This window comes from Paracoccus versutus (assembly GCF_000763885.1).
Classification (GTDB): Bacteria; Pseudomonadota; Alphaproteobacteria; order Rhodobacterales; family Rhodobacteraceae; genus Paracoccus; species Paracoccus versutus.
Map to the genome: position 1 here is coordinate 1 of NZ_JRKO01000008.1, position 55011 is coordinate 55011.

Below are 55011 nucleotides of genomic sequence, written 5' to 3' on the forward strand. Positions count from 1 at the left end.
ATCTGCCCGATCGGCACCACGAAGGTGATCAGGATGAACAGCAGGAGCGGCAGCACCAGCAGGAACGCCCGCCGACGCGCACGACGCGAACTCCGCGCAAGCGCAGACTTCAACGGACGACCGTCCGCGGTTCTCAGCGTGCCGCCTTGGTCAAGGCCGCCGGCCTCGGTCACGATGGCGGCATGGGGGTCGAGGGCTTTGGCCATCTTGGTCCTTTGTCGGGCAATCCGGGGTCGAAGCCGCGGCCCGGACGGTCCGGGCCGCGGCATTGCGCAGGTCAGTTGGCGGCCAGCCAGCCGTTGAAACGCTCGGCCAGTTCGGCGGAATGGTCGGCCCAGAACTCCGGGTCGTCCATGACGGCGGTCTTCATATGCTCTTCGCTGGTGGGCATGTGCGGCGCCATCTCGGTCTTGCCGTCCTGGAACAGCCCGACCAGCGCCGCCGAGCTTTTCCGCGACGGGCCATAGGCGATGTATTTCGCCTGGTTGGCCAGCTGCTCGGTCGCGGTGGCGAATTTCAGGTATTCCAGCGCCGCCTCGGGGTTGGGCGAGCCCTTGGGAATGGCGAACATGTCCATGTCCATGTATTGCCCGTCCCAGATGATCTCGAAGGGCTTGCCCTCGCCGACCATGGCGTCGAAGAAGCGGCCGTTATAGCCGGTGGCCATCACCACCTCGCCATCGGCCAGCAGCTGCACCGGCTGGGCGCCGGCCTCCCACCAGACCACGTCGCCCTTGATGGTGTCGAGCTTGGCAAAGGCCTGGTCCACGCCCTCGGGCGTGCCCAGCACCTCATAGATCTGGTCGGGCGCCACGCCATCGGCGATCAGCGCCAGATACAGGGTGCGCTTGGGGTTCTTGGGCAGGCCGCGCTTGCCGGGGAACTTGGCGGTGTCGAAGAAATCCGCCGCGGTCGAGGGTTTCTCGCCGTCGAATTTCGTGCTGTCGAAGGCGATGACCGTGCCCCAGAAGATGTTCGCCACCGCGCATTCCTGAAGCGCGCCGGGGATGAAATCCTCGGTCGCGGGGGTGCCGTCGGGGGCGGGCGGCAGGATGGCGGGGTCGATCTCGACCAGCGCGCCCTCGTCGCAAAGCCGGATCGCGTCCGAGACCTCGATGTCGAACACGTCGCCGGTAATGTTGCCCGCCTCGACCTGCGCCTTCAGCGGCGTGGCCGGGTTGTCGGCGGCCAGCATGTTCACCTTGATGCCGGTCTGCTCGGCGAAGGGGATGTTATAGGCCTCGACCTGCGAACGCTCATAGGCGCCGCCCCAGGAGACGACGTTGACCTCCTTGTTCTGGGCCTGCGCCGCAAGGCCAAGGCTGCACAGCGCCGAGGTCAGGATCAATGTGGTTTTCATGTTCTACTCCCGTTGGTTTTGCGGCTCTTTGGCCGCTCTTTGCCCGTTCGGGCTTGCCGGGTGGCCGCGGCGGGTCTGTCCCGCCGCGGGCCTCCTTGCATGTCAGTTCGCCAGCCAGGCGTTGAAGCGTTCCTGCAACTCGGCGTCGTGGTCGACCCAGAAGTCCAGGTTCGAGGCCAGCGCGTTTTCCAGGTTCTCGGCATAGGTGGGCAGGTTCGGGCCCATCGGCACGTCGGTGCCCTCGATATTGCCGACCAGGGCGGCGGCCGAGACGCGCGGCGGGCCGTAGCTGATGAACTCGGCGGCGCGGGCCTGCTGCTCGGGCGCGGTCGAGAAGGCGATGAACTCCCTGGCGGCCTCGGGGTTCGGGGCGCCCTTCGGCATCACCCAGCCCTCCATCTCGTAGATCTGGCCGTCCCAGACGATCTTGAAGGGCTTGCCCTCCTGCTGGGCGGCGTTGAAGATCCGGCCGTTGAAGGCAAAGGCCATCGACACCTCGCCATCGGCCAGAAGCTGCGGCGGCTGCGCGCCGGCTTCCCACCAGATCACGTCGTTCTTGATCGTGTCGAGCTTGGCGAAGGCCTGGTCCACGCCCTCGGGGGTGCCCAGCACCTCATAGACCTGGTCGGGCGCGACGCCATCGGCCATCAGCGCGAATTCCAGGTTGAACTTGGCGCCCTTGCGCATGGTGCGCTTGCCGGGGAACTTGGCCGTGTCGAAGAAATCGGCCGCGCCGGCGGGCTTGGCATCGGGGAACTTGCCGTCGTCATAGGCCAGGATCATCGAATAGACGTCCGTGCCCACGAAGCATTCGGTGATCGCGCCCTCGATGAAATCGTCGGCGGCCGGGGTGCCGTCGGCGGCGGGGGTCAGGATCGCCGGGTCGATCACTTCCAGCAGCCCCTCGTCGCAAAGCCGCACGGCATCGGCATATTCGACCGAGGCCACGTCGATCGAGACATTGCCCGCCTCGACCTGGGCCTTGACCGGCGTCGCGGGGTTGTCGGCATCCGAAACCACGACCTTCTTGCCGGTCTGGGCCTCGAAGGGCTTGGCATAGGCCTCGACATGGCTCATGCCATAGGCCCCGCCCCAGGACAGCAGGTTGACCTGCTGGTCCTGTGCCTGGGCCGCAGCCGCGACGACGACCAGCGCAGAGGTCAGTATCAGCGTGCGTTTCATCATAACTCCCTGGTTCCTTGCGTAATGCACGTTCACACCGGATCGAGGGCGCGGGCATCCTCGGGATGCCAGCCGATCCGTATCGTCTGGCCGGGCGACAGCTTCACCTGCCCCAGCGTGTTGCGGTATTTCATCACGAAATCGTCCTGCCCGGCGACATGCAGCCGCGCCCGCAGGATGTCGCCCATGTAGATCACGTCGCGCACCTGCGCCTCGATGGTATGGGCACCGGCCGGCATCAGCTCGGGCTTGAACTCGACCCGCTCGGGCCGGATCGAGACCGTCGTGACCTGGCCGCTTTCGCGGATGTTGACGGCGGTGGCGTCGATCAGCTCGCCATTGTCCAGCCGCACCAACGCCTTGTCGCCCTGCAGCTGCTCGATGGTGCCGCGCAGGGCGTTGTTCTCGCCGATGAAGCCGGCGACGAAGCTGTTCTCGGGCTGCTCGTAAAGCACCGGGGGCGGCGCGAGCTGCTGGATGCGGCCGTCGTTGAACACGGCGATGCGGTCCGACATGGTCAGCGCCTCGCCCTGGTCGTGGGTCACATAGACCACGGTGATGCCGAGCCGGTCGTGCAATGCCTTGATCTCGAACTGCATATGCTCGCGCAGCTGCTTGTCGAGCGCGCCCAGCGGCTCGTCCATCAGCACCAGCTTGGGATCGAACACCAAGGCGCGGGCCAGCGCGATGCGCTGCTGCTGGCCGCCGGAAAGCTGCGCCGGGCGGCGGTTCTTGAACTGGCCCATCTGCACCATGTCGAGGGCGCGGGTGATGCGGCTTTCGCGCTCGTCCTTGCCCATGCCGCGCACTTCCAGCGGAAAGGACAGGTTCTCGCCCACGCTCATATGCGGGAAAAGCGCGTAGTTCTGGAACACCATGCCGATGCCGCGCCGATGGGGCGGCACGTCGTTGATGTTGCGGCCGTCCAGCCGGATCTCGCCATGGGTCGCCGTCTCGAATCCGGCCAGCATCATCAGGCAGGTGGTCTTGCCCGAGCCGGAGGGGCCGAGCATGGTCAGGAACTCGCCCTTGCCGATGGTCAGGTTCAGATCTTTGACGACAAGCGATTGCCCGTCATAGCTTTTCTGGACGTGATCGAAGACAACGAAAGCGTCGTTGCCGGGGTCTGCTGTCACGATGCGGGCTCCCTGTTTCTATTGGTTCTTCGTTCCGCCAGCCAACAGTAATCGGCGCTTGTCGGGGAATGCAACTCACTTGTGCAGCCGGCCGGAAGGACGCAGGCGACGAAGTTGGTGTCACATTGCGTCATTGCCCTTTCGCCGGGCAGATTCGGGTTGACAGCGACATGGCCGGGCTCAGCGAAAGCGATAGAGATCGGCGTCGGGATCGGCGCGGCCGTCGATCCGGCGCGCGGTCAGTTCGGCGGCGATGACGGAATAGGTGATGCCGTTGCCGCCAAAACCCATCACCGTATGACAGCGCCGGCAGCCCGGCACCGCATCGACGATCGGCAGCCCATCGTCGCTGTCGCCGAAGGCCGCGGCCCAGCGATAGGCCGGGCGGCCGATGCGGATGCCGCAGGTCTCGCGCAGCTTGCGGGCGATCTCGCCGGCGTTGCGGCGCAGCTTGCCGGCATCCTCGTAGGCATCGGGGCTTGCCTCGTCCTCGCCGCCGGCGATGATCCGGCCGCCGGGCGTGGTGCGGAAATACAGGTAGGGATCGGCCGCCTCCCAGACCAGACAGTCGTCGAGCCAGGCCGGATGGCGCACCCCTTCGGCCGAGGCGACGGCCCAGGTCGAGATGATGCGGTGATGCGCCGAGGCAAGCTGCGGCAGGAATTCGTAGCCGGTGCAGAACACCGCATGGCCCGCCACCACCACCCGCCCGGCCGAGGATGCCAGCGCCACCCCGTCCGCCAGTTCCGCGAAATCCGCGACCTCGAAGGGCGAGACGATCTCGGCCCCGCGTTCCTGCGCCAGCCGCAGCAGCCCGGCCGTCAGCTGCGCCGGATTGGCCGAGGCCGAGGCGGTAGAGCGGATGGCCCCCGTGCGGTCGATGCCGTATGCCTCGAGCAGGCGCCGGCGCGAAAGGAACTCGGCCGCGATGCCGGTTTCGCGGCGCAGCGCCGCCTCGGCCTCCAGCGCGCGAAAGCCCATCTCGTCGCCGGCCAGGTAAAGCGCCCGCTTGCGCTGCATCTGGCAGTCGAGCCGCAGCCGGCGCGACAGCCGCAGCAGTTCCTCGACCGCCTTGACCGAGCGCAGCCAGGCCCGCGCCGCCTTGTCGGGGCCGATCTGGCGCGCCAGCCGGCTCAGCGGCACGTCGATCTCGTGCTGGATCATCGCCGTCGAGGCAAGCGACGAACCCCGCACCGGCTGGCGCCGGTCCACCAGCAGCACCCGCCGCTTGCGCCGCGTCAGCCGCTCGGCCAGCAGGGCCGCGGAAATGCCGGTGCCGACGATCACCACGTCCCAGCGCGGCTGCGAGGGCTCTGCCCGATGCGCGACCGAGATATGCGGCGTCTCGGCCCAGAAGGGATGCGCCGTGCGCAGCCGCCGCTGGATGGTGCGCCGGGGCCCGGTCATTCCTTGCCCGCCCAGGCCATTTCCCGCTGCGGGATCGCGGGCGGCTGGTAAAGCCCCGCCGTGCCGTCCCGGTCCCGCCTGAGCACCGAAAGCGCACCGTCGGCCTCGAGAATGGCGAACTTGACGTCGGCCAGGTCGGCCACGCCCTTTTCGCGCAGCTTGGCGTGCAACTCGCCGATGCCGATGCCCTGCCGGCGCAGGCGGTCTTGGTGGACGCGGCCCTCGGTGACGACGATGCGCGGCCTGCCCTCGAAGATCCGCGACAGCAGGTCCGAGGACAGGATCGCCTCGTCCACCAGCTTGTTGAAGGCGGCGACCAGGAAGATGGCGAACATCGCCGGCAGCATCGGCACGTCGGGATAGAACAACGAATCGCCCACCGCCGAGCCGATGGCGATGACCAGCAGGAACTCGACGATGGAAAGCTGCGCCACCGTGCGCCCGCCCAGCCAGCGCATCAACGCCAGCGTGTAGAAATAGATGATGACGGTGCGAAGAAAGACTTCCCAGGCGAAGGACAGATCCTGATCGCCCAGGAAGATGCGGTGAAGTTCGTCAAGCATGGCCGCCGTCCCCTGCCCGCGCCGGTTTGCGCCAAGGGACAAGCCGCGATCCGGGGCGCCGGTTCCACGCCCCGAACACCGGCGCCGGAAAACCTAGACGGCCAGGAAGCCGCCATCCACCGGCAGCACCGCGCCCGAGACCATGCGGCTGTCGTCCGAAAGCAGCAGCGCGATGCTTTGCGCGACCTCCTCGGCCTCGGCAAAGCGGTTCAGCGGGTGGCGCACCATCATCGGCTGGCTTTTCGCCGGGTCCGACCAGGCCTCGGCCGCCAGTTCGGTCAGGGTGATGGTGGGCGCGACCGCGTTCACGCGGATGCCGTGCGGGCCCAGTTCCTTGGCCAGCACGCGGGTCGCGCCCTCGAGCCCGGCCTTCGAGGCGGCATAGCACAGGTGGTCCTGGAAGCCGCGATGACCGGCGATCGAGGTGATGTTGACGATGGCGCCGCCGCCGCCCGCCGCCACGCGGGCGCGGGCGAATTCCTGGCAGCAGATCAGCGCCGCGCGCAGGTTGATGCCCAGGACCGCCTCATAGCCGGCCTCGGTCATGTCGAGCACGCTTTCCAGCACGTTGATGCCGGCGCTGTTGATCAGGTAGTCGGCGGTCCCCGCCTGCGCCATGGCGGCGCGGGTGGCGGCCGGGTCGGCCAGGTCGACGCGGATGCCGCGCGCGCCGATCTCGGCCGCGAGGCTGTCGAGGTCGGATTGGGTGCGGCTCAGCGCCACGACCTCGGCCCCGCGCCCGGCCATGAGACGCGCGCAGGCGCGGCCGATCCCTTTGCCCGCGCCGGTGATGATGACGGTCTTGCCCGAGAATTGCATGGTTCCTCGCATGTCCAGTTCGGCGGCAGGGCCGCCCGTGTTCAGTTTTGCGGCAAGGCCGCCATGGCGGCGCGGATCTGCCGCGCCGTGGATTGCAGCGCCAGGAAGGCGGCATGGCGCGCGTCCTGCCGCGCGCGGCTGGCGGGATCGGGGGCGCAGCGCGTGGCGATGCGCGACATGGCGGGCATGGCGGTGTGCAGGTCGGGGAACACCCCCGCCGCCACCGCGCCCAGCATGGCCGAGCCCAGCAGCACCGGCTCGGGGCATTCCGTCACCTCGACCGGCAGCCCCGTCGCATCCGCCAGCAGCTGCCGGGTCAGCGGATGCGCGCCGGCGCCGCCGCTGACGCTGATCGTCTGAACCGGGGCGCCATGCTGGCCTTGGGTCTCGATGATCTGGCGCAGGCCATAGCCCAGGCCGCAGATCCCGGCGACATAAAGCGCGACCAGCGAATCCGGCCCCGTCTCCATCCCCTGCCCCATGATGACGGCGCGAGCATGGGGATCGGCAAAGGGCGCGCGGTTGCCCAGGAACTCGGGCACCACATGCAACTCGTCGGCCAGCCGCAGGGCGGCGCTGGCATCGCCCGCCAGTTCCAGCGCCCGGTCGGCCAGCCATTGCGGCAGCGACTTGCCCGCCGCCTCGGCCAGCGCCGTCGCCTCGGCCGTGGCGGGATGCAGCTGCACCAGCTGGTCGATGGCGGCGCCGGCGGCGGACTGGCCGCCCTCGTTCAGCCACATGCCGGGCACCATGGCCGAGTAATAGGGCCCCCAGACGCCCGGCACGAAGGCCGGCTCGCGCGTCGTGGTCATGGTGCAGGAGGAGGTGCCGAAGACATAGCCCAGGCAAGCCGTCGCATCGCCCCCCGCCGCCACCGTGCCGACGCCGCCGGCATGGGCGTCGATCAGCCCGGCCGCGACCGCGGTGCCGGGACGCAGGCCCATCGCCTCGGCCGCGGCCGGGGTCAGCCCCTGCCCCAGCGCCGTGCCGGGATCGACGACGCGGGCGCCGATGCGGGCGAAACCGTCGTCGGCCAGATCGCCCAGGCCGATCTGGCGGAAATAGCCCGCGTCCCAGCGCCCCTCATGCGCCAGATAGGTCCATTTGCAGGTCACGGTGCAGGCGGAGCGCTCCAGCGCGCCGGTCGCCTTCCAGGTCAGGAAGTCGGTCAGGTCGAAGAAATGCGCCGCCGCCGCATAGACCTCGGGCCGGTTCTCGCGCAGCCACAGAAGCTTCGGCGTCTCCATCTCGGGCGAGATGCGGGTGCCGACATAGGCCAGCACGTCGTGGCCCAGCGCATTGATGCGCTCGGCCTGCTCGACGGCGCGGTGATCCATCCAGACGATGATGTCACGCTCGGGGTGGGCGGGATCGCCCACCGGCAGCGTCGCATCCCCCGCCCCGCGGACGACAAGGGAGCAGGTGGCATCGAAGCCGATGCCCGTGACGCGCGCCGGGTCGATCCCGGCGCGGGTCACGCATTCCCGGACGGAGTCGCAGACCGCGCGCCAGACCTGCTCGCTGGACTGCTCGGCGATCACCCCGCGCTCGCGGTGCATCGCGATGGGGCGCTTGGCCGTGGCAAGCAGGCGGCCTGCGCGGTCGAAGACCCCGGCACGGGCCGAGCCGGTGCCCACGTCGATGCCGATCAGATACTGGTCCATGGCGCTACTCCGTTCCGGGTGCCGGGCGTCAGACGCGGTCGAAATTGGTCGGCAGCACCAGCATGTCGCGGATGGTGACGGTGCGCTTGCGGGTCAGCATGTATTCGACCGCATCCGCGACCTCTTCCGCGTCGATCAGGCTGCCGCTTTCCTTGGCCTTGCGCAGGTTCTCCTCGGGCCAGTCGGCCAGCAACGCCGAGACCACCGGGCCGGGCGAGACCTGCATGACGCGCACGCCATGCGGGATCATCTGCCGGCGCATGCCCTGGACAAAGCTGGTGATCGCCCATTTCGAGCCGGAATAGACCGGCTCCCAATAGGTCGGGAAATGGCCGGCGATCGAACAGGTGACGACGATGTCGCCGGTCTTGCGCTCGCTCATGTGCGGCACCACGGCATGGACGTTCTTCATCACCGCGTTGACGTTGAGGTTCAGCATCCGGTCGATGGCCTCGGGCGTCGTCTCGGTCAGGTCGCCGCCGATATAGGTGCCGGCGTTGCAATAGAGGATGTCGATATGGCCGGTCTTGGCCAGGATCTCGGGGATCATGGCGTTGCAGCTGTCCGCGTCAAGCAGGTTCGTCACCTGCGGGATCGCCTTGTCGCCCAGCTTGGCGGCCAGTTCGGCCAGCGCCGCCTGGTTCCAGTCCACCATGACCACGGTGGCGCCGCGGGCAAGCAGCCGCTCGGCGGTGGCGAGCCCGATCCCCGAGGCCGCGCCGGTGATGACGGCGATCTTGCCGTCCAGCGATTCAGACATTCCGTTCTCCTGTCTTCAGAATGATGCGGGCGGGGCTCAGCGCCATTCGCGCCCGATATAGATGGCCAGCAGGATGATCGCGCCCTTGATGACGTCCTGCAGGTAGGGGTTGATGCCCATCAGGTTCAGGCCGTTGTTCAGGATGCCCAGCAGCACCGCGCCGATCAGCGTGCCCAGGATCAGGCCCCGCCCGCCCGAGATCGCGGTGCCGCCCAGCACCACGGCGGCGATGGCGTCAAGCTCGAAGCCCTGGCCGGCATTGGGCTGGCCGCTCATCAGCCGCCCGGTCAGGATCACCGCGGCCAAGGCCGAGGTCAGGCCCGAGATGCCGTAGACCGCCAGCTTCACCCGCTGGGTCTTGACACCCGAAAGCCGCGCGGCGGTCTCGTTGCCGCCCAGCGCATAGACATGGCGGCCGAAGGCGGTGCGCTGCAAGAGCACCCAGGCCACGGCATAGATCAGCACCATGACGATGACCGGGACCGGCACCACGCCGACGCGCCCGACCCCGAACCAGGAAATCCAGCTGGGAATGCCGCTGATCGGATAGCCGCCGGAATAGATCAGCCCCAGGCCGCGCGCCATGCCCATGGTGGCCAGCGTCACGATGATCGCCGGCATCCGGCCCCAGGCGACCAGCACGCCGTTGGCCAGCCCGATGCCCAGGCCGATCAGCAGCCCGACCAGCAGCGCCACCGGCGCGGGCAGGCCCATGTTGACCATCATCCCCGCGCTCAGCGTGCCGACCAGCGCCATGACCGCCCCGACTGACAAATCGATCCCGCCGGTCAGGATGACGAAACTCATGCCGACGGCGAGGATGCCGACGACCGACACCTGGCGCAGCACGTTCATGATGTTGTTCAGGCTGAAGAAATTGTCGCTCGCCAGCCCCATCAGCACCGAGACGGTGATCAGCCCGATCAGCGGCAGCGCCAGCGGCGAATGCAGCAGGCGGCCAAGCGAGAAGCCTCCGGTTTTCCCGGCCGAGCCGGTGTTTGCGTCATGCGACATGTTCAACTCTCCCGGTCGTGGCATGGGTCATGATGGTTTCGGAATCGATCTGGTCGCCCTCGACCGTGGCCACGATCCCGCCCGAGCGGAACACGCAGACCCGGTCGGACATGCCGATCACCTCGGGCAGTTCGGACGAGATCATGATGATGGCGCCGCCCTTGGCGGTGAATTCGCGCATCAGCGCATAGATTTCCGCCTTGGCGCCCACGTCGATGCCGCGCGTCGGCTCGTCGAAGATCAGCACCTGCATGTCGTGGTTCAGCCAGCGGGCGATGACGACCTTCTGCTGGTTGCCGCCCGACAGCGTATCGACGCGGGCATGCGGCCCCTGCGCCTTGACGCGGACCTGCGCCATGGCGGTCTCGGTCGCGGCCAGTTCCTTTTTCAGGTCGATGAACCAGTGGTTCTTGCGATACTTGCCGTAATTGTTTAGCGAGACGTTCTGCAGGATCGAGAAGCTGGTGATCAGCCCCTGTTCCTTGCGGCTTTCGGGCAGCAGGCCGATGCCATGCGCCAGCCCCTCGTCGGGGCCGCGAAAGCGTTTCTCGACCCCGTCCACCTTCACCTTGCAGCGCGCCGCCGGATATGCGCCCAGCATGGCCAGCACGGTCTCCGTGCGGCCCGAGCCGACCAGCCCGGCAAAGCCCAGGATCTCGCCCTTGCGCAGCGAAAAGCGTGAGACGGGGCCGCCCTTCTTCAGCTGCACCTCCTCGACCTCGACGACAACGGAGGCGGTCGAGGGGGCCGGCTTGGGCGGGAAGTTGTTCTCGATCCGGCGGCCGACCATCATCTCGACCAGCCGGTCGTTGTCCACGTCCGGGACCGCGCAGGAGGCGATGAACTCGCCGTCGCGCAGCACGGTGATGCGGTCGCAGATCTCGAAGATCTCTTCCAGGTGATGCGAGATGAAGATGATCGCCACGCCCTGCCGGCGCAGCTCGCGCATGACCTTGAACAGGTGCTCGACCTCGGAGGGGGTCAGGGTCGCGGTCGGCTCGTCCAGCACCAGGATGCGGGCGTTCAGGGACAGCGCCTTGGCGATCTCGACGAATTGCTGCTCGGCGACGGACAAGCGATGCACCGGCACGTCCAGGGCCACGTCGACGGCCAGCTGGCGCATGATCTCGGCGGCGCGGGCGCGCATCGCCTTGCGGTCCAGCGTGCCGAAGCGTCCGCGGATCTCGCGCGCCAGGAACATGTTCTCGACCGCGTCGAGATAGGGGATCAGGCTGAACTCCTGGAACACGATGCCCACGCCCGCGGCGATGGCCTGGTCGTAATCGGCAAAGTGGCGCTCGGTCCCCTCGATGCGGATCGTGCCCTCGCTGGGCTGGATGATGCCGCACAGGATCTTCATCAGCGTGGACTTGCCGGCGCCGTTCTCGCCCAGAAGCGCATGCACCTCGCCGGCGCGGACCTCCATGTCGACGCCGTGCAGGACTTCGATCTTGCCGAAGCTTTTTCGGATTCCCTTCAGTTCCAGCATGATGCCCTCCTGAATGGCTGGGAAATGTCCCGCCCCCGCGGCATGCGGGGACGGGAGCGGGGAGGAACCCTTACCAGCTGAACTCGGCAGCGTTCTCGGCGTCAACGACCATGACGTCGATCGGCACTTCCTTCGGCACCACGCGGGCGCCCCATTTCTGCGCCAGCGCCATGGCCAGGCCCACCCGGACCTGGTCGCGCGGGAATTGCGCGGTGGTCTCGATGAAGGGGCCGCCTGCGGCGATGGCCTGGACCGCCTCGGGTGCGCCGTCGACCGACGTCAGCTTGATGTCCTTGCCCGAGCCCTGGATCGCCGCCAGCGCGCCCATGGCGCCGCCGTCGTTGACCGAGAAGATGCCGGCCAGGTTCGGCTTGGACTGGATCATGTTCTCGACCACGCCCAGGGCGACCGAGCGGTCCTGCCGGCCGTTCTGGGTATCGACCAGGGTGATTTCCGGGAACTCCTCCAGCGCGGCCTTGCAGCCCTCGACGCGCTGCAGGATCGGCACCACCGGGATGCCGTCCAGGATCGCGACCTCGCCCTTGCCCTCCAGCGCCTCGCCCAGATACTTGCAGGACATGTAGCCCGCGTCCCGGTTCTTGGAGCCGACGAAGGTATCGACCGGACCGTTCGCGTTCGCATCGACCGCGACCACGGTCACGCCCGCGGCCTTGGCGGCGTGGACGGCGGCCTCGATCCCAGCGCTGTCGGTCGGATTCAGCAGCAGGATGTCGATGTTCTGCTGCAGCATGTCCTCGACATCCGAGATCTGCTTGGCCACGTCATGGCCGGCGTCGGTGACGACGACATCGGCGCCCAGGCTGGCGGCGGCCTCGTTCAGCGCCTCCTGCATGGACACGAAATAGGGGTTGTTCAGCTCCTGGAAGGTCATGCCGATCTTCAGCTTGTCCTGGGCCAGCGCCGGGGCCGCCATGAGCGCAAGCGCGGCCGAGGCGGTGAGCAGTTTCGTTTTCATCTGGGTTCCCTCCCATCTGGATGAAAGCAGGCATGGCCTGCGCGTCTCCGGGCGGCGCCGCGCCGCCCGAATTGGTGAAATTGGCGATTTCGGTCCTTGTCAGTCCGCCATGACCAGCGCCTTCTGGGCCGCGAAAGTCGCGCGGAACTGCGAGGGCGACATTCCCTTGAGCTTCAGGAAATGCCGGTTGAAGTTCGACAGGTTCGAAAACCCGACCTCGTAGCAGATTTCGGCCACCTTGACGTCGGGATCGGTCAGCAGCATCTGGCAGGCCAGGTCGATGCGCAGCTGGTTGCGATAGCGCACCAGCGTGGTGCCGGTATGGCGCTTGAAAGCGCGGGAAAAGGCGCTTTGGCTTTGCCCGACCATCTCGGCCAGCTCGCCCTCCTCGATCTGCTCGGTCAGGTGTTCGCGAAGATGCGACAGCGCGCGGTTGATGCCGCCGTCATGGGTGCGCGTCAGGTCCAGCTCGAAGCTGAGGCTGGCCAGCACCTCGTATTCCGGTGCATGGGCCAGCAGGTCCAGGATGTCCCAGAACAGCGCCAGACGGCGCAGGCCCTGCGCCTCGACCAGCCGCTCCATCAGCGGGCGGACGCGGGCGCTGGTCTCGTCGTCGAAGAGCAAGCCGCGGCGCGAGCGTTCCAGGAGCGGGCGCAGCGCCTCCATCTCGGGCATGGCGGCGCTGGCCTCTTCGATGAAGGCTTCGGGGAACTGGATCACCAGCGAGCGCAGCGGCACCGCCTCGCCGGGCGGGATGTCGCTGATCCAATTCTGCGGCAGGTTCGGCCCGGTCATGATCAGCTGGCCGGGCTGGAAGCTGCCGACATGGTCGCCGATGTAGAATGTGCCCGAGGTGGCGACGACCAGGTGGATTTCGTATTCGGGATGGTAATGCCAGCGCACCGTGCGGAACGGATAGCCATGCATCCACGCGGCGAAGGATTCGCCCTTGCGGATGTGGACCAGCTCCAGATCGGGTTGCATTCGCCTTCCTCCCTGCACGCCGCGGACCCTGCCGGGCCTGCCGCGGACGTTCAGGAACCATAGGCTTCATGCCCGCCGGCGATCCACATCAGGGCGAAAAAAATACCGATACTTTTTTGCACCGATCGGTGCAGGAATTGAAGAGCCGGGCACAAGGCGCCGCGACGGGCATATGCTGCATAGCAGAAAGCCCATGCCGCAGCGCAGCGGCATGGGCCTGCTTTTTCGGAAAAACCCTCTGTTAACGCTATCAAGCGCCCAGAGCGGTCAGATCCCGCAGCCGCGGGTAAGCCGCATGATGGGCCTCATACTTTTTCGCATAGGCTGCGGCCAGTTCAGGATCGGGCACAACCTCGGCGCGAATGGCGGGCCTGGCAAAGATGCGGTCCGAGGTATCGCCCGTCGCGCAGGCCGCCGCCAGCTTAGCCGCCCCGAAGGCTGCGCCGAAATCGCCGTCCTCGGGCTCCAGCAGCGTGAGCCCGGTGGCCGAGGCCATGATTCGCAGCCAGGCGCGCGAGCGCGCGCCGCCGCCCACCGCATAGGCGGCCTCGATGGGGGTGCCGGCCTTGCGCAGCGCATGGACGCAATCGGCGAATGCCATGGCCACGCCCTCCATCGCCGCCTGCGCCAGGTCGGCCAGCCCGGTGGCGCGGCGCAGCCCCAGGAAGGCGCCGGTCGCATCGGGATCGTTCAGCGGCGTGCGCTCGCCCGACAGGTAAGGCAGGAACAGCACCGGCGAGGGCGCCGTCACCGCGCCCACCAGCCCGGCAAGCTCGGGCACGGGTTTGCCGGTGATCTCGGACAGCCAGCTCATGCTGTCGGTCGCAGACAGGATCACCCCCATCTGGTGCCAGGTGTCCGGCACGGCATGGCAGAAGGTATGCACCGCATCGCCGGTGTTCGGCGCGTAAGCCTCGGTCGCGGCGAACAGCACGCCCGAGGTGCCCAGCGACAGGAAGCCCGTGCCGGGCGTCATCACCCCCATGCCGCAGGCCGTGGCGGCATTGTCGCCGCCGCCGCCCGCCACCGGCACGCACGGGATGCCCCAGCGCTCGGCCAGTTCGGCGCGCAGATGGCCGGACACCTCGCTGCCCTCGACCAGCCGCGGCATCTGGGCGCGCGTCAGCCCGGTCGCGGCCAGCAGCGCATCCGACCAGTCGCGCTTGCCCACGTCCAGCCACAGCGTCCCGGCGGCATCCGACATCTCGGCCACATGCTCGCCGGTCAGCCACAGCCGCAGGTAGTCCTTGGGCAGCAGCACCTTGGCGGTCCGGGCAAAGATCTCGGGTTCGTTCTGCGCCACCCACAGCAGCTTCGGCGCGGTAAAGCCCGCCATGACCAGGTTGCCGGCGATGCCGTGGAAATCCGCGCGCGCCGTCAGCTCGGCGCATTGCGGACCCGAGCGGCCGTCGTTCCACAGGATGCAGGGCCGCAGCACATGGTCCGCGCCGTCCAGCAGCGTGGCGCCATGCATGTGCCCCGACAGGCCGATGGCCTGCAGCCGCGCCATCGCGGCCGGATGCTCGCGCAGCAGGGTGGCGATGGCCGCCTCGGCGCCGGCGATCCAGTCGGCCGGCGCCTGCTCGGACCAGCCGGGATGCGGGCGGCTGACGGTCAGGGCCGCATGGGCGACGCCGACGGTCGCGAAGCTTTCGTCCACCAGCATCGCCTTGATGCCCGAGGTGCCCAGGTCCAGTCCCAGATACATGGCGCTTACTCCGGCATGACGATCTGCAATTTCACGTCGGTCTCGCGCGCCTCGACGGCGCGGTCGAAGCCGGCGATGCTGTCCGCGAAGGGGATCGAGGCCGAGATCAGCGGCTTGAGATCCACCTTGCCCGAGGCGATCAGCGCGATGGCGCGGTCATAGGCATTGGCATAGCGGAACACGGTCTCGACCCGCAGCTCCTTGGCCTGCAGCCCGACGATGTCCACCGGCACCGGATCGACCGGCATCCCGACCAGCACGATGGCGCCGCCGGGACGAGCAAGCTGGTGCATGCCCAGGATCGCCGGCGCCGCGCCCGAACATTCGAAGACGATGTCGGCGCCCCAGTTGTCGGTCGCCTCGGCCACCGCCTCGGCCAGCGGGCGGTTGCGGATGTTCACGGTCTCGATGCCGTCATAGGCGCCGATGATGTCCAGCTTGGGCTGGGCGAGGTCGGCCACGATCACCCGCGCGCAACCGCCGGCCAGCGCCGCCAGCGCCACCATCATGCCGATGGGGCCGGCGCCCGTGACCACCGCCACGTCGCCCGGCTGGATGCGGGCCCGCAGCGCGGCCTGCATGCCGATGGCAAAGGGCTCGACCATCGCGCCTTCCGCGAAGCTGACATTGCCGGGCAGCTTGTAGGTGAAGGCCGCGGGGTGGACGACCTCGGGCGTCAGGCAGCCATGCACCGGCGGCGTCGCCCAGAAGGTCACGGCAGGATCGACGTTGTAGATCCCCAGCTTGGCGGCGCGCGAGGTCGGGTCGGGAATCCCCGGCTCCATGCAGACCCGGTCGCCGGGCTTCAGATGCGTGACCTCGGCCCCCGCCTCGATCACCGTGCCGGAGGCCTCGTGCCCCAGCACCATCGGCTCGCGGACCACGAAATGCCCGATCTTGCCATGGGTATAATAATGCACGTCCGAGCCGCAGATCCCGACCGTATGCGTCCTGATCCGCACGTCCCTGGGCCCCAGCGTGGCGGGGATGTCGAAATCCCGCAGCGACAGCTTGCCCTTTTCTTCCAGCACCAATGCCTTCATCGCCCGTCCTCCTGATGGCCGCGCCGCCCTTCGGGCGCCCTCGACTCGCGTCTTTGGCGGCGAGTCGGGGCGCATGTAAACAAAAACCCGCGCAGGGCGCGAGCTTTTGCTCATCAGAAGAATAATTGTATCAGCGCTGCGCCGGAAAAGCTATGCGCCGGCTGCGGCGGCGCAGGCGATCCACCCCCGATCGCAAAGAATCAGGGCGGTCATTTCATCAGCCGGTCCTTGACCATGGGGCCGACGGCGCCGAAATCCATCTGCCCGGCATGGCGGGCGCGCAGCTCGGCCATGACCCGGCCCATGTCGCGGATCGACTCGGCGCCCAGTTCGGCGATGGCCTTGTCGATGGCGGCGCGGGTTTCCTCGGCGTCCAGCTGGCGCGGCAGGTAGGACTGGATCACCTTGATCTCGTCCAGCTCGCGCTCGGCCAGTTCCAGCCGGCCGCCCTCTTCATAGGCCTTGGCCGATTCCTGGCGCTGCTTGACCATCTTGGACAGGATCGCGGTCAGCTCGGCCTCGGCCAGCCCGGCCTCGTCGCCGCCTTCGCCGCGGGCGGCGATCTCGCGGTCCTTGATCGCGGCCGAGATCAGGCGCAGCGTGGACAGCCGCGCCGAGTCCTTGGCTTTCATCGCCTCTTTCGTATCGGCCAGAATGCGTTCGCGCAGTCCCATGTGATCCTCGCTGAATGTATTCCGCCGGGTGGTGCCCGGCTTCGCCCCCGCAGTCAAGCCGTGCCCTCAACCCCGTCCCGGCCGCAAAGTTCCGCGCGCCGCCCGTTCCCGCCTTGACGCGCCTGCGCCCTTTACCTAGGTTCCCGCCGATTTACCCGGAGAGTGACGATGCCCCAGAAACCGACCGCATGTCTTGCGCTTGCCGACGGCACCGTGTTCCACGGCCAGGGCTTCGGCGCGGTCGGGGAAGTGGTGGCCGAGCTGGTCTTCAACACCGCGATGACCGGCTATCAGGAGATCATGACCGATCCCTCCTATGCCAGCCAGGTCGTGACCTTCACCTTCCCCCATATCGGCAATACCGGCGTGACCGAACAGGACGACGAGGCGCCCGAACCCGTCGCCTCGGGCATCGTGGTGAAATGGGATCCGACCGAGCCCTCGAACTGGCGCGCCAGCGCCGACCTGGTCGAATGGATGGCGCGCCGCGGCCGCATCGGCATCGGCGGCGTCGATACCCGCCGCCTGACCCGCGCGATCCGCCAGCAGGGCTCGCCCCATGTCGTCCTGGCCCATGACCCCGAGGGGAATTTCGACATCGCCGCCATGGTCGCCAAGGCGCGCGGCTGGAAGGGCATCGTCGGCCTGGACCTCGCCAAGGAGGTCAGCTGCCGGCAAAGCTATCGCTGGACCGAGGGGCTGTGGTCCTGGCCCGGCACCTTCGGCCAGTCCGAGGAAAAGAAACCCTTCCGCGTCGTCGCCGTCGATTACGGCGCGAAACGCAACATCCTGCGCTCGCTGGCGCAAAGCGGCGCCGAGGTGACGGTGCTGCCCGCCACCGCCACCGCCGAGGAAGTGCTGGCCCACGAGCCCGAGGGCGTGTTCCTGTCGAACGGACCGGGCGACCCGGCCGCGACCGGCGAATACGCCGTGCCGATGATCCGGGAGCTGCTGGACCGTGACCTGCCGATCTTTGGCATCTGCCTGGGCCACCAGATGCTGGCGCTGGCGCTTGGCGCCCATACCGTGAAGATGAACCACGGCCATCACGGCGCGAACCACCCGGTCAAGGACGTCGAAACCGGCAAGGTCGAGATCACCTCGATGAACCACGGCTTCGCCGTCGATGCCCAGACCCTGCCCCAAGGCGTGATCGAGACTCATGTCAGCCTGTTCGACGGCTCGAACTGCGGGCTGCGCGTGGCCGACAAGCCGGTCTTCTCGGTGCAATACCACCCCGAGGCCAGCCCCGGCCCGCAGGACAGCGCCTATCTGTTCGAGCGCTTCACCGAGGCGATGCGCAGCCGGCGCGGCTGATCCGGGCGCGGGCCGGGCGGCGGTTAACCGGTTCTTAACCCTCTGCATGGCAGAGAGGGGACCGGAACGACCCAGACCGGGAATCGCCTATGGCCCGCCCCGCCCTCATCTGGCCCCTTGCCGGTGCCCCGGCCGAGGCCGCCGTACCCGCCTTGACGGGCACGGTGATCGCGACCCGCGACCTGCGCCCGCTGGGCCAGATCCTGATCGAGGATGGCGCGGTCGATCCGCGCGACCTGCTCAAGGCGCTGGTCATGCGCGAGCGCCAATCGGCGCGGCTGGGCGAGATCCTGCTGGCGCACGGCTGGGTGCGGGAAGAGGCGCTGCTGCGCGCCCTGTCCCGGCAATGGCGCGCCAGCGTGCTGGACCTGGCGGCGCTGCCGCCCGATCCGCGGCTGGTCGATGCGATGGGCGCGCAGCTTTGCCTGGCCGAAGGCGCGGTGCCCTGGCGCCGGGTCGGCGGCGTCACCTTCATCGCCACAGCGCGTCCCGAGGGGTTCGAGGCATTGCAGGACCGCCTGCCCGAAGGGTTCGGCGCGGTGCGCATGCTGCTGTGTTCGGAAAACGCCGCGCGCGAGGCGATCCTGGCCCTGCGCCGCACCGCGCTGATCCGCCAGGCCGAAACCCGCGTGCCCGCCCAGGAAAGCTGCCGCACCCGCAACGAGCGCCGCTTCGGCCGCATTGCCGTGGGGCTGATGGCGGCAGCGGCGCTGGGGCTGGTGCTGGCGCCCAACGCGGTGATCGCGCTTCTGACGGCCTGGGCGGTGCTGACGCTGGTCGCCTCGGCCACGCTGAAGCTGTTCTCCTTTGCCGCCATCCTGCGCCGGCACCGGCAGGACCGCCTGCAAAAGCCGTCCCATGCCGCCCGGCCGCAGCCCGAGATGACGGCGCCGCTGCCGGTGATCTCGGTCATGGTGCCGCTGTTCGCCGAGGCCGACATCGCCGAAAAGCTGATCGGCCGGCTGTCGCGGCTGGACTACCCGCGCGAGCTGATGGACATCCTGATCGTGGTCGAGGAGACCGACCGCGTCACCTGCGAGGCGCTGCAGGGCGTCCGGCTGCCGCGCTGGCTGCGCGTGATCCAGGTGCCCGACGGGCCGGTGCGCACCAAGCCGCGGGCGCTGAACTATGCGCTGAACTTCTGCCGCGGCTCGATCATCGGGGTCTGGGACGCCGAGGACCGCCCCGAGCCGGGCCAGCTGCACAAGGTCGCGCGCGGCTTTCACTTCGCCCCGCCCGAGGTGGCCTGCCTGCAAGGCGTGCTGGACTATTACAACCCCCGCACCAACTGGCTGGCCCGCGCCTTCACCATCGAATATGCCGCCTGGTTCCGCGGCACGCTGGCCGGGGCGGCGGCGCTGGACCTGGTGGTGCCGCTTGGCGGGACGACGCTGTTCTTCCGCCGCGACGCGCTGGAAGAGATCGGCGCCTGGGACGCCTGGAACGTGACCGAGGACGCCGACCTGGGCGTGCGCCTGACCCGGCGCGGCTATCGCACGCGGATGCTGGACACCGTCACGCATGAAGAGGCGAACTGCCGCCTGATCCCCTGGGTCAAGCAGCGCTCGCGCTGGCTCAAGGGCTTCGCGATGACCTGGGGCGTGCATATGCGCGACCCGGTGGCGCTGTGGCGCGACCTGGGGACGCGGCGCTTCCTTGCCTTGCAGGTGCAGCTTTTCGCCTCGGTCTCGCAATACCTGCTGGCGCCGGTGCTGTGGAGCTTCTGGCTGCTCAGCCTGGGCCTGCCGCATCCGATGCGGGACATGCTGTCGGGCATGCTGGGCGGCCATGCCATCGCCCTGCTGTTCGCGCTGTTCGTGGCCTCGGAATTGCTGAACATCGCCGTCGGCCTGTGGGCGGTGCGCGGGCGGGCGCATCGCCACCTGCTGCCCTGGGTGCCGACGCTGCACCTGTATTTCCCGCTCGGCTGCCTGGCGGCCTGGAAGGCGATCTACGAGGTGGTGGTCAAGCCCTTCTACTGGGACAAGACCCAGCACGGCATCTTCGAGGCCGGCCTGGACGAGCCGCCCGAGCCCGCGCCGCCGCCCGCCGGCCGGCTGATCCCCCTGCGCGAAACCGCCGCCGGAGAGCCCGCAAGCCCCATCGCCGCCGAAACCGACCCGGACCTCGACCCGCTGCTGGTCCCCTTGCTGGGCAAGATCGACTGAACCGATGCAGCCGCCTGGCACCCCCGGCAGGAGGAGCCGCGGACCCCGCAGCGAACCTACCGCAGCTTCCTGGTGCGAGGCAGGACTGGCCGAACCGGGCGCCCGGTGCCGGCTGCAGCACAGATAGAGGAGACTGCCGCCGCTTCGGGGCGCTAGGTTCTGTACTCACAGGCGGGCTGCCGTTTGGGAACGGTTCGTGCTTCGAGCGCCTTGCGGAGCTTGAATGGCACCTCTCGCGCTGAGGGACCGGGAACGGGCGCGGATTGCACCGCTTCTTCCTGACAAGCCTCGTGGCCTTGCGCAGACGAACGACCGGCGCGTCCTGAACGGGATCTTCTCCATCCTGCGGACAGGGCCGGCCCTGGCGCGACCTTCCCAAGCGCTACGGTCCATATACGACCGCTTACAACCAATGGGCCAAGGCGGGGCAACGCGCTACGACAAACTCGCCAAGGGATTCCTCGCAGCCGTCACAATCGCAGCCGCAAGACTGTGGTGCGGAATTATAAGTCCATTCCCTGGACAGGACCGGCTGGGGCCAGACACTTCTCCCGCTCTGTTTTCGCTTGCGGAGCTCTAACAGGCTGCTGAAAAAGTCCTTGCGACAGGACAGCGCGGGCGGGGAGCCAGGAAATCCGCCTCAAATTTGCCGAAAACACCCCATTTTCGGGCCGATATCAGCTGGCTCCAGAACGATTTCCGCTGCGTCGCCCTCTCAAAATCCTTTTTCAGCAGCCTGCCAAGCGAGACCCGTGGCGGGCCTTGGCGGGCAGGAACGGCGAAGCCGGTGTCGGCTGCGGCACTGGCAGCGAACCTTGCCACGGCTTCTTGGTGCATGGAAAGATTGGCAGGGCCGGGCACCTCTGCCGCTCGGTTCTCGCACGCGCCGCGCGAAGCGATGCCCGGCGCACGCCCCGGCGGGCAGGAACAGCGGGTCCGATGGCCATCAGAGGCCGTCGGAGCAGATGCATGTGGCGCGCCCGGGCAGGAACGATTGCATGAGTTTCCAGAAATCCCTTTGGCGTGATGCATGTCGCGCGCGCCCACGGGCAGGAACGAGCGGGCGACATGAACGCCCTGCCGACTGCGGCGATGCCTGTCGCCCGCCCTCGGGGGCAGGCACGGCCGAGCGGGGCGGGCGGCGCAGGTGGCGGACCTGCCGCGGGCTTCCTGCCGGGCTCGGCCCATCGGGCCGGCGGCGCGTTCCCGCCGGCGCCTATCCGGCCTGCGCCTCGACCCCGGCCAGGACGCCGTCGATGATCGCGCCGGCGGTCTCGACCGTCGCGGCCAGCCGCTCGGCCAGTTCCTCCAGCGAGGCCGTGCCGGTCTCGCGCAGCAGGAAGGCCTGCCCGCCCTTGCCCAGGTTGTCCATGTCCAAGGGCTTTTCGGTCAGCAGCCGGCCGGCGCATTGCAGGCTCCACAGGAAGCGCCGGGCCGAGGCCAGCCTTTCGCCATCCTCGCGCCCGACCAGCCCGATCCGAGGGCCGGTGCGCAACTGCGCCTGCACCGCGCGCGCGGCCGAACCGGCCCGCAGCGCGAAACATTGCGCCAGCAGCTCGATGTCCTGCAACCGGCCGCGGCCGATCTTGGCCTCCCAGGCGCCATCCGGGGCCTTGGCGGCGAAGATGCGGGCCCGCATCCCGGCCAGATCCGGCATCACCCGCGGGTCCGTGCCGCGGGTTTGCAGCACCTCGACCCGCAGCGCCTCGACCTCCTCGGCCAGCGCGGCGGCATCGGTGCCGCAGGTGCCGATCACGCGGGCGCGGGTCAGCGCCAGATGCTCCCAGGTCCAGGCCTCGGTCATCTGGTAGTCGCGAAAGCTCTGCACCGAGGTCGCCACCGGCCCCTGCCGCCCCGAGGGGCGCAGCCGCATGTCCACCTCGTAAAGCCGCCCGGCCGAGGTCGGCGCCGAGAGCGCGGTGATCACCGCCTGGGTCAGCCGCGCGTAATAGGCCCGCGTCGCCAGGGGTTTCGGCCCCTCGGACGCCTCTTGCCCGGCGGCGTCGTAGATCACGATCAGGTCCAGGTCCGACGAGGCGTTCAGCTGTCGGGCGCCCAGCGAGCCCATGCCCAGCACCACCGCCCCGCGACCCGGCGGCGGTCCGTGGCGGCGGGCGAATTCGGCCGCGACGACCGGGAACAGCGCGGCGACCGCGGCATCGGCGACATCGGCATATTGCCCACCCGCCTCCTCGGCGCCGATCAGGCTGCGCAGGTGATGCACGCCGATGCGGAACTGCCCCTCGTGCGCCCAGCGCCGCGCGGCGTCCAGCGCCTGTTCGTAGCCGCCGCCGGGCGCGGCCAGCGCCGCATCCAGCACCTGGTCCAGCTGGCGGCGCAGGGCGGCCGCGCCGGGCCAGGCCGCAAAGAAGCTGCCGGCCAGCACCCCGTCCAGCACCTCGGGGTGGCGGGCCAGATAGGCCGCCAGCCCCGGCGCCGTGCCGCAGATGTCGGCGATCAATTCGATCAGCTGCGGATTGGCCTCGAAGAGCGAGAAGAGCTGCACCCCGGCCGGCAGCCCGGCCAGGAAGGCGTCGAACCGCGCCAGCGCCTCTTCGGCATGGGCGGCGGCGGTCAGCCGGGTCAGCAGGTCCGGCTCGATCCGGGCAAAGACCTCGCGCCCGCGGGCCGAGCGCAGCGCGGGATAGCTGCGCCAGCGCTCCACCATCGCCTCGGCCTCGGGGGACAGCGCCGGGCGGGCCCGCTGCTCGCCGGGGGCGAAGAAATCGCCGGTCAGCGCCTCGACCCGCGCCAGGCGGGTGGCCAGGCGCGCCGACCAGGCGACGGTGTCGCCCTCGCCCATCATGCGGGCGATGGTGTCCAGCCCCTCGGCCGAGGTGGGCAGCGAATGGGTCTGTGCGTCGTTCACCATCTGGATGCGATGCTCGATCTCGCGATGCTCGCGGTAATGCGCGGTCAGCTCCTGGGCCACCTCGGGCGGCACCCAGCCCTTTTCGGCCAGCCGCGCCAGCCCCTCGACCGTGCCGCGCAGGCGCAGGTCGGGGTCGCGGCCGCCGGCGATCAGCTGGCGGGTCTGGGTGAAGAACTCGATCTCGCGGATGCCGCCCTGGCCCAGCTTCATGTTGTGGCCCGGCACCTCGATGCGGCCGTGCAGCCCCTTGTGGTCGCGGATGCGCAGCCGCATGTCGTGGGCGTCCTGGATGGCGGCGAAGTCCAGGTGCCGCCGCCAGACGAAGGGGCGCAGCTCGCGCAGGAAGCGCGCGCCCGCCGCCAGGTCGCCGCCGCAGGGCCGCGCCTTGATATAGGCGCTGCGTTCCCAGGTGCGGCCCTCGGCCTCGTAATAGGCCAGCGCCGCCGAGATCGAGATGCAGACCGGCGTCACCGCCGCATCGGGCCGCAGCCGCAGGTCGGTGCGGAAGACATAGCCCTGGTCGGTGTTGTCCGAGATCGTCGCCGCCGCCTTGCGGGTGGCGCGGATCAGGGCGGCGCGGGCCTCATACTGGTCGTCGGGATCATAGGCGCCGTCGTCGTAAAGCACGATCAGGTCGATGTCCGAGGAGTAGTTCAGCTCTGCCGCGCCCATCTTGCCCATGGCGAGCGCGACGATGCCGCCGGCTTCGGCCCCGGTCGGGGGCAGCTTGCCGCGCGCCTGCTCGGCCGCGACATGGGCGCGCAGGGCCAGGTCCGTGGCGCGGTCGGCCAGGTCGGTCAGCGCGCCCGTTACCCGTTCCAGCGGCCAGACGCCGCCCAGGTCGGCCAGCGCCGTCCACAGCGCCACCCGCCGCTTGGCGCGGCGCAGCGCCGGGCCGAGGGCATCGGCGGAAAGCGTCTCGAACCCCGCCGTCTCGCGGGCGACGACATCCCCGGGCGCCAGCGCGCCGGGCAGCCAGTCGGCCTCGCGCTCGATCAGCCCAGCCAGGTAGGGGCTGCAACCGGCGGTGCCGCGGATCAGATCGCCCAGCCGGGGATCGGCGATCCCGGTCGCTTGCAGCGCGGAAAGGCCGCGGGCGGGGTCGGCGGGGATGGGCAGGCGGGTGATGCGGGCGGCGAAATCCATGGCCGCAGCCTAGCCGCAGCCGGCGCCGCGTCAATGCCGCGCGAATGGACCGAGAGGTTCAATTCTTGCGGTTTTCCCTGCTTGGCGCGGGGTGCAACTGTTGCTAGGCTCGGCCCAAGAGCAATCCACAACGCAGCCCCGACCGCCGCCAATGCGCGCCGAGATGAGAGTGACCCGACCGCAGCATGCGCCGCCAGGCGCGGCGCGCCCCAGACGCCGGGGGCGCGGCTGATGCGGCACAGCCTGCCTCATGCGCCGCAATTCTATGTGACGGCGCCGCAGCCCTGCCCCTATCTGCACGGCCGGGCCGAACGCAAGCTGTTCACCGCGCTGACCGGCGATTCGGCCAACGAGCTGAACAACGCCCTGTCGCGCCAGGGCTTCCGCCGCTCGCAGAACGTGCTTTACCGGCCCAGCTGCGAAAGCTGCGTGGCCTGCATGTCGGCCCGCATCCGGGTGTCCGAGTTCCAGCCCTCGCGCACGCAGCGCCGGATCGCGCGCAGGAACGTGCATCTGCGCCGCCTTGCCACCAGCGCCTGGGCGACCGAGGAACAGTATGAACTGTTCCGCGCCTATCTGGACGAACGCCATGCCGACGGCGGCATGGCCGACATGGACATCTTCGAATTCGCCGCGATGATCGAGGAGACGCCGGTGCGCACCCGCGTCATCGAATATCGCACGCACCAGGGCGACAGCAGCGAGATCCCGCCGCCGCCCGGCAGCGACCGGCTGGTCGCGGTCTGCCTGACCGACGTGCTGGATGACGGGCTGAGCCTGGTCTACAGCTTCTATGACCCGGCGCTGGAAAGCGCGAGCCTGGGCACGCATATCATCCTGGACCATATCGATCTGGCGCGCAGCGCCGGCCTGCCCTTCGTCTACCTGGGCTATTGGGTGCCCGGCAGCCGCAAGATGGACTACAAGGCGAAATTCTCGGCGCTGGAGATCTACAAGGGCGGCGTCTGGCAGCCGATCGGCGACCCGGCGCAGCACACGTCGGACATCCACCCCCTGTCCATCGACCCCATCGTCGAGCAGGTGGCGCGGATCAACCTGCCCTCGAACCGGAAATGATTACCGAAAAGCCGGCGTCTTGGTAAGAATATTTCAAGAATTTGCGGCACCGGGTCATTTTCTTGGACAATCGCCATTGACCGCGCCTCGCCGCACCCATAGTTTTCCGCGTCGCAGCGGGGCGGCTGTCCCCGCCGCGTTTTTGTTCAGAGATGGAGAATGGGCATGTCCCGACAGATGACGGGTGCAAGGATGGTTATCGAGGCTCTGCGCGATCAGGGCGTCGATACGGTATTCGGCTATCCGGGCGGGGCGGTACTTCCCATCTATGACGAGATTTTCCAGCAAAACGACATCAAGCACATCCTGGTCCGCCACGAACAGGGCGCCGTCCACATGGCCGAGGGCTATGCCCGCTCGACCGGCAAGCCGGGGGTGGTGCTGGTCACGTCCGGTCCCGGCGCGACCAATGCCGTCACCGGGCTGACCGACGCGCTGATGGATTCGATCCCCATCGTCGTGCTGACCGGGCAGGTTCCGACCTTCCTGATCGGCACCGACGGCTTCCAGGAGGCCGACACCATCGGCATCACCCGCCCCTGCACCAAGCACAACTGGCTGGTGAAAGAGACGGACGAGCTGGCGGCGACGATCCACAAGGCCTTCCACATCGCCACCTCGGGCCGTCCGGGGCCGGTGCTGATCGACATTCCCAAGGACGTGCAATTCGCCACCGGCGAATATGTCGGGCCCAAGCAGATCGAGACGCCCAGCTACCAGCCGGCGAAGAAGGGCGACCTAGCCACCATCACCCGGCTGGTCGAGCTGATGGAGACGGCCGAGCGGCCGATCTTCTATACCGGCGGCGGCGTCATCAACTCGGGCCCCGGCGCCAGCCAGCTGCTGCGCGAGCTGGCGGATGCGACGGGCTTTCCCGTCACCTCGACGCTGATGGGGCTGGGGGCCTATCCGGCCTCGGGGTCGAAATGGATCGGCATGCTGGGCATGCATGGCCTTTACGAGGCCAACATGGCCATGCACGATTGCGACCTGATGATCGCGGTGGGGGCGCGCTTCGACGACCGCATCACCGGGCGGGTCGCGGATTTCAGCCCCGGCTCGGTCAAGGCGCAGATCGACATCGACCCCAGCTCGATCAACAAGGTGATCCATGTCGACCTGCCCATCGTCGGCGATGTCGGCCATGTGCTGGAAGACATGCTGAAGGTCTGGAAGGCCCGCGGCCGCAAGACCAATCCCGAGCCGCTGCGGGCATGGTGGGCGCAGATCGAGCAGTGGAAGGCGCGCAACTGCCTTGCCTATCGCAACTCGGACAAGGTCATCAAGCCGCAGCACGCCTTGCAGCGCCTTCAGGCGCTGACCGCCGCGCGCAAGCCCTATTTCACCACCGAGGTCGGCCAGCATCAGATGTGGGCGGCGCAGTTCCTGCATTTCGAGGATCCGAACCACTGGATGACCTCGGGCGGGCTGGGGACGATGGGCTATGGCCTGCCCGCCTCGATCGGGGTGCAGGTCGCCCATCCCGAGGCGCTGGTGGTCAACGTCGCCGGCGAGGCGTCCTGGCTGATGAACATGCAGGAAATGGCGACCGCCGTGCAGTTCCGCGCGCCGGTCAAGCAGTTCATCCTGAACAACGAGCGCCTGGGCATGGTCCGGCAATGGCAGCAATTGCTGCATGGCGAGCGCTACAGCCAGAGCTGGTCGGAAAGCCTGCCCGATTTCGTCAAGCTGGCCGAGGCCTTTGGCTGCGGCGGGCGCACGGTTTCGGACCCGGCCGACCTGGACGCGGCGATCCAGGAGATGATCGACTATGACGGCCCGTTCATCCTGGACGTGCTGGTCGAAAAGCACGAGAACTGCTTCCCGATGATCCCCTCGGGCAAGCCGCATAACGAGATGCTCTTGGGCGAGGCATCGACCGAAGGCGCCATCACCGGCGCCGGCGCGGCCCTGGTCTGAGGTTAGGAGAAGAACATGGCGGCACTGAACATCCAGAAGGGCGCATCCAGCCATTCGGCCTATGACCTGCGCGACCCCAACGCCCAGACCATCGAAAGCCACACCCTCGCGGTGCTGGTCGAGAACGAGCCGGGCGTGCTGGCGCGCGTGATCGGCCTGTTTTCCGGGCGCGGCTACAATATCGACAGCCTGACCGTGGCCGAGGTGGACCACCTGGGCCACCGCTCGCGCATCACCATCGTCACCCGCGGCACCCCCGCGGTGATCGAGCAGATCAAGGCGCAGCTTGGCCGCATCGTGCCGGTGCATGATGTCCACGACCTGACCGTCGAGGGCCCCTGCGTCGAGCGCGAGCTGGGCCTGTTCAAAGTCACGAGCAAGGGCGACAAGCGGGTCGAGGCGCTGCGGATCGCCGAGATCTTCCGCGCCAGCGTGGTCGATTCGACCCTGGAGAGCTTTGTCTTCGAAATCACCGGCACGCCCGAGAAGCTGGACGCCTTTGCCGAGTTGATGCGGCCCCTGGGCCTGTCGGACCAGGCCCGGACCGGCGTCGCCGCGCTGGCGCGCGGCGCCTGACGAATCAGCGGGCGGCCGCCAGTCTCAGCGGCCGCTCTTGCGCCTCGCCTTCGCGGTTCGAAATCACCCGCAGCACCGGGCGGGCCGGTTCGGGTTTTTCGCCCATGTCCCGCAGCAGGCTGGGCAGTTCCGACCGCTTGTTGCCCCCGACGATGCTGACGAAGCGGGCATGGCGCAGCTCGGCCTGCATTTCGATCTCAAGCTCGACCAGGTCGCCCGCCTCGGGCCATTCCGTTTCGACGAACAGGTTTTCCCTGCCCTGCAGATAGGCCAGGGCGCCATGATCCTCGCACCAGATCACGGCCTTCTCCTTGGCTGGACTGCTCCATAAAATAACCCCGATCATGAAAGCTCCTAAAAGACAAAGCCGCCCGGCAATAAGGACGTGACCCAACCCAAGCGGGAAACTATCGGCAATTTCTCGCCTATGAAAGCAATTTCTGGCGGAACCGTTCAGTTTGAGGGGGAATCGGCAGGCAAATTGATCTTTTACGGTTGCGACCTGCCTGAATTTCAGCTTTTTCACGAGAAAACAAACTGTTCCGTCTAGTCTTCGGCCGATGCAGCAGCGCAACGGCGGCCGCTCTATCGCACCCGGCCCGCCCGGTAATCGGCCACGGCCCGCGCAACCTGCCCCATGCGGGCGCTGCGCGACGGGTGGGTGCCCAGAATTTTATCACCCGGATCGGGGATGCGGGCGAAAAACAGCGCGCCGTGTTCGGGATCGAAGCCGGCGTTCAGGGTGATGATCGCGCCCAGGTAATCGGCCTCGAGTTCCCAGTCCTTCGAATAGTAGCGGGCGCCGAACTGGGCGCCGAAATCCTGCGCGGTGCGAATCGCCTCGGGATCGCCGCCATAGGCGCTGGCCAGCCCGCCCAGGATCACCGCGCCCACGGTCGCGGCGCCGGTCTTGCGGCTGATATGGCCCAGGATGTGGTGGCTCGCCTCGTGCCCGATGACGAAAGCCAGCTCGTCGGCATTGCGCGCCTCGCCGATCAGCGACAGGGTGAAGCCGATGATCGGCCGGCCGCTGGGATCGACGGTCTGGAAGGCGTTCGGCTCCAGCCCCGCGCGGTCGTCGACGACGAACTGGAAATCGCAGTTGATCGGCTGGGTGCGCCGCTGCAGGCATTCGCGTTCCACCGCCGGCTCCATGCGGCTGACCACCGAGACGAAGGTGCGCGCCGAGGCCGAGGCATTGGCCGGCGTGTCCGGGGCGGGCGTGATGATGACATCCGGCCCGCCGGGCTGCGGCACCCCCGGCTGCGGCACGGGCGCGGCGACACAGCCCGCCAGCACCAGCACGACCGCCGCCACCGCCTGCCATGTCCTCATCATCTGCCGCCCTCGCCTGCCCGTGTTCGCGCCACTCTAGCCGCGGCGGCCGCCCCGCGCCAAGCCCCGGACTTGCCCCGGCCGCAATATCACGCGATTGTCGGGGAAAGCCGAACGGGAAGGATCCCCGATGTTCACCATCGAGCATGATTTCGACGCGACCGTCATCACCCTGATCGACGAATTGCCACAGGCCGAGATCGGTTCGCGCCCGCTGAACGAGGATGTGGTCATCCACAGCTTCGACGACCGCGTCGTGGTCGAGCAATTCGACCCCGACACCGGCGAGCTGGCGCAGATCGTCCTGACCATCGAGCAACTGGAGGAACTGCGCGCCGCGCTGAACCTGCCCGAGGGCAACTATCGGTTGCAACGCGGCTAGCCAGGCGGTCCGGCTAGTCGATGCGGAACAGCTTGTCGCGTGCCGTGGCGCCGCGGACCAGCACCAGCCGCGACTTGGCCACCCCCAGCGCCTTGGCCAGCAGCTTGACCACCGCGGCATTGGCCTTGCCGTCCTCGGGGACCACGGTAACGGTGACGCGGATCGCCTCGCCGTCCAGGATCACCGCATTGCGCGAGGCGCGCGGGGTGACGCGCACCGCGATTTCGGCACCGGGCCGGGCAAGATGGCTAAGGTCTGTCATGCCCCTTTCAAGCCGGGCGCGGCGAAAAAGGCAATGCCGGCTGGTGCCGGCGGGCCGGCGCGGCTATCTGATGGCCAGGACATGCGCGAACCCGACGAGGACCGAATGGAATATGCCGATCCCGCCACCCTGGCCTTCCTGGCCAGCCGCCGCTCGCACCCGCCGAAACTGCTGGCCGGCCCGCCCCCCTCGCGCGAGGCGCTGATGGAGCTGCTGGAACTGGCCGCCCGCGTGCCCGACCACGGCAAGCTGGAGCCCTGGCGCTTTGCCGTGCTGGAACGCGCGACGCTCGACCGGCTGGCCCCGGTGCTGGCCCGGCACGTGCTGGACCAGGGCGGGGACGAGGCGGCGGCGGAAAAGGCCCGCTCGGCCTTTGGCTCGCCGGTGATCGTGGCGGTGGTCTCGGCCCCGGTCGAAAGCCCCAAGGTGCCGGAATGGGAACAGTTCCTGTCCGCGGGCGCCGTCTGCCTGGAGCTGGTGAACGCGGCGCTGGCGGCGGGCTACGGCGCCGCCTGGCTGACCGGCCCGGCGGCCGAGGCGGATTTCGCCCGCGCCCATCTGGGCCTGGCCGAGGGCGAGCGGATCGTCGGGCTGGTCCATATCGGCCGGCGCGGGCCGACCCCGCCCGAGCGTCCGCGCCCGGACGTCGCGGTCAAGACCACCTTCCTGTGATGGTGCTGCGGGCGCTGATCCTGGCCTGGGGCGACCTGCTGCGGCCGCGCATCTTCGGCGTGGTCGCGCTTGGCGTGGCGCTGACGCTGGCCTTGTTCCTGGTGTTGCAGGCCGGCGCCTTCTGGGCGATCCGCGCCTTTGCCCCCGAGGCGCTGACCCTGCCCTGGATCGGCGCCGTGCCGCTGGCGCCCGCGCTGTCCTGGGGCTCGCTGCTGCTGTTCCCCTTGATGAGCATCTTCCTGATGACCCCGGTCGCCGCCGGCTTTTCAGGTCTGTTCGCCGAGCGCGTCGCCGAGGCGGTCGAGGAGACGCATTATCCCGCCGCCAAGGGCCTGCCCGTCGATTTCTGGGACGGGCTGTGGGAATCGCTGGCGGTCATGGGCGCGGTGATCGCGGTCACGCTGGTGACGCTGGCGCTGACGCCCTTCCTGGGCCCGCTGGCCTCGCTGCTGTTCTATGGCGGCAACGGCTGGCTGCTGGGGCGCGAGTTCTTCCAGATGGCGGCGCGGCGCCACCTGCACGAGCCGCAGGCGACCGCCCTGCGCCGCAGCCTGGCCATGCAGGCGACGGCGCTGGGGGTGCTGATCGCGGCGCTTCTGACGGTGCCGGTGCTGAACGTGGTCGTCCCGGTGCTGGCGGCGGCGGGGTTCACCCACCTCTACCATCTCAGCGCGTCCAGGCCTCGAGGTCGGCGCGGGTGATGACGCCGGCGATGATGACATAGGCGATCACGCCCCAGATCAGCCCGGCGATCAGCGTCGCCCACAGCGCCTTCTTCTTCAGCTTGGGCTCGTGCGGGGCGCCGGCGGGGGTGCCGGGCGTCACCTGCCCGACATCGGCCTGGCTTTGCTGGCCGATCGGCAGCAGCACGAACAGCACCAGGAACCACAGCACGGCGTAAAGGACGATGCCCCCGGTCAGGCTCATCAGACCTGCTCCAACTCGATCAGGCAGCCGTTGAAGTCCTTGGGATGCAGGAACAGCACCGGCTTGCCATGGGCGCCGATCTTGGGCTCGCCATTGCCCAGGACGCGCGCGCCCTCGGACTTCAGCTTGTCGCGGGCGGCCAGGATGTCGTCGACCTCGAAGCACATGTGATGGATGCCGCCCGAGGGGTTCTTTTCCAGGAAGCCCTTGATCGGGCTGTCCTCGCCCAGGGGATAGAGCAGCTCGATCTTGGTGTTCGGCAGCTCGATGAAGACGACGGTGACGCCATGGTCGGGTTCGTCCTGCGGCGGGCCGACCTTGGCGCCAAGGCTGTTTTCATATTGCGCCGCCGCGGCCTTCAGGTCGGGCACGGCAATGGCGACATGGTTCAGGCGTCCGATCATCACTTCCTCCGTCATTTGCGCCCTTCTAAGGCCAGAGCCCAGCCGGGGAAAGGAAAACAAACCGCCGTTAACCGCTTCTTAGGGAAAACGCGCAATCCTTGGGACAGTTGGTGATTCCCAGTTAGGATTTTGCGAGATGGAACAGGAAAGCATCGGTGCGGAAGACTTTCCCACCTGGCGGGCCGTCCTGCCGAACCGGCCGCTGGCCGGGCTGACGGTGCTGGTGGTCGAGGATTCGCGCGTCGCCTCCGAGGCGGTGCGGCTGCTGTGCCTGCGTTCGGGCGCGCGCATCCGGCGGGCCGACTGCATCCGCTCGGCCCTGCGGCATCTTCAGACCTATCGGCCGGGGGCGGTGATCGTGGACATGGGCCTGCCCGACGGCGACGGCGCCGACATGATCGCCACCATCGCCCGCGCGATGCCGCGGGTGCCGGTGATCCTGGGCATCTCGGGCGATCCGGCCAGGCGCGAGGCGGCGATCCGGGCCGGCGCGGACGGTTTCCTGGCAAAGCCCGTCGAAAGCCTGGCGCTGTTCCAGGAGGCGATCCTGGCCGCCCTGCCGCCCGACGCGCGGCCGCAAGGGCTGCGCGCCCTGCCCGACGACATGATCGCCGCCGACCCCGAGGCGCTGCGCAACGACCTGGCGCATGTCGCCGACGTGCTGGCGCAGGCCGACGACACCGCCGCCATCGACTATATCTCCCGATTCCTGGCCGGGGTAGCCCGCTCGGCCCATGACCGGATGCTGGAGGATGCGGCGACCACGCTGGCGCGCGACCACGCGCAGGGCCGGGCGCTCGCCACCGACCTGGCGCGGATCAGCGGGTTGGTGCAGGACCGGCTGGCAAGCGCGCGGATCTCGTAGGCCCTAGCCCGCGGTCAGCGCCGACAGGCTTTGCCGCTGGCGTCCCTGGGCATCGAAATTGCCGGGCGCGAGCCATGCCTGGTGCGCACGCGCCAGGGCGGGCCAGTCGCGGTCGATGATCGCATACCAGGCCGTGTCGCGGTTGCGGCCCTTATAGATCATATGCTGGCGGAAAATGCCCTCGAAGACAAAGCCATAGCGCAGCGCCGCCCGGCGCGAGGGGGCGTTCAGGGCGTCGCATTTCCACTCGACCCGGCGATAGCCGGCCTCGAAGGCCCAGCCGATCATCAGCGAAATCGCCTCGGTCGCGGCGGGGCTGCGCTGCATCGGCGGCGCGATCTCGATATGGCCGATCTCGATCACCCCATTGGCCGGGTCGATGCGCAGGAACGAGGCAAGCCCGCCCACCTTGCCGGTCGCGCGGTCGCGCAGGGCATAGAAATACGGGTCCGCCTTGGCCGCCATCCCGGCCTGCCAGGCGCGATAGGCCGGCAGGTCGGCGAAGGGGCCATAGCCCAGGTAATCCCAGACCCAATCCTGGCCCCGGTTGGCCGCGAACAGATCCTCGGCATGGCGGTCGGGGTCCAGACGCTCCAGCAGGACATGGCGGCCCTCGATCCGGTCGGGACCGGGCGGGGGCGGCGGCACGAAGCCCGCGACCAGGGGCCCGGTCGGCCGCGGGCCGTCGCCCTGGGCAAAAGGCGCGGGCGCGCGGTCGGGGTGATGCTGGGACATGGGCAGGGCTCCGGCAAGGGCTCAGGCCAGCATCCCCGGATCGCCGCCAAGGTCAAGGCCGGGAAAGATCTCGCGCTCCAGCCTGTCGCGCCCGATGCCGAACAGCCCATGCATGGCCCAGGCGGCATAGGCGCGGATGTCGCGCGTGGGCATCAGGTCGCGGCCGGCGTAAAGCTGGTCCTCGCCCAAGCCCGGCCAGTCGCCAAAGGCGCGCCCGCCCCGGATCGCGCCGCCCGCCATCAACAGCGCGCCGCCGGTGCCGTGATCGGTCCCGCCCGAGCCGTTCTCGCGCACGGTGCGGCCGAATTCGGTCATGGCCAGCACCGTGGTCCGGCCCCAGTTCGGCCCCAGCCCCTCGCGCAGCTTCAGGATCGCCGCCGCCAGCCGGTCCAGCCCCCGGCCCAGCACGACGGGCTGGTTGGCATGGCTGTCCCAGCCGGCAAGGGAAAAGGCGGCGATGCGGCTTTCGGCGTTCAGCCGGCTGGCGGTAAAGGCGGCCAGCGCCTCGGCATCGGCGGTCGGGCCTGGCATCTTGCCCAGGTCCGAGGTCTCGGCGCTGATCTGCACCGCGTCCTGCGCGGCATCGCGAAACAGCGGGTCGTCGTGATAGACATGCTCCAGCAGCATCTGCGCCTGCGGCGACAGCTTCAGCCAGGCCCGCGGCGCCCAGCTGAGATGCGCGGCCTTGCCGGTCAGGATCTTCATCTGCTCGACGCCGACCGAATAGGCGGTCTCGGCCGTGGCGCCGGGCGTCGCCTGCAACAGCCGGTTCAGCCAGCCGCCCACCCGCCGGTCCACCGGCAGGTCGTTGCCGGTCCCCGCCTCCAGCAGGTCCTGGCCGTCGAAATGGCTGCGCTTGTCGCGATAGGGGGTCGAGACGGCATGGGCAAAGGCCAGCTCGCCCTTTTGCCACAGCGGCAACAGCGGCTCCAGCCGCGGATGCAGCGCATAGAAGCCGTCGAGGTCCAGCGCGCCGTTTTCCGGCCCGACCGAAAGGTTGCGGCGCAGCTTGGCCAGCATCGGGTCGCCATAGGGCTGGATCGCATCGAGCCCGTCCATGGCGCCGCGCAGGATGATGACGACCAGCCGGTTCTCGCCCGGAAGCGCGGCGAAGGTCATGGAACTCATCAACGGATGCGCCGCGGCCGAGCAGCCGATCAGCGCCGCCCCCTTCAGAAACAGGCGCCGGTCCAGTGTCAGCATCTGCCTACCCCTCCTATCGCCGGTTGAAATCGCCCGAGGCGAGGATCAGCGCCACGCCCTCGGCCGCCGATTCCGCCTTGGGCACGGCCCAGGCCAGTTCCGCCGACTGCGTGCCGCCGAAAGCCGAGACCAGCATCTCGCGCGGGTCGGGCAATTCGTCCAGCAGCAGGCGGGGAATGCGCAGCGACCAGTTGATCCGCGCGGCCAGCGTCTGCGCCGCGATCCAGGCATCGGCCGTCTCGGGCCAGCCGTCGGGGCCCTTGGGCCGGCCCCAGGGCTGGCCCATGGCCTCGAGCGGGCCCCAGGCGATGCGGCGGAACACGGGCAGCTCCAGCCGGGCGATCCCTTCGCCGCGGATGCCCAGCGCCCTGAGCCCGGCCACGCAGAAATCGAAGGGCTGGCGCACCTTCTGCCGCAGGCCGGAGGCCAGGTCGGGATGGCTGGCCAGCACGCGATAGACCTGCGGCAGGTCGCCGTCCGTGTCGCGCCAGGTGGCCGCCATGGCCTCGACCAGATCCTCGGACGGGTCGTCCGCGACGAAATGCACCGCCAGCTTGCGCGACAGGTGCCGCGCGGTCTCGGGCCGGCGGGCGATGTCGCGAAAGGCGTCGCGGATGGCGTCGAGCCCGTCGCGCCGGCCGCCGCCATAGGCCCGGCCCAGCACCGTCTCGGCCCCAGGCTCGGCCCAGGGCGGGCGAAAGGCGAAGCCCGACCGATGCGAAAAGCTGAGCCCGGTCAGCAGCTCGGCCAGTTCGCGCACGTCCTCTTGCTCATAACCGGCGCCCACGCCCAGCGAATGCAGCTCCAGCGCCTCGCGGGCGAGGTTCTCGTTCAGCCCGAAATTGCGGTCCGGGCGGCGCCGCGCGACGGGCGAGCCCGGCCCGCGGCTGGAGATCTGGTCCAGATAGACCAGCATCATCGGATGGGTGTCGGCGGCGAAGAACATGTCCTCGAACCGGCCGTTCACATGCGGGCGGATCGCCTCGTCCACGAAGGCCAGCGCCAGGGCGTTGTTCATCTTGTCCGTCGCGCGGACGGTGAAATGGTCGGCCCAGAACTGCACCAGCCTTTCGCCGAAGCCGATCGGGTCGTCCAGGGCGCGGATCACCCGGCGGCGCAGGCCCTCGACCGGCAGGTCGCCGAGCTGGCGCTCGGCCTCCTGCCCCTCGGGCGGCTCGGGCCGCCCCTCGCGCCGGGCGAGGCGGACATCGCGAAACCGCGTCGCAAGGGCGCTGGCCTTTTCGGTGGTCATCGCCTCGGGGCCAGGACCGGCGCTTGCGGGACCGGCCAGAACCGCCTCGACATCGGCGGGCGGCGGCATCAACGGCGACAGACCAAAGCCCAGCCGGATCGCCGCCAGTTCGGGAAATCCAAAGCTCATGCAATCATCCCTTGCAGGGGAAATCGCCCCCATGCGCAGGTTATGGCACGGCCTCGGCCCGAGGTCAGTTCACGCTTTCTTCAGCATGCGGCGATGCGGCAACAGACTGCCGACGCAGCGCCGCCAAGCTTACTCGCGCGGCAGCACGCGCAGGCGCAGCTCGCGCAGCTGCTCGTTCGTCGGCTCGCTGGGGGCGCCCATCATCAGGTCTTCGGCGCGCTGGTTCATCGGGAACATGATGACCTCGCGGATGTTCACCTCGTCGGCCAGCAGCATGACGATGCGGTCGATCCCCGCCGCGCAGCCGCCGTGCGGGGGCGCGCCATAGCGGAAGGCCTTGACCATGCCGCCGAACCGCTTTTCCACCTCGTCCCGGCCATAGCCGGCCAGTTCGAAGGCGCGGAACATGATCTCGGGGCGGTGGTTGCGGATCGCGCCCGAGACCAGCTCATAGCCGTTGCAGGCCAGGTCGTATTGATAGCCCTTGACCGCCAGCGGGTCGCCCGCCAGCGCATCCAGGCCCCCCTGCGGCATCGAGAACGGGTTGTGGCTGAAGTCGATCCGCCCGTCCTCGCCCTTTTCATACATCGGGAAATCGACGATCCAGGCGAACTTGAACTGGTTCTCGTCGATCAGGCCCAGCTCGCGGCCGATCTCGTTGCGGGCGCGGCCGGCGACGGCCTCGAAACCCTCGGGCTTGCCGCCCAGGAAGAAGGCCGCGTCGCCCTCGCCCAGGCCCAGCTGGGTGCGGATCGCCTCGGTCTTCTCGGGGCCCAGCGCCTTGGCGATGGGGCCGGCGGCTTCGGTCGTGCCGTCCTCGGCCTTGCGCCAGAAGATATAGCCCATGCCGGGCAGGCCCTGCTGCTGGGCGAATGCGTTCATGCGGTCGGCGAACTTGCGCGAGCCGCCGGTGGGCGCGGGAATGGCGCGGACCTCGGTGCCCTCCTGCTCCAGCAACTTCGCGAAGATCGCAAAGCCCGAGCCGCGGAAATGCTCGCTGACCACCTGCATCTCGATGGGGTTGCGCAGGTCGGGCTTGTCCGAGCCGTATTTCAGCATCGCCTCGGCATAGGGGATGCGCGGCCAGGTCGCGTCGACCCGGCGGCCGCCGCCGAAGGTTTCGAACAGGCCCTGGATCACCGGCTGGACGGCGCGGAACACGTCCTCCTGCTCGACGAAGGACATCTCGACGTCGAGCTGGTAGAAATCGGTGGGCGAGCGGTCGGCGCGCGGATCCTCGTCGCGGAAGCAGGGCGCGATCTGGAAATACTTGTCGAAGCCCGCGACCATGATCAGCTGCTTGAACTGCTGCGGCGCCTGCGGCAGGGCGTAGAACTTGCCCGGATGCAGGCGCGAGGGCACCAGGAAGTCGCGCGCGCCCTCGGGCGAGCTGGCGGTGATGATCGGGGTCTGGAACTCGGTGAAGCCCTGGTCCCACATCGCGTCGCGCAGCCATTTGACCACGCGCGAGCGCAGCATGATGTTGTTGTGCAGGCTTTCGCGGCGCAGGTCGAGGAAGCGATAGGCCAGCCGCGTCTCCTCGGGATAGTCTTGGTCGCCGAAGACCGGCAGCGGCAGGTCGTCCGCGGCGCCCAGGATCTCCATATCGGTGGCATAGACCTCGATCTCGCCGGTGGGCAGCTTGGGGTTGACCAGGCTCGGGTCGCGCAGCTTGACGCGGCCGTCGATGCGGATCACCGTCTCGGCCCGCAGCTTTTCCAGTGCCGGGAAGGCGGGCGAGTCGCTGTCGGCGATCACCTGGGTGATGCCGTAATGGTCGCGCAGGTCGATGAACAGCACCCCGCCATGGTCGCGGACCCGGTGGACCCAGCCGGACAGACGGACTTCGGACCCGGCGGCAGCGGCGGTCAGCTCGCCGCAGGTATGGCTGCGATAGGCGCTCATCGTTTTTCCCCTTGCGTATCGGCCCCGCATGAACCGCGCCGCGCGGGCGAAGTCAAGCAATCAGAACGGCCTCACCACGTTGCCGGTGTAGAAATAGGCGCCCATGCCGACGGCAAAGAGGACATTCCCCGCCACCGCATGCAAGACCCAGGCCGAGGGGAAGCCGCGCTCCAGATAGGCGCGGGCAAAGAACCAGCCGCCGACGAAGGTCAGCACCGCCACCACCCAGGACCAATACATCAGGTGCGCAAAGGAAAACACCGCCGCGTTCAGCGCGATCGCCCCCTGCCCCGCCGGCAGCAGCGCGGCGTAGCGGTGGAAGAACAGCGGGCGAAAGATCAGCTCCTGCGGCAGGGCCGAGAGGATCGGGTAGAACACCCAGATCACCGGCAGGAACTCGGGCCGCTGCCGCACGATCTGGAAGATCGAGTTCGGCCGGTCGAGCGCCAGGATCGCCAGCCCCGTCAGCAGGGTGGCCAGCGCGATGGCCAGGATCTCGCGCCAGGGCAAGCGGCTCCAGCCGCGCACCAGACTGTGCCAGTGAAAGCCGCCGGTGCGCCACAAGAGGCCCAGCCCCGCCAGGCTGAACACCGCCAGCGCCTCGAACAGCAAGTGGCCGGGCAGGAACAGCGCGATGACCAGCGGCGCCCCCAGGTAGAGCGCCGCGAATTCGGCCCAGAGCAGGCCGCGCCTTATTGCAGGCGCTGGCTCAGCCATGCCCGCCACTGCGCGGGCGAGCCCGCAAAGACGTTCAGGTCCACGTTGCCGCGGATCCCCGGCACGATGCCGGTGCCGGTATATTGCCAGAACGTATAGCGCTGGCCGGGATAGACGATGCGCGGATGGCCCGCGACCGAGCGCAGCCAGAACTCCTCGGGCCAGGAGCCGAGGTTGTTGTCGCGGTAGAAATCGACCGTCGTGTAGATGATCGGGCGCTGGCCATAGTGCCGGTGCAGGATGTCCTTGAAGATCTTGGCCTCGCGCAGCACCTCGTGGCTGGCCGGGCGATGCGGGCAGGTCTTGGAGGCGGTCCATTCCAGGTCCAGCACCGGCGGCATGGCGCCGCGTTCCCTGGGCACGTTGGCGATGAACCAGGCCGCCTGTTCCGAGCCCGAGCGGCAGAAATAGAAATAGTGATAGGCGCCGCGCGGGATGCGGGCCTGCGCCGCCTCCTGCCAGTAGCGGCGGAAGTTCGGGTCGGCATGGTCGCCGCCTTCGGTCGCCTTGATGAAGGCGAAGCTGATGCCCGAACTGCGCACCCGGTGCCAGTCGATCTCGCCCTGCCAGCGCGAGATGTCGATGCCGTGGACCGGGTGGTCATAGGGATGCCCGCCGATCCAGGGATGCGGCGCGCTGTCGCCGAACTGCGGGCCGCTGCCCTGCCCCGCCATCACCGCCGGCCCGCTCGAGGGCCCCCCGCAGGAGGCCAGCGCGACCAGCGCCAGCACTGCCATAATCTTGCCCAGGAATGTCATCTCTGCCCTCTGCCCGCGCCTTTCCGGCGCCTTCGTCCCTGCGCCTGTGTTCGGCGCCTGTCCGTCCTTATCGCAAAGGTGCGACGCTCTGTCACGATGGCGTGACAGTCACGAGTTTGTCAGCGGCGGCGGAGGCCGCGGTCAAAGGGGCACGATCCTGCCCGATGCCTCCCTGCGGACCCCGCGGCTGGCAAGTGCGGCGCGGTCGTCGGCTTGGCGGATCAGGTCGTTATGCAGCTGCGGGATGCCGCCGTCGATATTGGCCGCGTTATATTCCTCGGCCGAATAGGCGGTGCCTTCGGCATCGTAAAGCGTAAGCGTTCCGTCGGCGGACACGTCCATGATCTTGCCCAGCGTGCCATGGGTAATGCTGAAGCCCTGGAAGCTGCCGTCATAGACCGGCCGCGTCACGCTGGTCGTATCGAAGCTGAACAGATTGGCCAGCGACGCGGCCCTCGATTCCAGGAAATTAATATTGCCCACGATTTCCGAAGTCCCATGCGCATTCGCGCTTTCCAAGCCCGCGAATCCGCCCTCCATGCCATAGATCCTGCCCGAAGGATCGAGCATGGTGTCGCTGTTTTTCTGAACCAACGCCATGTCGGCAACGGCAGTTTTTGCGCGCTCTGCGAGGGCCTTGCCAAAGTGATAGGCCATCGCCATCGCATCCGAGCGGGCCGGGAAATCCGCATCGCGTTTCGTCGCGGTCGCGCTGTGGCCCATCGGACCCATCTCCGCGGGTAGAAACACCCCCTCGTATCTCATACGCGGGTCGGTATCGCTCCGCGCCCAGAGACGCGCCATCCCAGTATTGGGATCGAACGGGCTGAGGGATCCATCTCGCAGCTGCGCATCCTGAGCGATCATCTTCTTGATATCTGCCTCCATCGCGGCAAAACGCGCAGGGTCGGCAGAGGTGTCAGACGTGTAGGTAACGCCGGGCGCCGGCTGTGCATCAGCCCTGGCCTTTGCCTCCGCCCCTGTATTCGTTGCAAGCGCGGCAATGGTCGCCGCTGCCTGGGATGTAACCTTCTGCCCTGTCAGCACGGCAAGGGCGATCGTCCCGGAACTGATCTGCACGGCTTGAACCTCAACATGATAAAAACGATTGCATGAGGCCTAGTCATAGGCGAAAGTCAGGTTTCTACCAACTTCCAAATCTTGAAAATTTTCTGAAAGTTAAAGAGGTATACTGTGGCTGTTTATACGGGAACGAGTGGCAGCGATGTTTTTCTTGGAACATCCGGCGTCGACAGCATGTACGGATATGGAGGATCCGACACCATTTTCGGCAACGCCGGGAATGATTATATAGACGGCGGAAACGGCTCAGACAGTCTGTATGGAGAAGATGGCCATGACTATGTTTTGGGCGGAGAAGGCTACGACTACATAAACGGGGGAATCGGGAACGACACCCTTTTGGGTGGGGATGATATGGACACCATTTATGGTGGTAACGGCGACGACAGCATAGATGGCGGGAAGGGAAGGGACATCATTTATGCGGGGAACGGGAATGATGTGATCATCGTGGATAGCTCATGGGATTATGTGCAGCTATCCGGCGACAATATAGATGGAGGTTTTGGACTCGACACAATCCTCGCTTCAGACTCATCCAGCTCTGGATCTTCCTTTTCTATCCGGCTGGGGAATATTGTGGATATTGAGAAATTATACAACAGTAGCGCCACAAAAATCTTGAATATCGAAGGAAGCGTTTCCATAGACCTGTCGAAGATTACAGTTTTTGAAAGCGCTGGCGGCGCAATGGGGTGGATATATGGCGAGTCTACGAATGACATGATCAAGGGATTCGATCTTGCGACCGTTGGCATCCGTGATGGTGACAGAATTTATGGCGGCAGTGGAAATGACACCATATATGGATATGCAGGAAACGACCAACTCGACGGCGGCGCGGGAAATGATGTTCTGATTGGCGGGGTCGGGGACGACAGATTGTTCGGATGGGCCAACGCAGATACTTTCCAGTTCAAATACGATGCCAATGAGGGCAGCGACAGCATCGGGGACTTCACCGACGGCACCGACAGGATCCAGCTTACCAATACCGGCGGCGGCGTGACGTTCGACGACCTCGTGCTTACCGATGTCGGCGCGGATTGCCGTATAGATCTGGCCAGCGGAACCTCGATCCTGATCGTGGGCGTCGGTTCCGCCGCGCTCGACGCGGGCGATTTCATCTTCAGCTGACGGCAGGCCCCAGGGGCCTCAATCGGCCTCGGGCACCAGCTTGCCGGGGTTGAGCACCCCCTCGGGGTCCAGCGCCTGCTTGATCGCCGCCATGACGCCGATGGCCGCGCCGTGCTGGGCGGGCATCAGGGGGCGCTTGCCGATGCCCACGCCATGCTCGCCGGTGATGGTGCCGCCCACCGCGATCGCACGCTCGGCCATGCGCAGCGCGACGCGCTTGGCGGCGGCAAGCTCGGCCTCGTCGCCGGGCGTCACCAGGATCTGGGCATGGAAATTGCCGTCGCCGACATGGCCGACGATGGGGCCCAGCAGGCCCTCGGCGCGGATGTCCTCGGCCGCCGCCGCCACCGCGGCGGGCAGATGCGACATCGGCACGCAGACATCCGTCACCACCGCCGTCGCCCCCGGCCGCAGCGCCAGGCAGGAACGATAGGCGTTATGGCGCATCTTCCACAAGGCCGCCCGCGCCTCGGGGGTGGTCGCCCAGTCGAAGCCGGTGCCGCCGAACTCGGCCGCCAGCGCGCCGAAGGCCTCGGCATCGCCCTTGACCGAGGCGGAGGAGCCGTGGAACTCGACCATCAGATGCGGGCCTTCATGCATCTGCGTGCCCGAGGCGCGGTTGAAGGCGCGCACCACGTCGGCGTCGATGAACTCGATCCGCGCCATCGGGATGCCGGACTGGATCGTGGCGGTGACGCATTCCACCGCCTGCTCCAGCGTCGAAAAGCCGCAGACGGCCGCGGCGACCTCCTCGGGCTGGCCATGCAGGCGCAGGGTCAGTTCGGTGATGATGCCAAGCGTGCCTTCGGAACCGACGAAAAGCGCCGTCAGGTCATAGCCGGCACTGGATTTCGCCGCCCGCGTGCCGGTGCGGATGACGCGCCCGTCCGCCAGCACCACCTCGAGCGCCAGCACGTTGTCGCGCATGGTGCCATAGCGCACGGCCGTGGTGCCCGAGGCGCGCGTCGCCGCCATGCCGCCCAGCGAGGCATTGGCGCCGGGATCGACCGGGAAGAACAGGCCGGTCGCGCGCAGCTCAAGGTTCAGCGCCTCGCGCGTGCAGCCGGGCTGGACGCTGACCTGCATGTCCTCGGCCCGGATCTCCAGCACGCGGTCCATCTTGGTCAGGTCGATCACCAGCCCGCCCTGCGGCGCCAGCGCCTGCCCTTCCAGCGAGGTGCCGGTGCCCCAGCCGATCATCGGCACGCGATGCGCATGGCAGATGGCGGCGATGCGCGAGGCCTCCTGGGTCGAGACCGGCCAGGCCACCGCATCGGGCGGCGGCGCGCGGTGGAAGGTCTCGGACTGGGCGTGCAGGTCGCGGTCGGCGCCGCTGGTGGACAGGCGCGCGCCCAGAAGCGCGGAAAGCGCGTCGAGGGCCGGGGCGGGAATCGGCATGGACATCTCCTGCGGCATTGGTATGGCAGTTGATAGTCCCGGCGGCAGGCCAAGGGCAAGCCGGGGTCAGGACTTGGCGCCCACCACGCCCTTCACCGCCTCGATGGCGGGGGTGACGGCGTAATGCGCCACCGGAATCAGGATCATGCCCCAAATCACCCCGAAGATGCCGTCGAAGAAGGCGGTGGTGGTCCAGGCGGCAAGGCCCGGTGCCGCGGGCAGGGCCTGGGCCGCGGCCTCGGCCGCGCCGTGGATCCAGTCATAGGGCTGGTGCTGGCCCAGCACATGCAGCCCGTGGATGACGATCTGGCCGCCGACCCAGATCATCGCCGCGGTGCCGACCACGGTCAGCACCTTCATGAAGCCCGGCATGACATGGACGATGCCCCGCCCCAGCCCCGCGGCAGGGCCGCCGCGTTCGTGCAGGTGCAGGCCGAAATCGTCCGCCTTCACGATCAGCGCCACGAAGCCGTAGACCGCGACGGTGATGCCCACCGCCACCACCGCCAGGATCAGCGCCTTCATCCAGATCGCATCGCCGTTCGGGATCGCGGCCAGCGCGATGGTCATGATCTCGGCCGAGAGGATGAAGTCGGTCTTGATCGCGCCGCGCACCCGTTCCTCTTCCAGCCCGCCCCCCCCCTCGGCGGTCGCCTGCAGATGCGGCTCGTTTATCTTGTGATGGCTGAGCGCATGCACCAGCTTCTCGGCCCCCTCGAAGCACAGGTAGGAGCCGCCCAGCATCAGCAGCGGCGTGATCGCCCAGGGCGCGAAGGCCGAGAGCAGCAGCGCGATGGGCAGCAGGATCACCAGCTTGTTGAAAAGCGAGCCGCGCGCGATCTTCATCACGATCGGCACCTCGCGCGCGGCGGAAAAGCCGTGGACGTATTTCGGCGTCACCGCGGCGTCGTCGATCACCGCGCCTGCGGCCTTGGCGCCGGCCTTGACCGCCTGACCCGCCACGTCGTCGACCGATGCGGCCGCGATCTTGGCGATCCCCGCCACGTCATCCAGCAGCGCCAGCAATCCGCTCATGTCCGTTTCCCGTCCCAGGTTCCTGCGCGGCACTCTAGGCGGCGGCGCGCCCATGCGCAATTCGCAGCCGCGGCGACGGTTCCCGCGCCCCGCCCGGCTTGCACCCGCGCGGGGAATCATTCATCAAGCATGGGACAATCGAAAGGGCCGCCCATGCTGGATCAGAACGCGAAACCGACCGAAGAGATCGACCTGCGCGAGGTCTTCGGCCTAGACAGCGACATGAAGGTCAAGGGCTTTGCCGAACGCTCGGACCGGGTGCCCGACATCGACACGACCTACAAGTTCGATCCCGACACCACGCTGGCGATCCTGGCGGGCTTTGCCTACAACCGTCGGGTGATGATCCAGGGCTATCACGGCACCGGCAAATCCACCCATATCGAGCAGGTGGCGGCGCGGCTGAACTGGCCCTGCGTGCGGGTGAACCTGGACAGCCACGTCAGCCGGATCGACCTGATCGGCAAGGACGCGATCAAGCTGGTGGACGGCAAGCAGGTCACGGTCTTCCACGAGGGCATCCTGCCCTGGGCCCTGCGCAACCCGACCGCCATCGTCTTCGACGAATACGACGCCGGCCGGGCCGACGTGATGTTCGTGATCCAGCGCGTGCTGGAGGCGGACGGCAAGCTGACGCTTCTGGACCAGAACGAGGTCATCACCCCGAACCCCTATTTCCGCCTGTTCGCGACGGCGAACACCGTGGGCCTGGGCGACACCACCGGCCTCTATCACGGCACGCAGCAGATCAACCAGGGCCAGATGGACCGCTGGTCGCTGGTGGCGACGCTGAACTACCTGAGCCACGACGCCGAGGCGGCGATCGTGCTGGCCAAGAACCCGACCTACAACACCGAAAAAGGCCGCAAGATCATCAGCCAGATGGTGACGCTGGCCGACCTGACGCGCACGGCCTTCATGCAGGGGGATCTCTCCACGGTCATGTCGCCGCGCACGGTGATCGCCTGGGCGCAGAACGCGCGCATCTTCGGCGACAACGTGGGCTATGCCTTCCGCCTGACCTTCCTGAACAAATGCGACGAGTTGGAGCGCCAGACGGTGGCCGAGTTCTATCAGCGCCTGTTCGACGAGGAACTGCCGGAAAGCGCGGCGGTCAAGGCGGGCTAATGCCCGCCCTTGATCTCGTTCAGGGCCGCCATCGCCAGAAAGCCCGAGCGGGTCAGGCCCAATTGCTCTGCCGCCGTATCGACCGCGTCCAGCGTTCCGGCATCCATGCTGACATTCACCCGGCGCTGCCTGGTCATGCGACGGATATGCGGCACCGCGATCAGGAAAGCGCCAGCCGTCAGCTCTGCCGCGCATTCGGCGGCGATTTCGCCCAAGGCGCGGGGCTGGCTGTCCGGGGCGTCCTCGAACCACAGTTCCAACGCCTCGACCGCGTTCGGCAGGATGTCCTTTTCGTCATCGGCCGCCGAAAAGCAGCCCGGCAGGTCCGGGAAACGGATGCCAAAGGCGCTGTCGGGAGCTTTTTCGACCAATGCCAGATAGGTTTTCATTCCTTGTCCTCCAACCATCCTGCCATGCGCGCGATGCTGCGGGCCGTGCCAAGGGGCAAGTCCTTTTTGGGGTGCGGCACGATCACGACGCGCCCTTCCTTGCGGAACTTGTGATGCGATCCCCGGACCGAAACCTCTTCCCAGCCTTCCGCGGCAAGACGGCGCAGAATGTCGCGGCTGTTCCGAAGGATGTCCATGTGTGTAAATATGTGCGCATGAGCTGCTGCGTCAAGTCCTCTCGACAGCCGGCCTGAACTGGCCCAGAAATAGATCATGAAAAAATCCGACAACCCCGCCGATCCGTTCAAGAAGGCCCTGACCGAGGCCACCCGCGCCCTGGCCGAGGATCACGAGCTGAACGTGACCTTCACCGCCGACCCTTCCGGCGTGGCGGGCGATACCATGCGCCTGCCGCAGGTCAGCCGCCGCATGACCCGCGACGAGGTGCTGCTTGCGCGCGGCACCGCCGACGCCCTGGCGATGAAGCTGCGCCACCACGACACCGGAACCCATGCGAAATACGCGCCCGCCGGACCGATGGCGCGCGACCTCTACGAGGCGATGGAGACCGCGCGCTGCGAGGCGCTGGGGGCCCGCGACATGCCCGGCGCGCTCAGCAACATCGACGCCAAGCTGGGGCAGGAGGCCGAGCGCAAGGGCTATGGCCAGATCAAGGCCCCGGCCGATGCGCCGCTGGCGGTGGCGGCGGGCTATATCGTGCGGCAGGCGGCGACGGGCCGCGCCCTGCCCTCGGCCGCGCAGCATGTCGCCGACCTGTGGCGCCCCTTCGTCGAGGAACAGGCCGGCGCCGATCTCGATCATGTGGGCGAGGTGCTGGCCGACCAGGCGGCCTTCGCCCGGCTCGCCCGCAAGGTGATCGCCGACCTGGGCTATGGCGACCAGCTGGGCGAAGACCCCGACGAACCGCAGGAGGACGAGGCCGAGGAAAACGCCGAGCAGGACGAGGAGGCCGGCGACAACCAGTCCCGCGACCAGAACCAGGACGACGAGGCCGAGGCCAGCCCCGAGCGCACGCAGGAACAGACCCAGGAAGAGCGCCAGGCCCAGGTCAGCATGGACGACCAGTCCGACGAGGAGCTGGTGGACGAGGCCGAGATGTCCGAGGCCGAGACGCCCCCGGACCTGCCGCCGCAGGTCAGCGAGGCGAGCCCGGATTACCGCGTCTATGCCCAGGAATTCGACGAGGAGATCCGCGCCGAGGATCTGGCCGACCCGGCCGAGCTGGAGCGGCTGCGCGCCTATCTGGACAAGCAGCTGGAACCCCTGCGCGGCGCCGTCTCGCGCCTGGCCAACAAGCTGCAACGGCGCTTGCAGGCACAGCAGAACCGCAGCTGGGAATTCGACAAGGAAGAGGGCGTGCTGGACGCCGGCCGCCTGGCCCGCGTGGTGGCGAACCCGACGACACCGCTGTCCTTCAAGGTCGAAAAGGACACCGAGTTCCGCGACACCGTGGTGACGCTGCTTCTGGACAATTCGGGCTCGATGCGCGGCCGGCCGATCAGTATCGCCGCGATCTGCGCCGACGTGCTGGCCCGCACGCTGGAGCGTTCGCAGGTCAAGGTCGAGATCCTGGGCTTCACCACCCGCGCCTGGAAGGGGGGCCAGAGCCGCGAGAAATGGCTGGCCGCGGGCCGGCCGGCGCAGCCGGGGCGGCTGAACGACCTGCGCCATATCATCTACAAGGGCGCCGATGCGCCCTGGCGGCGGGTGCGCCCGAACCTGGGCCTGATGATGAAAGAGGGGCTCCTCAAGGAAAACATCGACGGCGAGGCGCTGGAATGGGCGCATCGCCGGCTGTCGCGGCGGCCCGAGGCGCGGCGCATCCTGATGGTGATCTCGGACGGGGCGCCGGTGGACGATTCGACGCTGTCGGTCAACCCGGCGAATTTCCTGGAAAAGCACCTGCGCGACGTCATCGCGATGATCGAGCGCAAGAAGCAGGTCGAGCTGCTGGCCATCGGCATCGGCCATGACGTGACCCGCTATTACGAGCGCGCGGTGACGATCACCGATGCCGAGCAGCTGGCCGGCGCCATGACCGAACAGCTCGCCGCCCTGTTCGAGGCCGATCCCAGGAAGCGCGCCCGCGCCATGAACCTGCGCCGCGTGGGCTGAACCTGTTCTTTCGGGCTGCTTGAACTGCCCCGCGTCCCATGCGACCAATTTCGCAGGACCGGGGCCGTTTTTCCGCCTCGCAGGCCAAGGGGCTTTGACGTGCTGAAGATCGGTTTCTTCATTCCCGAATTTCCGGGCCAGACCCATATCTTCCTGTGGCGCGAACGGCAGGCGCTGGCGGAGCTGGGGATCGAGGCCGAGCTGATCTCGACCCGCCCGCCGCCGCGCGCCGTCGCCTCGCACAGCTGGGCCGCCGAGGCGCAGGCGCAGACCCGCTACCTGATGCCCCTGGGCGGCGAGGGCCTGGGCATCCTTGCGGAACTCCTGCGCTCGGGGCCCGCCGGCTGGGCGCGGGGCCTGGGCGCGGCGATGACCGCCGAGGCGCAGGGGCTCAAGGGCCGGCTGCGGATGCTGGCGCTGCTGGCCATGGGCGCGCGGCTCAAGCGCATCGCCCGCCAGCAGGGCTGGAACCACATCCATGTCCACAGCTGCGCCGACAGCGCCAATATCGCCATGTTCGCCGAAAGGCTGGGCGGGCCCGGCTACAGCCTGACCCTGCACGGCCCGACGCTGGAGGGCTACGGGCCGAACCAGCGGCAGAAATGGCGCCATGCGCGCTTCGCCACCATCATCTCGCAATTGCTGACGCGGGTGGCCGAGCGCGAGATCGGCGCCGACCGCCCGGCGGTGATCAATGTCGCGCCGATGGGCGTCGACCTCGACCAGATCCGGCGCCAGGCTCCCTGGCAACCGCCCGCGCCGGGCGAGCCGCTGCGCCTGTTCAGCTGCGGCCGGCTGAACGCGGTCAAGGGCCATGACCACCTGATCCAGACGGTCGCCCTGCTGCGCGCCCGCGGCATCGATACCCGGCTGGAGATCGCCGGCGAGGACGAACAGGGCGGCACCGGCTATCACCGCCAGCTCGACGCGCTGATCGCGGAAAAGGGGCTCAGCGATGCAGTCACGCTCTTGGGCGCGGTCAACGAAACCTCGGTCCGCGAAGGGCTGGAGCGCGCGCATGTCTTTGCGTTGGCCAGCCTGAACGAAGGCATCTCGGTCGCGATCATGGAGGCGATGGCGATGGAGATGCCGGTGGTCGTCACCGATGTCGGCGGCAATCACGAGCTGATCACCTCGGGCCGCGACGCGATCCTGGTGCCCCCCGAACGCCCCGAGGTCATGGCGGACGAAATCGCCCGGCTCCACGCCGATCCCGACGAGGCGCGGCGGCTGGCGCAGGCCTCCCGCGCCCGCGTCGCTGCCGATTTCCACCACCGCCGCAGCGCCCAGGCGGTGGCCGACGGGCTGGCCCGCACCCTGCCCGGCGGGCGCGAGGCGCTGGCCCGCGCCTGACATCCAGAACAAGACCCAGAGGCAAGCATGCTCCAGACCTATGACAGCCACTCCGATCCCGCCGCGCATCCGCCCCGGCTGGCGGCGCTGCGCCGCGAACTGGCCGCGCGCAGGCTCGACGGCTTCCTGGTGCCGCGCGCCGACGCCCATCAGGGCGAATATGTCGCGGCGCGGGATGCGCGGCTGGCCTGGCTGACCGGATTTACCGGCAGCGCCGGCTTCTGCATCGTCACGCCCGACCGCGCCGGCGTGTTCATCGACGGCCGCTATCGCGTGCAGGTCAAGGCCCAGGTGGACCCAGCGCATTTCACCCCGGTGCCCTGGCCGGAGACGAAACCCGCCGACTGGCTGCGCGAGGCCCTGCCCGAGGGCGGGCGCATCGGCTACGACCCTTGGCTGCACACGCGGCGCGAGATCCGCGAGATGGAAAAGGGCTTGGCCGGCTCGGGCATCGCGCTGATCGCGCTCGACACGAACCCGGTCGATGCGATCTGGACCGACCAGCCCGAGGCGCCGGTGGGCGCGGTCCGCCTCTGGCCCGACGCGATCGCAGGCGAAACCGCGGCCGAAAAACGCGCCCGCATCGCCCGCGCGCTGCGCGATGCCGGACAGCAGGCAGCGGTGCTGACCCTGCCCGATTCGGTGTCGTGGCTGCTGAACATCCGTGGCGCCGACGTGCCGAAGAACCCGGTGGTGCAAGGCTTCGCCATCATCGAGGAGAACGGCCATGTCGCCGTCTTCACCAACCCGGCCAAGTTCGGCGCGGAGGTGCGGGCGGCGCTTGGCAATGCGGTCTCGATCCTGCCGCTCGATGCGCTGACCCCGGCGCTGACCAACCTGGCCGGCCCGGTGCGGGTCGACCCCGCCAGCGCGCCCGAGCAGGTGTTCGCGCTGATCGAAAGCATGAAGACCCCCATCGCCGAAGCCCCGGATCCGGTGATCCTGCCGAAAGCGCGCAAGAACGCGGCCGAGATCGCCGGGATGCGCGCCGCCCATCTGCAGGACGGCGCCGCGGTGACGGAACTGCTGTGCTGGCTCGACGCCCGCGCACCGCATCTGGACGCCGAGCCGCTGACCGAGATCGACGTGGCCACCAAGCTCGAGGAATTGCGCGTGGCGCGCGGCATCCTCGACATCAGCTTCGACACCATCGCGGCCACCGGCCCGCATGCCGCGATCCCGCATTACCATGTCGACCGGCAAAGCAACCTGTGCATCCTGCCCGGCCATGTGCTGCTGGTCGATTCCGGCGGGCAATATGCCAACGGCACCACCGACATCACCCGCACCCTGCCGATGGGCCCGGTCGATCCGGCGGTGCGGCGGCCCTATACCCGCGTGCTTCAGGGCATGATCGCGCTGTCGCGGGTGCAGTTCCCCAAGGGCCTCGCGGGCTGCCATATCGACGCGCTGGCCCGCGCGCCGCTGTGGTCCGAGGGCATGGATTACGACCACGGCACCGGGCACGGCGTCGGCGCCGGCCTTTCGGTGCATGAGGGGCCGGTCAGGATCTCGCGCATCTCGGACATCCCGCTGGCCCCCGGCATGATCCTGTCGAACGAGCCCGGCTATTACCGCGAGGGCGGCTTCGGCATCCGCATCGAGAACCTGATCGTGGTCGAGGAACAGGGCAGCCCCGACGGGCGCGAGATGCTGGGCTTCGAGACCCTGACCTTCGCCCCGATCGACCGTCGCCTCATCGAGCCCGGCCTGCTCGCCCCGGCCGAGATCGCCTGGCTCGACGCCTATCATGCGCAGGTCCGGGAGAAGATCTCGCCCCTGGTCGCGGGCGAGGTGCGGGATTGGCTGTCGCTGGCGACGCGACCGCTGGGCAGCGCCTGACACCTGGCGCCGTTCACCGTGTCCCAAATGCTCTCCGGACGGCGCCGGCCGCGCCGCCCGGCGCGATGGGACGCCGCGGCCGCGACTTCTCTGTTCCCCAAATACTCCGGCAACCGCGCCCCTGGGCCCTGTCGCATGGGTATTTGGAAAACGGAAAGAACGGCGAACTCAGCCCTGTGGGTGGCGGCGGCGCCAGGCCAGCGAGCTGAGGAAGGCCATGCCGATGAAGCAGGCGCCCAGCAGGCCGGTGACCACTTCCGGGATCGGCCTCAGGGTCTGGACGAACATCAGGATCGACAGCACGAAGATCGACCAGAAGGCACCGTGTTCGAGATAGCGGAAGGCGGCCAGCGTGCCGCGCTCGACCAGCATCACCGTCATCGAGCGCACATACATCGCGCCGATGCCAAGGCCGATGGCGATCAGGAACAGGTTCTGGGTCAGCGCGAAGGCACCGATCACCCCGTCGAAGCTGAAGGACGCGTCCAGCACCTCGAGATAGAGGAAGGCGCCGAAGCCGCCGCGCGCCATGTCGGCATGCCGGGGGGCGCCGCCCCAGCGGTCCAGGACATGGCCGAGCATGTCCACCAGCAGATAGGTGATCACCCCCCAGATCGCGGCGATGATGAAGGCATGCTCCTTTTCCGCCGGCAGCTGGCCCACGATCACCAGCATGCAGATCAGCACGAAGCCGACCTCCATGCCGCGGATCTCGCCCAGCTTGCGCAGCGCGGCCTCGACGCCCTTGATCCAGTCCACGTCCTTGGCCTCGTCGAAGAAATAGTTCAGCGCCACCAGCATCAGGAACGAGCCGCCGAAGGCCGCGATGGGCAGGTGCGCCTCGTGGATGATGCGGGAATATTCCTGCGGCTGGGTGGCGGCGAGGCGCAGCGCCTCCCATGGCGCCAGATGGGCGGCGATCACCACGACCAGCAGCGGAAAGATCACCCGCATGCCGAAGACCGCGATCAGGATGCCCCAGGTCAGGAAGCGGCGCTGCCATTTCGGCACCATCTGCTTGAGCTTGTTGGCATTGACGATGGCATTGTCGAAGCTGAGCGAGATCTCCAGCACCGCCAGGATGCCGGCGATCAGGAAGAAGGCCAGCGCCCCCGAGCCGGTGCCATGGTATTCCCAGCCCAGGAAGGCGGCGAGCGCCAGTCCCGCGCCGGTGACGATGAAGGGCCAGGTCATGTAGCTGAGGGTCGATCTCATGGGGTTCCCCGTCATGCGGCTCGTGCCCTTCGGTCTTAGGCCCTGCCGGAGGGACGGGCAAGGCGGGCGGGCGCAGGGCAGCCTTGCGCGCGGCCCAGGGCGCAACCCGTGCTTTCAGCCGCGCACCAGCACCGCCAGGTCGGCGACATTGGTGCCGGTGGCGCCCGTTAGCACCAGCGCATCGCCCGCCGCCAGCGCCGGGGTCGAATCGTTCCTGGCCAGCGCCGCCGCTGGGTCGATGCCGCCCGCCCGGATCGCGGCCGGCGTGCCGGCGCCGACCAGCCCGCCCGCCGCCTCGCCCGGACCGTCGCGCCCGTCGCTGCCGACCGCGGCAAAGGCCCAGCCGAAATTCACCGGCTGCGCCTCGGCCAGCAGCGCGAGCCGCAGGGCCAGTTCCTGGTTGCGCCCGCCCATGCCGTCGCCGACCAGCCTGACCGTGGTCTCGCCGCCGAAGGCCAGCGCCTGGCCCGGCCGCAACCCCGGCGCCAGGGCCCAGATCGCCCGCGCGCAATCCTGCACGTCGCCCGCAAGCGGCAAGGGCGCCGGATCGGCCCCGGCCGCGACCATGGCCGCGACCAAAAGCGCGTTCGAGCCGATGAGGATGTTGCGGGCCGGCGGCAGGGCGCGGCGGTCCTCGGGCTGCCGCAGCACCGCCCGCGCCACCTCGGGCAACCGCTCCCAGATGCCCAGCCTGCGCGCCAGGTCGGCGGCCTCGGCCCGCGTGCCGACCGGCGCCACCGTCGGCCCCGAGGCGATCACCTGCAGGTCGTCCCCCGGAACGTCGGACAGGATCAGCGCCGCGACCGGCGCCCGCGACAGCCGCCGCCCTTCAGCCGCGACAGCCCCTGCCGGATCAGGTTGACCTGCGCAATATCGGCGCCCGAGGCCAAGAGCAGCCGGTTCACCGCCTGCTTGTCGGCCAGCGTCAAGCCGGCAGCATGGCCGAGCCCCCGCCCGAGATCAGCGCCAGCACCCGGTCCTGCGGCCGGGCCGAGGAAAGCCGGGCGATCACCGCCTCGGCCGCCGCCACGCCATCGGCATCGGGCTGCGGATGGCCCGCACGCATGACCCGCGCCCCGGCCAGCGCCGCGTCGTTGCCGGCATTGGTCACCGCCAGCGCCTCGGCGCCCGGCAGCGCCGCCTGGGTCATGGCGCGGGCGGCCTTGCCGACGGCGATCACCCGCCAGCGCCCGCCCGGTCCCGGCGGATCGGCCAGCACCCCGGCCATGGCCCGCGCCACGGCAGCCGCAGGATCGGCGGCGGCGATGCCGGCGCGAACCAGCACCATGGCGCGCACGCCTGGCGCCATCAGTTCACCCGGTCGGGCAACGCCTGCCCCTCGGCAAAGGCGACCAGGTTGTTCAGCGCCCGCATCGCCATGGCGGTGCGCACCTCCTCGGCCGCGGTGCCCAGATGCGGCAACAGGGTCACGTTCTCCATGGCGCAAAGCGCGGGCGCCACCTTCGGCTCGAACTCGTAGACGTCGAGCCCGGCCCCGGCGATCCGGCCCTGTGCCAGGGCCTGGACCAGCGCCGCCTCTTCGACCACGTCGCCGCGGGCGATATTGACCAGGTATGAGCGCGGCCCCAGCCGCTCCAGCTCATGCGCGCCGATCATGTGCCGGGTCTCGGCCCCGCCCGGCACGGCGACGACGGCGAAATCCGACTGCGCCAGCAGCTCGTCCAGGTCGGCCACCTGCCGGGCCGGGAAGTCCAGCGACGAGACCACCGAGCGGTTGTGGAACAGCACCTCCATGCCGAAGCCGAAATGGCAGCGCCGGGCGATGGCCTTGCCGATGCGGCCCATGCCGATGATGCCGACGGTGCAGCCGGTGACATGGCGGCCCAGCAGCTGCGTCGGCTCCCAGCCGGTCCATGCGCCGCGGCGCAACAGCCGCTCGCCCTCGCCCGCCCGGCGCGCGGTCATCAGGATCAGGGTCAGGGCGATGTCCGCCGTGGCCTCGGTCACCGCATCCGGGGTGTTGGTCACGGCGATGCCGGCCGCCGCGGCCGCCGCCACGTCGATATGATTGTAGCCGGCGCCGAAATTCGCCAGCAGGCGGCAGCGCGGCCGGGCCTGGAAGGCCTCGGCGGTGAAGCGGTCGCCCAGGGTCGGCATGATCGCGTCGTAATCGGCCAGGGCCTGCGCCGCCTCCTCGACGCTCAAGCCGTCCCGGCGGTCCAGGATCTCGGTCTCGAACCGGGCCGACAGCGCATGTTCCGCCGCCTGCGTCATGCGGCGCGTCACCAGAAGCTTCATCAATACATCCTCCCCCCGTCCGGCACCTCGCGTTCGGGACCGATCAGCACCACCTCGCCATCGGCGTCGGGCAGGCCCAGCACCAGCACCTCGGACATGAAGGGGCCGATCTGGCGGGGCGGGAAATTCACCACCGCCAGCACCTGCCGGCCGATCAGTTCCTCGGGCGCATAATGCCGGGTGATCTGGGCCGAACTCTTGCGGGCGCCGATCTCGGGCCCGAAATCCAGCCACAGCTTGAAGGCCGGGCGCCGCGCCTCGGGGAATGGCTCGGCACGGGTGATGCGGCCGACGCGGATCTCGACCCTTTCGAAATCCGCCCAGGCGATCTGGCCGCTCATCGGCCCAGCTCCCGCCCCCGCTCGGCTGCCGCGGCGACGGTGCGGCGCATCAGCGGCGGCAGGCCGGTCTCGGGGTCCATCAGCTCGCGAAGCCCCGCCGCCGTGGTCCCGCCGGGCGAGGTCACGGCCTCGCGCAGCTTGGCCGGATCCTCGTCCTCATGCACGGCCAGCGCGCCCGCCCCGGCCACGGTCGCCCGCGCCAGTTCCAGCGCCAGCGCCGGCGAAAGCCCCTCGGCCGCGCCCGCCGCGGCCATGGCCTCGATCATGTGAAACACATAGGCGGGCCCCGAGCCG

General features: G+C 68.6%; 51 protein-coding genes and 3 pseudogenes (1 of these 54 only partly in view). 15 read left to right on the forward strand and 39 right to left on the reverse strand.

The window, feature by feature from the left end:
* From IT40_RS04585 to IT40_RS04660, 16 genes and pseudogenes are all read right to left on the reverse strand, one after another.
* Window positions 1-206 (reverse strand): annotated as a pseudogene (locus IT40_RS04585) (ABC transporter permease); the annotation flags it as partial.
* Between the two features lie 71 nt (window positions 207-277).
* Window positions 278-1360, reverse strand: a complete 1083-nt coding sequence (locus IT40_RS04590; RefSeq protein ID WP_036751254.1) for an ABC transporter substrate-binding protein — start codon at window positions 1358-1360, stop codon at window positions 278-280.
* Between the two features lie 102 nt (window positions 1361-1462).
* Window positions 1463-2542, reverse strand: a complete 1080-nt coding sequence (locus IT40_RS04595; RefSeq protein ID WP_036751416.1) for an ABC transporter substrate-binding protein — start codon at window positions 2540-2542, stop codon at window positions 1463-1465.
* A gap of 32 nt (window positions 2543-2574) precedes the next feature.
* Complete coding sequence (locus IT40_RS04600; RefSeq protein ID WP_036751256.1) at window positions 2575-3678, reverse strand: ABC transporter ATP-binding protein; 1104 nt, start codon at window positions 3676-3678, stop codon at window positions 2575-2577.
* Window positions 3679-3858: 180 nt separating this feature from the next.
* Entirely contained in the window at window positions 3859-5085 is a 1227-nt protein-coding gene (locus IT40_RS04605; protein ID WP_036751258.1) for an NAD(P)/FAD-dependent oxidoreductase, read from the reverse strand.
* Window positions 5082-5648 (reverse strand): DUF421 domain-containing protein, encoded by a 567-nt coding sequence (locus tag IT40_RS04610; protein WP_052095748.1) that lies wholly within the window; start codon window positions 5646-5648, stop codon window positions 5082-5084. Before IT40_RS04610 ends, IT40_RS04605 begins: the two co-directional genes overlap by 4 nt.
* Before the next feature lie 93 nt (window positions 5649-5741).
* Window positions 5742-6467 carry an SDR family oxidoreductase gene (locus tag IT40_RS04615; protein ID WP_036751260.1) on the reverse strand — a complete coding sequence of 242 codons (726 nt, stop codon included), beginning with the start codon at window positions 6465-6467 and terminating at the stop codon, window positions 5742-5744.
* Between the two features lie 41 nt (window positions 6468-6508).
* Window positions 6509-8131, reverse strand: coding sequence for an FGGY-family carbohydrate kinase (locus tag IT40_RS04620; RefSeq protein ID WP_036751262.1), 1623 nt, complete (start codon window positions 8129-8131; stop codon window positions 6509-6511).
* A 28-nt stretch (window positions 8132-8159) separates the two neighbouring features.
* On the reverse strand, window positions 8160-8891 hold the full coding sequence (locus tag IT40_RS04625; protein WP_036751264.1) for an SDR family oxidoreductase: 732 nt from the start codon (window positions 8889-8891) through the stop codon (window positions 8160-8162).
* Between the two features lie 36 nt (window positions 8892-8927).
* Window positions 8928-9905, reverse strand: a complete 978-nt coding sequence (locus tag IT40_RS04630; protein ID WP_036751266.1) for an ABC transporter permease — start codon at window positions 9903-9905, stop codon at window positions 8928-8930.
* Complete coding sequence (locus IT40_RS04635; protein ID WP_036751268.1) at window positions 9895-11394, reverse strand: sugar ABC transporter ATP-binding protein; 1500 nt, start codon at window positions 11392-11394, stop codon at window positions 9895-9897. The genes IT40_RS04630 and IT40_RS04635 overlap by 11 nt, the downstream gene beginning before the upstream one ends.
* Before the next feature lie 70 nt (window positions 11395-11464).
* Complete coding sequence (locus IT40_RS04640) at window positions 11465-12370, reverse strand: ABC transporter substrate-binding protein (RefSeq protein WP_036751270.1); 906 nt, start codon at window positions 12368-12370, stop codon at window positions 11465-11467.
* 99 nt (window positions 12371-12469) lie between these two features.
* Window positions 12470-13354: an AraC family transcriptional regulator gene (locus IT40_RS04645; protein ID WP_036751272.1), complete on the reverse strand. Its 885-nt coding sequence runs from the start codon at window positions 13352-13354 to the stop codon at window positions 12470-12472.
* 250 nt (window positions 13355-13604) lie between these two features.
* Window positions 13605-15062, reverse strand: coding sequence for a xylulokinase (gene xylB / locus IT40_RS04650; protein ID WP_036751275.1), 1458 nt, complete (start codon window positions 15060-15062; stop codon window positions 13605-13607).
* A gap of 5 nt (window positions 15063-15067) precedes the next feature.
* Entirely contained in the window at window positions 15068-16105 is a 1038-nt protein-coding gene (locus tag IT40_RS04655; protein WP_036751276.1) for an NAD(P)-dependent alcohol dehydrogenase, read from the reverse strand.
* Between the two features lie 209 nt (window positions 16106-16314).
* Window positions 16315-16779, reverse strand: a complete 465-nt coding sequence (locus tag IT40_RS04660) for a GatB/YqeY domain-containing protein (protein ID WP_036751277.1) — start codon at window positions 16777-16779, stop codon at window positions 16315-16317.
* Window positions 16780-16947: 168 nt separating this feature from the next.
* Here IT40_RS04660 and carA point away from each other — a divergent pair, with 168 nt between their 5' ends.
* The 3 genes and pseudogenes from carA to IT40_RS28365 all read left to right on the forward strand — a co-directional run.
* Entirely contained in the window at window positions 16948-18096 is a 1149-nt protein-coding gene (gene carA / locus IT40_RS04665; protein WP_036751278.1) for a glutamine-hydrolyzing carbamoyl-phosphate synthase small subunit, read from the forward strand.
* Between the two features lie 89 nt (window positions 18097-18185).
* The gene (locus IT40_RS04670; protein ID WP_036751279.1) at window positions 18186-20264 is read left to right on the forward strand and encodes a glycosyltransferase; all 2079 of its coding nucleotides are present in this window, start codon (window positions 18186-18188) and stop codon (window positions 20262-20264) included.
* A 223-nt stretch (window positions 20265-20487) separates the two neighbouring features.
* Window positions 20488-20692, forward strand: a pseudogene (locus IT40_RS28365) (transposase); the annotation flags it as partial.
* Between the two features lie 788 nt (window positions 20693-21480).
* On the opposite strand, the gene IT40_RS04675 reads toward IT40_RS28365, so the two are convergent.
* The gene (locus IT40_RS04675; RefSeq protein ID WP_036751280.1) at window positions 21481-24282 is read right to left on the reverse strand and encodes a [protein-PII] uridylyltransferase family protein; all 2802 of its coding nucleotides are present in this window, start codon (window positions 24280-24282) and stop codon (window positions 21481-21483) included.
* 231 nt (window positions 24283-24513) lie between these two features.
* Here IT40_RS04675 and IT40_RS04680 point away from each other — a divergent pair, with 231 nt between their 5' ends.
* The 3 genes from IT40_RS04680 to ilvN all read left to right on the forward strand — a co-directional run bounded on the left by IT40_RS04680 (window position 24514) and on the right by ilvN (window position 27855).
* Window positions 24514-25359, forward strand: a complete 846-nt coding sequence (locus IT40_RS04680; protein ID WP_036751281.1) for an arginyltransferase — start codon at window positions 24514-24516, stop codon at window positions 25357-25359.
* A gap of 165 nt (window positions 25360-25524) precedes the next feature.
* A complete protein-coding gene (locus tag IT40_RS04685; protein WP_036751420.1) occupies window positions 25525-27279 on the forward strand; it encodes an acetolactate synthase 3 large subunit in 1755 nt (584 codons plus the stop codon).
* 15 nt (window positions 27280-27294) lie between these two features.
* Window positions 27295-27855: an acetolactate synthase small subunit gene (gene ilvN, locus IT40_RS04690; RefSeq protein WP_028712010.1), complete on the forward strand. Its 561-nt coding sequence runs from the start codon at window positions 27295-27297 to the stop codon at window positions 27853-27855.
* Window positions 27856-27859: 4 nt separating this feature from the next.
* On the opposite strand, the gene IT40_RS04695 is transcribed toward ilvN, so the two are convergent.
* Entirely contained in the window at window positions 27860-28201 is a 342-nt protein-coding gene (locus IT40_RS04695) for a hypothetical protein (protein WP_036751282.1), read from the reverse strand.
* Between the two features lie 239 nt (window positions 28202-28440).
* Window positions 28441-29193 carry a M48 family metalloprotease gene (locus IT40_RS04700; protein WP_036751284.1) on the reverse strand — a complete coding sequence of 251 codons (753 nt, stop codon included), beginning with the start codon at window positions 29191-29193 and terminating at the stop codon, window positions 28441-28443.
* Window positions 29194-29320: 127 nt separating this feature from the next.
* On the opposite strand from IT40_RS04700, the gene IT40_RS04705 reads away from it, so the two are divergent.
* Window positions 29321-29572, forward strand: a complete 252-nt coding sequence (locus tag IT40_RS04705) for a hypothetical protein (protein ID WP_036751286.1) — start codon at window positions 29321-29323, stop codon at window positions 29570-29572.
* A gap of 13 nt (window positions 29573-29585) precedes the next feature.
* Here IT40_RS04705 and IT40_RS04710 read toward each other — a convergent pair whose 3' ends face one another.
* Window positions 29586-29834, reverse strand: a complete 249-nt coding sequence (locus IT40_RS04710) for a DUF167 domain-containing protein (protein WP_024843098.1) — start codon at window positions 29832-29834, stop codon at window positions 29586-29588.
* 105 nt (window positions 29835-29939) lie between these two features.
* On the opposite strand from IT40_RS04710, the gene IT40_RS04715 reads away from it, so the two are divergent.
* Together IT40_RS04715 and IT40_RS04720 are read left to right on the forward strand one after the other, a co-directional pair.
* Complete coding sequence (locus IT40_RS04715) at window positions 29940-30506, forward strand: nitroreductase family protein (RefSeq protein WP_036751422.1); 567 nt, start codon at window positions 29940-29942, stop codon at window positions 30504-30506.
* Window positions 30506-31207 (forward strand): EI24 domain-containing protein, encoded by a 702-nt coding sequence (locus IT40_RS04720; protein ID WP_036751287.1) that lies wholly within the window; start codon window positions 30506-30508, stop codon window positions 31205-31207. The genes IT40_RS04715 and IT40_RS04720 overlap by 1 nt, the downstream gene beginning before the upstream one ends.
* Here IT40_RS04720 and IT40_RS04725 read toward each other — a convergent pair.
* Together IT40_RS04725 and mce are read right to left on the reverse strand one after the other, a co-directional pair.
* A complete protein-coding gene (locus IT40_RS04725) occupies window positions 31173-31433 on the reverse strand; it encodes a DUF1467 family protein (RefSeq protein ID WP_036751289.1) in 261 nt (86 codons plus the stop codon). The genes IT40_RS04720 and IT40_RS04725 overlap by 35 nt on opposite strands.
* Window positions 31433-31837, reverse strand: coding sequence for a methylmalonyl-CoA epimerase (gene mce, locus IT40_RS04730; protein WP_036751424.1), 405 nt, complete (start codon window positions 31835-31837; stop codon window positions 31433-31435). The genes IT40_RS04725 and mce overlap by 1 nt, the downstream gene beginning before the upstream one ends.
* A 136-nt stretch (window positions 31838-31973) precedes the next feature.
* Between mce and IT40_RS04735 the strand changes: the two genes are divergently transcribed.
* Window positions 31974-32702, forward strand: coding sequence for a response regulator (locus IT40_RS04735; protein WP_036751291.1), 729 nt, complete (start codon window positions 31974-31976; stop codon window positions 32700-32702).
* Between the two features lie 3 nt (window positions 32703-32705).
* On the opposite strand, the gene IT40_RS04740 is transcribed toward IT40_RS04735, so the two are convergent.
* The 7 genes from IT40_RS04740 to IT40_RS28370 form a co-directional block, all read right to left on the reverse strand.
* Window positions 32706-33437, reverse strand: coding sequence for a GNAT family N-acetyltransferase (locus IT40_RS04740; protein WP_052095749.1), 732 nt, complete (start codon window positions 33435-33437; stop codon window positions 32706-32708).
* Window positions 33438-33458: 21 nt separating this feature from the next.
* Window positions 33459-34640: a DUF1501 domain-containing protein gene (locus tag IT40_RS04745; protein WP_036751293.1), complete on the reverse strand. Its 1182-nt coding sequence runs from the start codon at window positions 34638-34640 to the stop codon at window positions 33459-33461.
* Window positions 34641-34653: 13 nt separating this feature from the next.
* On the reverse strand, window positions 34654-36021 hold the full coding sequence (locus tag IT40_RS04750; protein ID WP_036751295.1) for a DUF1800 domain-containing protein: 1368 nt from the start codon (window positions 36019-36021) through the stop codon (window positions 34654-34656).
* A gap of 129 nt (window positions 36022-36150) precedes the next feature.
* Window positions 36151-37926 carry an aspartate--tRNA ligase gene (aspS, locus tag IT40_RS04755; RefSeq protein ID WP_036751297.1) on the reverse strand — a complete coding sequence of 592 codons (1776 nt, stop codon included), beginning with the start codon at window positions 37924-37926 and terminating at the stop codon, window positions 36151-36153.
* Window positions 37927-37986: 60 nt separating this feature from the next.
* On the reverse strand, window positions 37987-38643 hold the full coding sequence (locus IT40_RS04760) for a CPBP family glutamic-type intramembrane protease (RefSeq protein ID WP_036751299.1): 657 nt from the start codon (window positions 38641-38643) through the stop codon (window positions 37987-37989).
* Window positions 38619-39401, reverse strand: a complete 783-nt coding sequence (locus tag IT40_RS04765; RefSeq protein ID WP_036751300.1) for a glycoside hydrolase family 25 protein — start codon at window positions 39399-39401, stop codon at window positions 38619-38621. Before IT40_RS04765 ends, IT40_RS04760 begins: the two co-directional genes overlap by 25 nt.
* A gap of 141 nt (window positions 39402-39542) precedes the next feature.
* On the reverse strand, window positions 39543-40481 hold the full coding sequence (locus IT40_RS28370; RefSeq protein ID WP_147307239.1) for a hypothetical protein: 939 nt from the start codon (window positions 40479-40481) through the stop codon (window positions 39543-39545).
* Window positions 40482-40595: 114 nt separating this feature from the next.
* Here IT40_RS28370 and IT40_RS27345 point away from each other — a divergent pair, with 114 nt between their 5' ends.
* Window positions 40596-41621 carry a calcium-binding protein gene (locus IT40_RS27345; RefSeq protein ID WP_116170998.1) on the forward strand — a complete coding sequence of 342 codons (1026 nt, stop codon included), beginning with the start codon at window positions 40596-40598 and terminating at the stop codon, window positions 41619-41621.
* An 18-nt stretch (window positions 41622-41639) separates the two neighbouring features.
* Here IT40_RS27345 and IT40_RS04780 read toward each other — a convergent pair whose 3' ends face one another.
* Window positions 41640-43019: an FAD-binding oxidoreductase gene (locus IT40_RS04780; RefSeq protein ID WP_036751430.1), complete on the reverse strand. Its 1380-nt coding sequence runs from the start codon at window positions 43017-43019 to the stop codon at window positions 41640-41642.
* 66 nt (window positions 43020-43085) lie between these two features.
* Complete coding sequence (locus IT40_RS04785; protein WP_036751304.1) at window positions 43086-44054, reverse strand: DUF808 domain-containing protein; 969 nt, start codon at window positions 44052-44054, stop codon at window positions 43086-43088.
* 153 nt (window positions 44055-44207) lie between these two features.
* On the opposite strand from IT40_RS04785, the gene cobS reads away from it, so the two are divergent.
* Window positions 44208-45182 carry a cobaltochelatase subunit CobS gene (gene cobS, locus IT40_RS04790; protein WP_036751307.1) on the forward strand — a complete coding sequence of 325 codons (975 nt, stop codon included), beginning with the start codon at window positions 44208-44210 and terminating at the stop codon, window positions 45180-45182.
* Here the strand turns inward: cobS and IT40_RS04795 are convergent.
* Together IT40_RS04795 and IT40_RS04800 are read right to left on the reverse strand one after the other, a co-directional pair.
* Entirely contained in the window at window positions 45179-45571 is a 393-nt protein-coding gene (locus tag IT40_RS04795) for a type II toxin-antitoxin system HicB family antitoxin (RefSeq protein WP_036751309.1), read from the reverse strand. The genes cobS and IT40_RS04795 overlap by 4 nt on opposite strands.
* Window positions 45568-45846: a type II toxin-antitoxin system HicA family toxin gene (locus IT40_RS04800; RefSeq protein ID WP_243700095.1), complete on the reverse strand. Its 279-nt coding sequence runs from the start codon at window positions 45844-45846 to the stop codon at window positions 45568-45570. The genes IT40_RS04795 and IT40_RS04800 overlap by 4 nt, the downstream gene beginning before the upstream one ends.
* Here IT40_RS04800 and cobT point away from each other — a divergent pair.
* From cobT to IT40_RS04815, 3 genes are all read left to right on the forward strand, one after another.
* Window positions 45845-47707 carry a cobaltochelatase subunit CobT gene (gene cobT, locus IT40_RS04805; protein ID WP_036751311.1) on the forward strand — a complete coding sequence of 621 codons (1863 nt, stop codon included), beginning with the start codon at window positions 45845-45847 and terminating at the stop codon, window positions 47705-47707. The genes IT40_RS04800 and cobT overlap by 2 nt on opposite strands.
* A 99-nt stretch (window positions 47708-47806) precedes the next feature.
* Entirely contained in the window at window positions 47807-49060 is a 1254-nt protein-coding gene (epsE, locus tag IT40_RS04810) for an exopolysaccharide biosynthesis GT4 family glycosyltransferase EpsE (protein ID WP_036751313.1), read from the forward strand.
* 27 nt (window positions 49061-49087) lie between these two features.
* On the forward strand, window positions 49088-50902 hold the full coding sequence (locus IT40_RS04815) for an aminopeptidase P family protein (RefSeq protein WP_036751315.1): 1815 nt from the start codon (window positions 49088-49090) through the stop codon (window positions 50900-50902).
* Between the two features lie 168 nt (window positions 50903-51070).
* Here the strand turns inward: IT40_RS04815 and IT40_RS04820 are convergent, their stop codons facing one another.
* From IT40_RS04820 to proC, 6 genes and pseudogenes are all read right to left on the reverse strand, one after another.
* Window positions 51071-52132 (reverse strand): DUF475 domain-containing protein, encoded by a 1062-nt coding sequence (locus IT40_RS04820; RefSeq protein WP_036751317.1) that lies wholly within the window; start codon window positions 52130-52132, stop codon window positions 51071-51073.
* 99 nt (window positions 52133-52231) lie between these two features.
* On the reverse strand, window positions 52232-52684 hold the full coding sequence (locus IT40_RS30625; RefSeq protein WP_338117896.1) for an MOFRL family protein: 453 nt from the start codon (window positions 52682-52684) through the stop codon (window positions 52232-52234).
* Between the two features lie 138 nt (window positions 52685-52822).
* Window positions 52823-53426, reverse strand: a pseudogene (locus tag IT40_RS30630) (DUF4147 domain-containing protein); the annotation flags it as partial.
* Window positions 53426-54376 carry a 2-hydroxyacid dehydrogenase gene (locus tag IT40_RS04830; RefSeq protein WP_036751318.1) on the reverse strand — a complete coding sequence of 317 codons (951 nt, stop codon included), beginning with the start codon at window positions 54374-54376 and terminating at the stop codon, window positions 53426-53428. The gene IT40_RS04830 and the pseudogene IT40_RS30630, both read right to left, overlap by 1 nt.
* Complete coding sequence (locus tag IT40_RS04835; RefSeq protein WP_036751320.1) at window positions 54376-54717, reverse strand: tRNA-binding protein; 342 nt, start codon at window positions 54715-54717, stop codon at window positions 54376-54378. Before IT40_RS04835 ends, IT40_RS04830 begins: the two co-directional genes overlap by 1 nt.
* Window positions 54714-55011: the end of a pyrroline-5-carboxylate reductase gene (gene proC, locus IT40_RS04840; protein ID WP_036751322.1), read on the reverse strand. Its footprint extends 506 nt past the window's final position; 298 of the gene's 804 nt are visible here — the last part of the coding sequence; its start codon lies off the right edge, out of view — the gene reads right to left on this strand; the stop codon is at window positions 54714-54716. The genes IT40_RS04835 and proC overlap by 4 nt, the downstream gene beginning before the upstream one ends.

What these genes read in the sequence shown, in the direction of transcription:
- IT40_RS04590 (WP_036751254.1), bottom strand. Translation starts at nt 1,360, where the DNA reads ATGAAAACCACATTGATCCTGACCTCGGCGCTGTGCAGCCTTGGCCTT.
- IT40_RS04595 (WP_036751416.1), bottom strand. Translation starts at nt 2,542, where the DNA reads ATGAAACGCACGCTGATACTGACCTCTGCGCTGGTCGTCGTCGCGGCT.
- IT40_RS04605 (WP_036751258.1), bottom strand. Translation starts at nt 5,085, where the DNA reads ATGACCGGGCCCCGGCGCACCATCCAGCGGCGGCTGCGCACGGCGCAT.
- IT40_RS04610 (WP_052095748.1), bottom strand. Translation starts at nt 5,648, where the DNA reads ATGCTTGACGAACTTCACCGCATCTTCCTGGGCGATCAGGATCTGTCC.
- IT40_RS04615 (WP_036751260.1), bottom strand. Translation starts at nt 6,467, where the DNA reads ATGCAATTCTCGGGCAAGACCGTCATCATCACCGGCGCGGGCAAAGGG.
- IT40_RS04620 (WP_036751262.1), bottom strand. Translation starts at nt 8,131, where the DNA reads ATGGACCAGTATCTGATCGGCATCGACGTGGGCACCGGCTCGGCCCGT.
- IT40_RS04625 (WP_036751264.1), bottom strand. Translation starts at nt 8,891, where the DNA reads ATGTCTGAATCGCTGGACGGCAAGATCGCCGTCATCACCGGCGCGGCC.
- IT40_RS04630 (WP_036751266.1), bottom strand. Translation starts at nt 9,905, where the DNA reads ATGTCGCATGACGCAAACACCGGCTCGGCCGGGAAAACCGGAGGCTTC.
- IT40_RS04635 (WP_036751268.1), bottom strand. Translation starts at nt 11,394, where the DNA reads ATGCTGGAACTGAAGGGAATCCGAAAAAGCTTCGGCAAGATCGAAGTC.
- IT40_RS04640 (WP_036751270.1), bottom strand. Translation starts at nt 12,370, where the DNA reads ATGAAAACGAAACTGCTCACCGCCTCGGCCGCGCTTGCGCTCATGGCG.
- IT40_RS04645 (WP_036751272.1), bottom strand. Translation starts at nt 13,354, where the DNA reads ATGCAACCCGATCTGGAGCTGGTCCACATCCGCAAGGGCGAATCCTTC.
- xylB (WP_036751275.1), bottom strand. Translation starts at nt 15,062, where the DNA reads ATGTATCTGGGACTGGACCTGGGCACCTCGGGCATCAAGGCGATGCTG.
- IT40_RS04655 (WP_036751276.1), bottom strand. Translation starts at nt 16,105, where the DNA reads ATGAAGGCATTGGTGCTGGAAGAAAAGGGCAAGCTGTCGCTGCGGGAT.
- IT40_RS04660 (WP_036751277.1), bottom strand. Translation starts at nt 16,779, where the DNA reads ATGGGACTGCGCGAACGCATTCTGGCCGATACGAAAGAGGCGATGAAA.
- carA (WP_036751278.1), top strand. Translation starts at nt 16,948, where the DNA reads ATGCCCCAGAAACCGACCGCATGTCTTGCGCTTGCCGACGGCACCGTG.
- IT40_RS04670 (WP_036751279.1), top strand. Translation starts at nt 18,186, where the DNA reads ATGGCCCGCCCCGCCCTCATCTGGCCCCTTGCCGGTGCCCCGGCCGAG.
- IT40_RS04675 (WP_036751280.1), bottom strand. Translation starts at nt 24,282, where the DNA reads ATGGATTTCGCCGCCCGCATCACCCGCCTGCCCATCCCCGCCGACCCC.
- IT40_RS04680 (WP_036751281.1), top strand. Translation starts at nt 24,514, where the DNA reads ATGCGGCACAGCCTGCCTCATGCGCCGCAATTCTATGTGACGGCGCCG.
- IT40_RS04685 (WP_036751420.1), top strand. Translation starts at nt 25,525, where the DNA reads ATGTCCCGACAGATGACGGGTGCAAGGATGGTTATCGAGGCTCTGCGC.
- ilvN (WP_028712010.1), top strand. Translation starts at nt 27,295, where the DNA reads ATGGCGGCACTGAACATCCAGAAGGGCGCATCCAGCCATTCGGCCTAT.
- IT40_RS04695 (WP_036751282.1), bottom strand. Translation starts at nt 28,201, where the DNA reads ATGATCGGGGTTATTTTATGGAGCAGTCCAGCCAAGGAGAAGGCCGTG.
- IT40_RS04700 (WP_036751284.1), bottom strand. Translation starts at nt 29,193, where the DNA reads ATGATGAGGACATGGCAGGCGGTGGCGGCGGTCGTGCTGGTGCTGGCG.
- IT40_RS04705 (WP_036751286.1), top strand. Translation starts at nt 29,321, where the DNA reads ATGTTCACCATCGAGCATGATTTCGACGCGACCGTCATCACCCTGATC.
- IT40_RS04710 (WP_024843098.1), bottom strand. Translation starts at nt 29,834, where the DNA reads ATGACAGACCTTAGCCATCTTGCCCGGCCCGGTGCCGAAATCGCGGTG.
- IT40_RS04715 (WP_036751422.1), top strand. Translation starts at nt 29,940, where the DNA reads ATGGAATATGCCGATCCCGCCACCCTGGCCTTCCTGGCCAGCCGCCGC.
- IT40_RS04720 (WP_036751287.1), top strand. Translation starts at nt 30,506, where the DNA reads ATGGTGCTGCGGGCGCTGATCCTGGCCTGGGGCGACCTGCTGCGGCCG.
- IT40_RS04725 (WP_036751289.1), bottom strand. Translation starts at nt 31,433, where the DNA reads ATGAGCCTGACCGGGGGCATCGTCCTTTACGCCGTGCTGTGGTTCCTG.
- mce (WP_036751424.1), bottom strand. Translation starts at nt 31,837, where the DNA reads ATGATCGGACGCCTGAACCATGTCGCCATTGCCGTGCCCGACCTGAAG.
- IT40_RS04735 (WP_036751291.1), top strand. Translation starts at nt 31,974, where the DNA reads ATGGAACAGGAAAGCATCGGTGCGGAAGACTTTCCCACCTGGCGGGCC.
- IT40_RS04740 (WP_052095749.1), bottom strand. Translation starts at nt 33,437, where the DNA reads ATGTCCCAGCATCACCCCGACCGCGCGCCCGCGCCTTTTGCCCAGGGC.
- IT40_RS04745 (WP_036751293.1), bottom strand. Translation starts at nt 34,640, where the DNA reads ATGCTGACACTGGACCGGCGCCTGTTTCTGAAGGGGGCGGCGCTGATC.
- IT40_RS04750 (WP_036751295.1), bottom strand. Translation starts at nt 36,021, where the DNA reads ATGAGCTTTGGATTTCCCGAACTGGCGGCGATCCGGCTGGGCTTTGGT.
- aspS (WP_036751297.1), bottom strand. Translation starts at nt 37,926, where the DNA reads ATGAGCGCCTATCGCAGCCATACCTGCGGCGAGCTGACCGCCGCTGCC.
- IT40_RS04760 (WP_036751299.1), bottom strand. Translation starts at nt 38,643, where the DNA reads ATGGCTGAGCCAGCGCCTGCAATAAGGCGCGGCCTGCTCTGGGCCGAA.
- IT40_RS04765 (WP_036751300.1), bottom strand. Translation starts at nt 39,401, where the DNA reads ATGACATTCCTGGGCAAGATTATGGCAGTGCTGGCGCTGGTCGCGCTG.
- IT40_RS04780 (WP_036751430.1), bottom strand. Translation starts at nt 43,019, where the DNA reads ATGCCGATTCCCGCCCCGGCCCTCGACGCGCTTTCCGCGCTTCTGGGC.
- IT40_RS04785 (WP_036751304.1), bottom strand. Translation starts at nt 44,054, where the DNA reads ATGAGCGGATTGCTGGCGCTGCTGGATGACGTGGCGGGGATCGCCAAG.
- cobS (WP_036751307.1), top strand. Translation starts at nt 44,208, where the DNA reads ATGCTGGATCAGAACGCGAAACCGACCGAAGAGATCGACCTGCGCGAG.
- IT40_RS04795 (WP_036751309.1), bottom strand. Translation starts at nt 45,571, where the DNA reads ATGAAAACCTATCTGGCATTGGTCGAAAAAGCTCCCGACAGCGCCTTT.
- cobT (WP_036751311.1), top strand. Translation starts at nt 45,845, where the DNA reads ATGAAAAAATCCGACAACCCCGCCGATCCGTTCAAGAAGGCCCTGACC.
- IT40_RS04800 (WP_243700095.1), bottom strand. Translation starts at nt 45,846, where the DNA reads ATGATCTATTTCTGGGCCAGTTCAGGCCGGCTGTCGAGAGGACTTGAC.
- IT40_RS04815 (WP_036751315.1), top strand. Translation starts at nt 49,088, where the DNA reads ATGCTCCAGACCTATGACAGCCACTCCGATCCCGCCGCGCATCCGCCC.
- IT40_RS04820 (WP_036751317.1), bottom strand. Translation starts at nt 52,132, where the DNA reads ATGACGGGGAACCCCATGAGATCGACCCTCAGCTACATGACCTGGCCC.
- IT40_RS30625 (WP_338117896.1), bottom strand. Translation starts at nt 52,684, where the DNA reads ATGGTCGCGGCCGGGGCCGATCCGGCGCCCTTGCCGCTTGCGGGCGAC.
- IT40_RS04830 (WP_036751318.1), bottom strand. Translation starts at nt 54,376, where the DNA reads ATGAAGCTTCTGGTGACGCGCCGCATGACGCAGGCGGCGGAACATGCG.
- IT40_RS04835 (WP_036751320.1), bottom strand. Translation starts at nt 54,717, where the DNA reads ATGAGCGGCCAGATCGCCTGGGCGGATTTCGAAAGGGTCGAGATCCGC.